Raw genomic sequence first — 42,944 nt, forward strand, 5'->3', positions numbered from 1 at the left:
CCGCTTCTCTATCCGTTTTTAAATTGATGCCCATGCTCTCTCTGCCTGCGCTTGTCGAGCCATAGAATTGAGTTTGTTCACCCAGGGAAAACTAGGGTTGTCTGACAGCAGTTTGCAGTAGCGATAGGCATCGTTGCGACTTTTAACTTGACCATTTATCCATGCTTTGATGATGCTGTTACGAACAAACCTACCAGTACGGATAGCTTCGTCTAACTTTCTGTACTGGTATTGTGTTCCTTGCAGCTTCATTTCATACACAAGCATAGATTATCGGCATCAAGCCACGATAAACTATTGTAGCACAAAAATAATCCGTCGTAAACGACCTTGCTCTAAACCTGCTTCTCTTGGTAAGGACGATTTTAGTTGTGATTATTGCTATTTAAACCTAATTGCAATAAGTTCAAGTATTGGGTTAATGTAAACGCATCCACACCCAACTCTGTTTTGTCTTTTGCTGCTTTTATTCCGGCTTGGGCGTGCCACCAAACGGCTGTTTTCACGATAGCATCTATGGGCGTTTGATTTAACACCACTGCGGCTAATAATCCACCTAATAAACCCGTTAAAACATCACCACTTCCTCCTCTAGCTAATGCGGGTGTACTTTCGGGATTCATCCAAACTGTGTTCTCGGTTCCGATACAAACTCTCGCCCCTTTTAAGAGGACAATACTTTGACTTTGTTGGGCGGCTTTTTGCGTGACTAATATACGATTCTTTAACTCCTCGACTAAATCAGGAAATAATCGCTTAAATTCACCCGGATGAGGAGTAATAACCGTTGCCGCTTGTCGTTGAGATAGCGTAGAAATGGGGTCAAGTTGGGCTAAAATATTTAAACCATCTGCATCTAAAATTAACGGTTGATTACCGTCGAGAATCATTTGTACAATTGTACTAGCTGATTGTGTTAAACCAGGGCCACAGGCGATCGCATCAAATTGATCTAAACTAAAATGAGAGGGAAAGTCTAAAATTGCCCCATCTTCTGTTTCTGGACAACCCACAATTAAAGCTTCTGGAAGTTGGCTACTCAATAAAGGTTTAATCGAGTTAGGAACTGCAATAGATAGCATTCCCACACCCGACGCCCTCGCCCCTAAACCTGCTAAAATTGCGGCTCCCGTATAACGATGAGAACCTGCTACAATCAGTAAATTACCGTTCTTGTATTTGTGAGAAGTCAAAGGACGAGGTAAGGGTAAATCAGCGATGGCGTTTTCTTTAGTAATCCGTCGAAATTCGGGGTTTTTCCCTAAAATAGCCTGAATATCAGCTAAGGGAATATCAAAGTCAATCAGTTCAACATTTCCCAAATAATCTAAGGCTGAATCTTGTAAAAATGCTAACTTCCACAATCCCAAACAAAAGGTGTCAGTCGCGTTAATAGCCGTTCCTAAAACTTCTCCGGTATCCGTATGAATCCCGGAAGGTAAATCAATACTCAAAACCCTTTTCTTCCAAGCATTAATCTGATTCACGGCTTCTGCTAATTCATCAGTTATCGGACGTTCTAAACCAAAGCCAAACATCCCATCAATAATTACATCGCAGTTTTGCAAAGATTCAATATTTTGATCAATCAAAATCCCCAAACTTGTGATATACTTAAGATGGGATTGAGTGAGTTCTTTTTGTTTAGAAAACGGACAATAAACAACCAAAGAATATCCTAAAAAGTGTAATTCCCTGGCGACAACTAAGGCATCCCCGCCGTTATGACCCGGCCCAACAATCACCCCAATCGAAGTAACAGGAATTGACTCTATTTTCCTCAGAATACATTGAGTCAGGCGTCCGGCGACTTTTTCCATTAATGCTGCTACAGGCATTCCTGCATCAAACAGACGAGTTTCTATCGCCTGCATTTGTTGAGCAGTGACGACAAACTGTTGAATTTCGGTTCTATTTTGACGGTTAAACATAATTAAATAGTAGGTTGGGTTGAGGTACGAAACCCAACATTCAAAGACTTCGTTTCCCCATTCTACAACTCGTCGGTTGGGTTGAGGTAAAAAACCCAACTTTGAATAATTATTGTTGGGTTTCTACATTGTTGGGTTTCTACATTGTTGGGTTTCACTCTCGTTCTACCCAACCTACTACCCAACTTTAAATAATTATTGTTGGGTTTCACTTCGTTCTACCCAACCTACTACCCAACTTTAAATAATTATTGTTGGGTTTCACTTCGTTCTGCCCAACCTACTACCCAACTTTAAATAATTATTGTTGGGTTTTTATATTGTTGGGTTTTTACATTGTTGGGTTTCACTTCGTTCTACCCAACCTACTACCCAACTTTGAATAATTATTGTTGGGTTTCACTTCGTTCTAGCCAACCTACTGACTACTTACCAAAATAAACCTGCGCTCCCGAAATTCCTGCATCAATAAAATAATCTTCCCATTCTTTAGCAAGGGTTTGATTTGCAAATGGCCCCACTGCAATAAAAGGGTCAACTGCTAAGTCTTGAATCATCACACTGTTTTCCGGCGCACCCAACGTAATCACATCATTTGCGATGATAGTTAAATCAGCAGCTTGAGCGGGAATTAACACAAAATAACGATTCGTCTCCGATAACCCATAACCGTCAGTATCCGAAGGTTTAGAGGTAATAGGTGTCGTGGGAACTTCAGGTTGAATCGCCACCCAAAGCTGCAAATCTTGCAAACTTTGAATAATTTCCGAAGGAATTCCTCGCAAGTTTAATTCATCCGCCAGGAGTCGAGCATTACTCCAATTGACAAAACTCCCCGCTTGAATAAGCAGTTTACCCTGATATTCTTTCACCTTAGCATTCGGTGCTACTTTCAACACCTCAAATAACGCAGCATCATTAACACTCACAAACACTTGATATAAACCCAAACTTCCTTCAGGAAAGACATAAATCGGCGGAATATTTGTTTCAATCGGTTTTTCTTCGTTAGTGGGTAAAGGAACAATAGGAGGTGCCGGATTAATCGCCCCTGTAAACACTTTGTCGTCTTCAAAGTTGGTAATTTGGGCTTCTATACCGTAGGATTGCAAATCTTCAACGACTCTTTCGGCTTCACTCTCTCTAAAATAGATACCCGCATCTATGATTCTGCGATTTCTGTAGTTGCGAATCACGGCGCCGGGCTGGACTTGCTGAACGACTTCTAACAAAAAGGGACTATCGCTGTTAACATATACCCCATAGCGTTGTTGCTGTGCGAACCCTGGAGAAATTTCAGCTAAACCCGTCCCCAATAGCAGTAAAATCGCCGTTAGTGGGGTTCGCAATCTCTGCTGAATCCACCGTTTGTAGTTTTTATGTATTATCATAGAAGTTACAGACATTCTCGGTTCCTCCAACACTAAGCGTAATAATGTCATCATTTATAGAGAAGTACATCTAAACTAGCAGCTTATTATCGCCTAATCCCATGAAAAAAGTCGTTGTCGGTTTATCAGGAGGAGTTGACAGTTCAACCGCCGCCGCTATTCTGCACCACCAAGGCTATGAAGTGGTGGGGTTAACGCTATGGTTAATGAAAGGAAAAGGTCAATGCTGTTCGGAAGGGATGGTTGATGCCGCGTTTATCTGCGAACAGTTAGGCGTTCCTCATCATATCGTGGACAGTCGAGATTTGTTTCAAACTCATATTATCGATTATTTGGTCGAAGGCTATAGTGCGGGGATTACCCCCTTACCCTGTTCTCAATGTAATAAAGCCGTGAAATTCGGCCCGATGTTGCGTTATTCACGAGAAGAATTAGGCATTGATTTGATTGCTACAGGTCATTATGCCAGAATTCGGTATGATCAACAAAGTGACCGTTATCAACTCTTAAGAGCGGTTGACAAAAGTAAAGATCAGTCCTATTTCTTGTATGATTTAACTCAAGATTTGTTGGCGGGTGTTGTGTTTCCCTTGGGGGAAGTTCTCAAAAGTGAAACCCGACGCATTGCGGCTGAATATAACTTGAAAACGGCGGATAAACCGGAAAGTCAAGACCTCTGTTTGGTTGAGGCAAATGGTTCAATGCGGGCGTTTTTGGATAAATATATTACAGGTCAAAAAGGCGATATTGTTGATCAAAATGGTCAAGTTTTAGGTCAGCATGAAGGGATTCATCACTATACCATCGGACAACGCAAAGGTTTAGGAATAGCCGCGCCAAACCCATTATATGTTATTGGCATTGATGCCGGACGAAATCAAGTGATTGTTGGCGATCGCGAAAATGCGACTCAAACGGAGTGTATCATTAAACGGGTGAATTGGGTATCAATGGCGCCGCCCACTTCTCCCATTCGCGCTGAAGTGCAAATTCGTTATCGAACAAAACCCCAACCTGTTACGGTTGTACCGTTAAATTCCCCAGAAGGCGAAGAAGTCAAATTGATTTTTGATGAACCCATTTTCGGAATTACACCCGGTCAAGGTGCGGTTTGGTACGATGGAGAAATTGTGTTAGGTGGCGGAATTATTTGCAGTTAAAACCTCTCCCTAAATCCCTCTCCAATCCCCCCTTAATCCCCCCTTAAAAAGGGGGGTGGGGTGAGGGACTTTGAAGAACCTCTCCCTAAATCCCTCTCCAATCCCCCCTTAATCCCCCCTTAAAAAGGGGGGTGGGGCGAGGGACTTTGTTTTAAATTTGGCGATCGCCGAAGCGATGAAAACCAATATATTATAATCATATAAGCTTGTAAAGTCGTTGAAAAAATGTCTGCTAGAGATCGATTTCATAATGCTGTTAAAAAAGCACTTCAGAAAGAACAGTGGATGATCACCCATGATCCATTAAGAATTGAGTTTGGGAAAGATGATCTAGTTGAAATTGATTTAGCCGCAGAACATTTTATTGTAGCAGAAAAAGCAGAAGTAAAAATTGCAGTTGAAGTTAAAAGCTTTTTAAGAGATTCTGCTTTATCGGACTTTCATACTGCGTTAGGACAATTTTTAAATTATCGCTTAGTGCTTGAAGAAAGCGAACCCGAACGTACACTCTATTTAGCAGTTCCCATTTCCGCTTATGAAGTCTTCTTTCAACGAAAACTCCCCCAAACGGCTATCAAAAAGTATAAAATAAAACTAATTGTTTACGAACCGACTGATGAGGTGATTGTTCAATGGATCGACTAGAACACTACCGTCAATGTATTCAAAAATTACTGCTGGAACATTGTCAAGGTCAGTCTCCTAATGGTGAATTTGAGGTTCATCCCATTTTTGATCGGGAACGAGATCATTATTTAATTGTGGATTTTGGATGGGATAATTACCGTCGGATTTATAATTGTGTGATGCACTTGAATATTCAGAATAATAAAGTCTGGATTCAACGCAATCAAACGGATTACAGTCTTGCTGAAGAATTAGTTTCGTTGGGAATTCCAAAGGAAGATATTGTTTTGGGAGTTCAGCCAATTTCTGTTCGAGAATATACGGGGTTTGGCGTCGCTTCGGAGTGAATAAAATCGCAGTTGGTGAAAATGAACCTCTCCCTCAATCCTTCTCCTACCAAGCGAGGGACTTTGAAGAACCTCTCCCTAAATCCCTCTTTTAAAAGGCGAAAAACTGTGAAGAACCTCTCCCTAAATCCCTCTCCTACAAGGCGAGGGACTTTGAAGCATAGCGATCGCATTTTAAAGATTTTCAGTAATAGTCAGTTCATAGTGCAGAACTAAAATTTTATCTGTGTTTAGGGTTGCTATTGCATATTATAATGAGCGGTCAATAATTGCTTGCATTTGCTGAAGAATATCCTCAAAAGAAGAACTATTTTGAGATTGAGATTGATTGTTTTTTTGAGTTGCCGTTAATTTTCTCAAGCAGTCTGCATAATTTCCTCGAACCATCATTGTATGGGGATGACCATCTCCAAGAGTTCGTTCACACATTTCCAAGGCTTGCCGAAACAGGGGTTCGGCATCGGCGTAGGGTCCCTGGGAGTAGTAAAGGGAGGCGAGGTTGTTGAGGCTGATGGCAACATCGGGATGGTCGCCTTCAAACAGCCGTTGTCTCATTTCTAAGGCTTGCCGATACAGGGGTTCGGCCTCGCCGTAGCGTCCCTGGGACTCGTAAAGCAAGGCGAGGTTGTTGAGGCTGGTGGCAACTTTGGGATGGTCGCCTTCAAACAGCCGTTGTATCATTTCTAAGGCTTGCAGATACAGAGGTTCAGCCTGACTGTAGCGTCCCTGGGACTGGTAAAGGTAGGCGAGGTTATTGAGGCTGGTGGCAACAGATGGATGGTCGCCTTCAAACAGCCGTTGACACATTTCCAAGGCTTGCCGAAACAGGGGTTCGGCATCGGCGTAGCGTCCCTGGGACTCGTAAAGTCCGGCGAGGTTGTCCAGGCTGGTGGCAACAGATGGATGGTCGCCTTCAAACAGCCGTTGTCTCATTTCCAAGGCTTGCCGATACAGACGTTCAGCCTCACTGTAGCGTCCCTGGGACTTGTAAAGGTAGGCGAGGTTATTGAGGCTGGTGGCAACAGATGGATGGTCGCCTTCAAACAGCCGTTGACACATTTCCAAGGCTTGCCGATACAGGGGTTCGGCATCGGCGTAGCGTCCCTGGGAGTCGTAAAGTCCGGCGAGGTTGTTGAGGCTGGTGGCAACAGATGGATGGTCGCCTTCAAACAGCCGTTGAAACATTTCCAAGGCTTGCCGATACAGGGGTTCGGCATCGGCGTAGCGTCCCTGGGACTTGTAAAGTCCGGCGAGGTTGTTGAGGCTGGAGGCAACATCGGGATGGTCGCCTTCAAACAGCCGTTGACACATTTCCAAGGCTTGCCGAAACAGGGGTTCGGCATCGGCGTAGCGTCCCTGGGACTCGTAAAGTCCGGCGAGGTTGTTCAGGCTGGTGGCAACAGATGGATGGTCGCCTTCAAACAGCCGCCGTTTCATTTCCAAGGCTTGCCGATACAGGGGTTCGGCATCGGCGTAGCGTCCCTGGGACTTGTAAAGTAAAGCGAGGTTGTTCTGGCTGGCGGCAACAGCGTTATGTTCATCTCCGAAACGGGTTTTTGCCTCCTCCAAACCTTTCTTCAGCCAAGGTTCAGCTTGAGAATACAAGGTTTGACCTTGATAGAACCAACCCAAGCTAGTAAACGGTGTAATTAAATCTTCATCCAACACCAACTCAGTGAAACGATTAGCAACTTCTTCGATATGTTTAATGGCAGGTTCAACCTGTTTAACCTGTTGGGTGGTGATATCTTGAGGAATTTTTTGATCGGCAATTTTAACCATTGTGATGACAAAAGCCTGTTTCATTGCGGCTGCGGCTTCCTGTTCCTCCAGTTTGTCGCGGAAAAACTCTCGCAGGAGTGGATGGAGGCGATAGGTTTTCGGTTTGGTTTGTTTGAGGAGACTGAGTTTAACTAACTGGCGTCTGCCGTCTTCAACATCTTCGAGATCAATTTCCTCCCCCTGCCAACCTTGATACACCATTTCAACCAACCCCCACAAAATCTCATCGGGATAAAACAGAGACAACAAACAACCCAACAGTTGAGTTTCTGGCTGTTTTTGTAACCGTTCCCAACTCAACTCAAATGCTGCGGCGACTCCCAATTTTGCCGTTACTGCTGCGTTTGCATCTCCGAGAGAATTATGTTTTAGGCGTTTGCGTTGCAGGCGTTTCTGCATCTCGGCGAGGGAAAGATCCTTATTGTCTTGTTCTGCCAGATATTTCCCCACCAATTCTAACCCCAAGGGCAAATATCCCAACCATTCACAGAGTTGTTGGGCGGTTTGGTGTTCAGCTTTAATGCGATCGCTACCAACGATAGACTCTAGTAATTTTAAAGCATCATCGGGGTGAAGTACCTCTAAAATTAGGGGAGTAACGTTGGGTATCTGTTCTCGCGTGGTGATTAATATTTTGAACCGAGGAGAACCCGGCAAATAGGGCTGAACCCGTTGTTTGTAGCCGATGACATCATCAACAATTAACAACACCTCACCTTCCGCCCAATGTTGCCAGCAATAAGCCAACTGTTCCGCTTCCGAAAAGCCTGTAAAATCCATCTTGGGGAAAAACCGAGGACGGGCAAATTTAATCACCTCAAAGATGAAACTCCCCCCGGAAATGAAGCAAACGCCCCCTTTGTAGGTATCGTGGAGATGTTTGCGGGCGTATTGGAGGGCGAGTTCGGTTTTGCCGACTCCTCCCATTCCCACCACTGCTGCGGCGATCGCAACTTGGGTATTTTGTTGTAGAAGTTGGTGGAGTTCTTCGAGAGGTTCATCCCGTCCAAAAAACTTCTCGGGTTCGAGAATGCCCCGTTGCCCTAAATTTTGGTAGGGTTTAGCCCCCCTTGCCCCCCAAGTTTGGGGAGAACCTTCTTGAAAGCCCCCAGTATTGGGGGTTTGGGGGCTTGGATGCAGTCATATATTAAATGTACCGCCTTCAATGGTACTACCTACAATACCTGTATTTCCAACGTTACCACCTGTGATGGTTGTTCCCTGAAACAAAGCGTTAATTTTCTCGGCTAACTTGGCGGAATTGTTAACGGTTGCAGGTTGAGATTTAATAGTTGTCGCAATTTCTTCTAACCTCTTTCTGAGGTCTGCATCTTCGATGATGGTTGCTTCCACATCCTCAACTACTTTAGCAAATTCTGGATCGGTTTCTGCCGTTTTCTTGACATCAATCACCGCTTGACCCCAATCTAAAGGCGTTTCATTCACCTTTTCGATAGCCAATGCAGTTTGGGGAGATTTACATCGAAGCTGTTGCAGCAAAGTTCCCCCTTGTTCAAATAACTTTTCCCCCAGTTTCTCGCCTGTTTTTTCTGTTGCTTTGGTGATGATCAGCGCAGCTAAAGCGGCAAGGGTCAGTTCTACCGGTTCCATTGGTTGTTGTAGAAAAAGGTTGATTGATGTTTTTTATTATAGAATTTTATACTCCAAATCGACAAGTTCTCCCCTCCGGTTTCACCACCCCATTAATATTGAAATCCTTTTAGAAGAACTTGATCTTGAGTTTTGTCCTTTGGGTTCAACAACGTTCAAAAATCCAGAAATGATGCAAGGCATTGAACCGGATAACTGTTTTGATATTGAACACGAAGCGTCGGTTAGGGTAAAGATATAGCGCTACGCGCTAGGCAAAAGGCAACAGGCAAGAGGCAAAAGTGCCAGCAGAAAATATTTTCAGCATTTACCAATGTCCTAACCGTTATGCGTAGTGCTATACCTGTAAATGTACCATCATTGAATTCCTGATAAAATCTTAGTGTCTTTGTGTCTTCGTGGTTAATTTTTCCCATAAAAAAACCCCCTAAAATTGGGGGTACTCTACAGACAATTCAGGTTATTTCTGAGGAATATTCGGTGCGGTAAATGACAACAACTCTTGCTTTTGTTGGGCAATCGGAGGATTATCTCCTAAGGTTGGTACCGATTGACGAATCAAAGCCGTTAACTGCGTTGTGGTTGAATCATAGATTTGAGTAACAATCTTCGGATACAACCCAATCCCAATAATCGGTACTAATAAACAGGCAATCACAAACACTTCCCGAGGTTCGGCATCCACCAGTTTTTCGTGAGAAGTTAACTCTTTGTTTTCCGGGCCATAGAGGAGTTCTCGTAACATTGAAAGCAGATAAATTGGCGTTAAAATCACCCCAACTGCGGCTAGAAACACCACTAAAACTTTGAACGTCGGACTGTAAGCATCACTGGTAGAAATACCAATAAAGATCATCACTTCTGCAACAAATCCACTCATTCCGGGTAACGCCAATGACGCCATTGAACAAGCCGTCCACATCGCAAAAACTTTCTTCATCTTCGTCCCAACACCGCCCATTTCATCTAACATCAATGTATGGGTACGGTCATAGGTACAACCGACAAGGAAAAACAAACTCGCCCCAATTAACCCATGAGAAATCATTTGCAGCATCGCACCACTTAACCCAATTTCGGTAAAAGATGCCATGCCAATTAAAACAAATCCCATGTGAGAAATAGAAGAATAGGCAATTTTCCGCTTGAGATTTCGTTGAGCAAAAGACGTCAGGGCAGCGTAGATAATATTCACAACCCCTAATATGATTAAAATCGGGGCAAACGTCGCATGGGCATCCGGTAACATTCCTACGTTCATCCGTAGTAACGCATAACCCCCCATTTTCAGCAAAATTCCCGCCAGTAACATATGCGCCGGGGCTGTGGCTTCTCCGTGTGCGTCGGGTAGCCAGGTGTGAAGGGGGAAAATCGGCAATTTCACGCCGTAGGCAATCAGGAAGCCACCATACAGCAATAGTTCTAGTTTAATCGGGAAATCCTTCGCGGCGATCGCAGACATATCAAACGTCACCGTATCGCCGTAGAAAGCCATCGTTAGGGCGCCAACCAGGATAAACAGCGAACCCCCTGCGGTGTACAAAATAAACTTTGTCGCGGCGTATTGACGCTTTTTACCGCCCCAAATCGCTAAAATCATGTAAACCGGAACGAGTTCCAGTTCCCAGGCTAGGAAGAACAGTAACATATCCTGAACGGCAAATACAGCGATTTGTCCGCCGTACATCGCTAACATCAGGAAATAAAATAACTTCGGCTTAAAGGTCACAGGCCAAGCTGCTAAAATCGCTAGGGTGGTAATAAACCCCGTTAGCAAAATCAGAGGCATTGCCAAACCATCCGCCCCAACAGACCAGTTTAAATCGAGTTGAGGTATCCAGGCGTAGCTTTCAAACAGTTGTAAGCCGGGTTTGTTGAAGTCGTACTGAGTACAAAAAGCGTAAACAATAATAGCAAAGTCTATTAGCCCAATGACCAAAGCATACCAGCGTACCGTGCGCCCGTCTTTGTCAGGAATAAATGGCACCAGCAACGCGGCGACAATGGGAAATAGAATAGTAGTCGTTAACCAGGGAAAATGTTCGAGATTCATGTCTGATGATACAATCAGTGCTAAGTTATTATAGATCCGCAAAATTTGAGTAATAGGGCTTATACTTCACCTTTTCTTCAGACTTTAGACGGGATTTGTCCAGAGTCGAGGGATGGAATCTTACTGGCATACCTTTCATGTCGATAGCAATACGCGATCGCTTTTTGTTTTTAGATTTCTCTAAGTTTTAAATTGCTTGTTCGTGTTGTTGTTTCCATTGAAAATAATCAAAGTTTGGCGGGAAGGTTGCGATCGCTATCTATGGTTCACCCATTCCAGAAGGGACGGGTCAGCTTGTGGATACTAAAATAGTTGTGAATCTAGAGCAATTTTTTTCACTTCCCTAGACAACACCAGCAAGTCACTGTATAATCAACTCTTAAGATATGCTCGAAACCGAAGCGGAAAAACAAGCTTTCCAACGCTTAATTCCCCGCAAGGGGATTGAAACAAGTTGGAGGATTTCGTTGAAGAAGAATAATTTTAAGTGTTTGGCGATCGCGTTACCGTTCCTGTTGGTTTCCTGTTTGGATGTATCCCCCGATGCCCGGTTCAAGCGGGAAGTTCGCGAGGCAATAAATGATGGATACACCGACCCGCAGATGAACAAAGAGGCGCAGGAGGTTTTTAGAAAATATCTCGGGTGGGAGGGGGCGATCGCTCTCGGAAAGCAACATTGCCAGTGGGCAGAAGAGGGAAAGACGGATCGGGATTTGGCTCGGATATTGGGAGATAAAGCAGACATGACAGTAGAAGATCCCGACGAAAATATAACGCTGCTATTCGTTTATTTTTCAATTAGAAGTCCCGCCATCAGAGCTTACTGTCCGGGGCGGGATATTTGAGGATTGGCGATCGCTTTCAAATTTCAAATAAGCTCAACTGACCGCTAAAAGAAACGATTTTCTTGTCCGCATTTTTCCGCTTCCGAACCAACAACATCTCGGTTCGCTTGGGTCGGGTTTTGGTTTTGGACTGTCGGGTGATGCCTGCTGAACTGGCTTTCCAATGCTTAATTCCCCGCAAGGGGATTGAAACTTTCGATAGCGCCGAATGCCGTCGCTATTAACGATAGGGTACTTTCCAAAGCCAAATTCCCCGCAAAGGGATTGAAACGTCACACGCTAACCCCCCCCCACCCATGTCTGAGCTTTCCAATGCTTAATTCCCCGCAAGGGGATTGAAACTCTTAGCTCTAATTCCTTGAAGACACACTCCAGATCACTTTCCAATGCTTAATTCCCCGCAATGTTAGAATATATTGAAAGTATTTGACCAGAGGTGGATAGATGAAGATTAACAGAAAAGAGTCCCAAAGTTTTTTTGAAAATAAAAACGGCAAAGTGAGGGGATGGAATTGGGAAAATAATAATGGAAAAATAACTCAAAACTCTTTTGACGAGAGAAGTGAACCAACCAATCCTTTGAATAATAAATTAAATAATTTTTTCATTTTACTTATGGTGTTTTTAGTGATAGCGTTTTCAATAAATTCAAGCCAGTTATCAGGCATAAAAAATTTGTTAAAAGAAACATTTAAACCTATTCAGATGCGCTAATCATCTTCTTTCCATCATTAAATTCCCCGCAAGGGGATTGAAACCTGAAGGAATCGTGTAGGGTGGATGACAATTGCGGCTATAACTTAACGATCAAAGTTAAAAACCTCACCCACCCTACTTTGAGGTTGTTAACCTAACTCACGCCAGAGAACACCACAAAACCCAATACCGCCCCAAACACAATTAAGGCGTAAAATTGGGCGCGACCATTCTCAAAATATTTCAACCCTTCACCGGATAATAGCGTGACTAAACCCGTGAGGTTAACGGCACCATCAACCACACGAAAATCCACTTCCATCACCTGACGGGCCAGACGTCGTAGACCTTGAACAAATAAGAAATCATTCAAGTCGTCAAGATACCATTTATTGAGAGAAAACAGATATAATGGCTTGATTTTCTCAGCGATCGCTGAAGGATCAATTTTACGACTGAGATACATCAAAGAAGCGAGTGTAATTCCCAGTAAAGCAATACCCACCGAACTTCCCGCCATAATCAGAAATTCAGTTAAATCAAATTCTGCCGCTTTTTCGAGAATTTGCGCTTCCGTTTCACTGGGGGCGTGAATAAACTCCTCAAAATAGTTAGCAAAAGGCGTTCCCAACAACCCAATCAACATCGACGGTATCGCCAACGTCATCAAGGGAATTGTCATCGCCCAGGGGGACTCGTGAGGGGAATGACTGTGACCATGACCATGATCGTGACCGTGATCATCGTGGCCGTGTTCCTCGGTTTCGGCGACCAACTCTTGAGGATTCATCGCACCGGGGCCAAACGCATAATTAGGGCCATTGGCTGCGGCTAACAGTTGTTGTTTAATCGTGGCGTCATTGCCCCGGAAACCGCCTTCAAAGGTGCTGAAGTACATTCGGAACATATAAAACGCTGTCATCCCTGCGGTTAACCAACCAACCACCCATAAGGCGGGATTGGCTTCAAAGGCATTACCCAAGATTTCGTCTTTTGACCAAAATCCTGCAAAGGGAGGAATCCCACAAATTGCCAGGGTACCGATCAAGAAACAAGCGGACGTAATCGGCATATATTTGCGTAATCCGCCCATTAACCGCATATCCTGGGCTAAAACCGGGTCATGTCCGACAACGGCTTCCATGCCGTGAATCACAGAACCCGAACACAGGAACAACATCGCTTTAAAATAAGCATGAGTCATCAGGTGAAACAGTCCAGCGCTGTAAGCACCGACACCCATTGCCATCACCATATAACCGAGTTGGGAGATGGTGGAATAGGCGAGACCTTTTTTGATGTCGTTTTGGGTTAGGGCGATCGTAGCCCCCAGAAACGCGGTAAAACAGCCCGTCCAGGCGATGACGTTCATCACGATGGGTAAACCTTCAAACACCGGATACATCCGGGCGATCAGGAATACTCCGGCTGCAACCATTGTCGCGGCGTGAATTAAAGCCGAAATCGGGGTCGGGCCTTCCATCGCGTCGGGTAGCCAGACGTGAAGGGGGAATTGGGCAGATTTGGCAACGGGGCCTAAAAACACCAAAATTGCAAATAGACTGGCTAATGCAACGCTTAACCCGCCTGTTTCGACGAGGGTTTCTAAGCGTTCACCCATCAACTCAAAATCAAAGGTGTTGGTTGCCCAAAATAACCCTAACATTCCGAGTAACAAACCAAAGTCACCCACACGGTTGGTTACAAAGGCTTTTTGGCAAGCATCGGCTGCGGGTTTGCGATCATACCAAAATCCGATCAACAGGTAGGAACACATCCCCACCAGTTCCCAGAAGATGTAAACCTGTACCAAGTTCGGACAGATCACAAGGCCTAGCATTGAGGAGCTAAATAGGCTTAAGTACGCATAAAAACGCACATATCCCGGATCGTGAGCCATGTAACCATCGGTGTAAACCATCACCAAAAAGGCTACAGTGCTAACAATCGCCAACATGACTGAGGCCAGATGGTCAATGGTGTAGCCCATACGCAGAGTAAAATCGCCTGCGGCTGCCCATTCAATCATGTAGGTATAGGGTTCGTGGCCGTTGATTTGACTCCAGAGTATGGCAAAGGACAGCACCATCGACCCTCCCAGTAGGGAGACGATAAATACTGCACTTGCTTTTCTGAGACTGTTGGTGGCTCGACTAAATGAAATTAAGCCTATCCCAACAAACATCGCCCCGAGTAAGGGCAATACTGGAATCAACCAGGCGTATTGATAAAGCAGTTCCATAATATCTAGGGACTTAATCGTTCTTAACTACACAGTGTACAACCATTTTCTCTCCTCACCCCGTAAAGCTTTAAGCCTTTAAGGTTTAGTTTAGAACTTTACTTTTTACTCACAATTTACTCATCGGCAACAGCTCATGTGCCAAGAGGCAATAGGTTACAGATTACAGGTTACAGGTTACAGGGGACAGAGAATGGTGAAAAACTGATAACTGTTCAGTGTAAAAACTGTTAACTGGTGACTGGTGACTGGTAACTGTTCAGTGATGGGCTTTTTTTCTGGATTAAACCCATTTGAGCAGAATTTTCAAATAAAACTTAGAGAATTTTGGTCTCTCCTTGATAAACGTTCACAACTCTTTCTAGAGATTGATTATTTTTTTCGCCTGAAGTTAGATGACTTTTAAGTCGGTTTTTGACTACACTAAAAGCCATCTATTCACTATAAATTTCATCACCAGATCGAAGCCATTTTTGCAGATTGATTTCGGTCTGGGGTTGAATATCAAGGGATAAACTTTAGATTTAATCCAGAATAGAAGCTCCTCAGAGCTGCCAACTCTCGATAAAATAAAACTGAACGCTAACTATAATGAGAACGACCAATGTCTTCGTACCGTCAAGTTAAACAATATCTGGCATACTGGTTTCAATTGGGCAAAAAAGTTCTTCTTCGCAATGGAGAACAATCTTTGTTACCTCAACCCCTGTTTGAGGGCGATCACTACAGCCCAGAATTTGAAAACTGCTGGCAAGAAATCCTCTCTCCAGAGTCAGGGGATTGCTACCTAGAAGGGACAGACGTACCCATTAGTGAACTGCTGACAAACGCTTGGGAAATAGAAGAATGCGCTCGTTGTGCGATGCCCGTACCGTCCCGGACTCGGGGAATGCCAGCAAGCTGTTGTCCCTGCTTTGATTTACCCACTTGGCCGAACTTAGATATGCCTCAACCGCGACTTCCAGCCAATACCCAACAACATCTACACGAGATCTGTAATCGACTGTTGAAGTCCGAACCTGAAGATATTGAAAGTGCATGAGCCGATGTTGTTACAATAGTTAACAATACTGCTCAGACTAAATCCTATACTTTATGGATATCAAGACGGTATCGCCGACTTTACCCTGGGTTGATTCACAACCCCCAACTCCTATGAGAGCTACAGCGCCTTATCCCATTGATCCGCTCACCCCCACTGTAGATGTGGAATCCCAGCTTGTGACTGTTGAGGACGTTCCCATCCTAGACGAATCGCAATATCCATCCTCAGATGCCCCTGACGATTCTCTACGTTACGATCCAGTTGCGATTGCAGCCCATTACCGCTCTCGCTTTTTACAAGTTTGGGGACGACTGATCACGATCATCTGGAAATTTACCTCATTGGTATTCGGGATCTGGCTCGACAAAAAAAGAGGACGTGCTGAGAAAAATGAGCTAAAACGAGCGACACAACTGCGTCAAACACTCACCCAACTCGGCCCTGCATTTATCAAAGTCGGACAAGCCTTATCCACAAGACCTGATTTAGTTTCACCGATTTTCTTAGAAGAATTAACCAAACTCCAAGACCAACTTCCTCCTTTCTCTAATGAAATTGCCTATGGTTTTATCGAAGAAGAACTCGGCGCCAAGCCTCACGAAATCTATGCCGAACTTTCTGCCAATCCCCTAGCAGCAGCTTCTTTAGGACAAGTTTATAAAGGAAAACTCAAAACAGGCGAAACCGTTGCCGTTAAAGTTCAACGTCCCGGCTTATCAGAATCTATTGCACTCGATATTCACCTGTTGCGAACTTTAGCAATTTGGGCGCAAAAAAAGATTACCCGCATTCGTAGCGATTTAGTCGCCATCATGGATGAGTTTGGCTACCGAATTTTTGAGGAAATGGACTATACTCACGAAGGTCGCAACGCCGAACGCTTCCAAAAACTCTATGGTCATTTGCCGGATATTTATGTTCCTAAAATTTACTGGGAATACACCGGACGACGAGTGTTAACAATGGAGTGGGTTAATGGAACAAAATTAACCAATTTAGATGAAATTCAAGCCAAAGGAATTGATGCTCGTTACCTGATTGAAGTGGGAGTACAATGTTCCCTGCGTCAGTTACTCGAACATGGATTTTTTCATGCTGACCCTCACCCCGGTAACTTACTAGCCAGTCCCGATGGCAAGTTAGTTTATCTAGATTTTGGGATGATGAGTGAAGTCAAGCCCTATCAACGCTATGGTTTACTTGAAGCAGTGGTGCATTTGGTCAACCGAGATTTTGAGGGATTAGCAAACGATTATGTCAAACTGGAATTTTTAACTCCTGATACGGATTTAACGCCGATTATTCCCGCTCTGGCTTCTGTTTTTAATGATGCGCTCGGTGCGAGTGTTGCAGAACTCAACTTCAAAAGTATTACCGATAAACTATCGGCATTGATGTATGAATATCCCTTCCGAGTTCCGGCTTACTACGCGCTGATTATTCGCTCCTTAGTGACGTTAGAAGGAATTGCAATTAACGTAGATCCGAACTTTAAAGTCCTGAGTAAAGCCTATCCCTACGTGGCTAAACGGTTATTAACCGACCCTTCTCCCCAACTAAGAACTTCTCTAAAAGATTTGCTGTTTAAAGATGGTTCTCTGCGTTGGAACCGTCTAGAAAATCTGCTCAAAAATGCTCGCGATAGTGATGATTATGATATTAACCAAGTTCTCGACCAAACGTTAGACTTTTTATTTTCAGAACGGGGAGAATTTATCCGAGAACGGCTAGCCAATGAAATTGTTAAAAATATCGATTTAGCCTCTCGCAACGCCCTGACAAAAGCCCAATTGAAAGTGGCAGAATGGATGGGTATTAAACCCCCATCGTCCAATGGTACAAAACCTGTCGTCACCTCCACTCAAAATCAAAGCAATTTAGAACAGATTCAGCGCATTGTTGCGATTTTGCAAGAAACCAAGGGATTTGATCCGATGATTTTGGTTCAGAAAGTTCCAGAATTATTGGCGAAACCCGAAGTTCGTCAACTGGGTCAACAAGTCGCAGGTGAGTTAGCCCAAAAAACGGCGGCGCGGTTAATTCGTGAACTTTTGATTTCAGAAGATTATCCCGAAACTCAGAAAAACGGACATCATTCTTCTTCTGAACCTCAAGCCCCTTTACCGCCTCTGTCTTTACCTTCTAGTTCTCGGTAAAGCTTCATCAAGAAGTAATATCATGTCCGATTAATCAATCCTAATTGTGTAGGGGCGGGTTCTATAAGATCTATGACACCCGTCAGAGATTGAACTAAACCCGCCCTAACAGGACATGGTATTGTGAACTACTTCACTTTTAACAACTCAACGGGTAGCCGTTTGAACGTTAACCGCTCATTTTCAATGTCTACAAAAATTGTATCTCCATCATTGAATTCCCCGCGCAAAATTCCCTTAGCAAGTTGAGTTTCTAACTCTCGTTGAATGGCTCGTTTCAACGGACGCGCACCATACACCGGATCAAACCCGACTTCGGCCAAAAAGTCAACAGCCGCTTCAGTCAATTTTAACGACATTTTCCGTTCGGCTAACCGTTCGACTAAATGTTGAATTTGGAGTAGAACAATTTGGCGCAGTTGTTGACGTTGTAGAGGATGAAAAATAATAATTTCATCAATCCGGTTGAGAAATTCCGGTCGGAAACTTGTTCGCATGGTATCCATCACCCGACCTTGCATTTCTTCATAGCGAGAATCATCTCCGGCAATATCAAGAATATACTGAGAACCGATATTACTGGTCATAATAATCACACTATTTTTAAAATCAACGGTGTGACCTTGAGCATCAGTAACGCGACCATCATCGAGAATTTGCAACATCACATTAAACACATCGGGATGGGCTTTCTCAATTTCATCAAACAAAATCACCGCGTAGGGACGACGACGGATGGCTTCAGTGAGTTGACCGCCCTCATCATACCCAACATATCCTGGAGGCGCGCCAATTAACCGGGAAACGGCGTGTTTCTCCATGTATTCGGACATATCAATCCGAACCATCGCCTCTTCGGTATCAAACAAATAAGCCGCTAACGCCTTAGCGAGTTCGGTTTTCCCGACCCCTGTTGGCCCGAGGAAGATGAAACTGGCAACCGGACGTTTGGGATCGGCTAACCCCGCCCGCGATCGCTGAATCGCCTCTGCAACGGCTGTCACCGCCTCTTCCTGTCCAACCACTCGCTGATGCAGTTCATTATCGAGGTTGAGGAGTTTTTCTTTTTCCGACTCGACTAATTTACTAATCGGAATTCCCGTCCATTTAGAAATAATTTCAGCGATATCGGCTTCGGTCACTTCTTCTCGCAGTAGGGTTTTTCCACTGGTTTGAGTCGCTTGAAGTTGAGCTTCTGCGGCTTGTAACTGCTTTTGCAACTCCGATAATGTGCCGTATTTCAACTCAGCGGCTCGGTTAAGATCATAATTGCGTTCGGCTTGTTGAACTTCAATATTCACCCGATCAATTTCTTCTTTAATCGACTGAATATTGCTAATCACATTTTTTTCAGCTTCCCATTGGGCATTGAGCGCGTGTTGATCTTCTTTGAGGTTAGCGAGATCTTTTTCGAGTTTGTCTAAGCGTTCAATAGAAGCAGGATCGCTTTCTTTTTGCAGCGATAACCGTTCCATTTCCAGTTGTAGAATTTTGCGGTCTATTTCATCCAGTTCTTCGGGCTTAGAAGTGATTTCCATCTTGAGTTTAGCCGCCGCTTCATCGACTAAATCAATCGCTTTATCAGGTAAGAAGCGATCGCTAATATAACGAGTCGAAAGAGTAGCCGCAGCGACTAAAGCGCTATCAGAAATTTTCACCCCATGATGAACTTCATAGCGTTCTTTTAAACCGCGTAAAATGGAGATGGTATCAACAACATTCGGCTGATCGACATAAACTTGTTGAAACCGTCGTTCTAAGGCTGCATCTTTTTCGATATATTTGCGATATTCATCTAAAGTAGTCGCCCCAATACACCGCAATTCACCTCGGGCTAACATCGGTTTGAGTAAGTTTCCCGCATCCATCGCGCCTTGGGTTGCACCCGCCCCAACAACGGTATGAATTTCATCAATAAACAGGATTATTTTACCCTCAGAATCAGTAACTTCTTTGAGAACTGCTTTCAGACGTTCTTCAAATTCTCCTCGGAATTTTGCCCCCGCAATTAAGGCTCCCATATCTAAAGCAATTAATTGGCGATCTTTGAGAGATTGGGGAACATCTCCGGCGAGAATTCGTTGGGCGAGTCCTTCCGCGATCGCGGTTTTTCCAACTCCTGGTTCTCCAATTAATACAGGATTATTTTTAGTTCGACGACTTAAAATTTGAATCGTGCGACGAATTTCATCATCCCGTCCAATTACCGGATCAAGTTTTCCTTTACGGGCGGCTTCGGTGAGATCTCGCCCATATTTTTCGAGAGATTGATATTTCCCTTCCGGGTTTTGGTCGGTCACTTTTTGAGTTCCTCGGACTTGAGTAATGGTTTGTTTAAGTTTGGCTTCATCTAGTTTAAATTCTTGATACAGTAATTTGCCAAAGTGATCATCTTTGGTGTAGGCTAAGAGCAAATGTTCGATAGAGATATATTCGTCTGCATATTCTTGACGATAGGCTTCTGCATTATCCAATAAAGGATCTATACTCCGGCCTAAATAAACGTTTGTACTGCTTCCTTTGACTTTGGGTTGGCGATCGATAAAAGCATCAACTTTTTCTCGCAGTTGAGGAACAGCGACACCTGCTTTACTAAATAAGCTGCTGGCGAGTCCTTCTTGTTCGAGTAAAGCTTTCATTAAATGTTCACTTTCAAGCTGTTGTTGTTGAGCTTGTTTAACGATTTCAGGAGTTCGAGCTATGGCTTCCCAAGATTTTTCGGTGAATTTACTTGGATCAGAGGGTTGCATTGATTTGATTCTCCTTATCTTGAATTTATAGAGTAAATTGTTAAGAATGTTCGCCTATAACGCTAAAATTGATTGACAGGATAGATGATTTTCAAAGGTAAACTTCAGCGATCAGATCCTCAATTCAATTTTAAAATGTCTGACTTTGATTTGAGCGTGAAGATCTCCGAGAGAAATCGCCCAGATGTTGATCCCCGTGAGAACTCTTAAACTGTAGCTTACCTCGAATAGAGATTGAGTACAATATTCCTCCCCTTTCAGGTACGGATCGCCGCAGTCGTCTATGGAGGGTAAAATGTATGAGTTTAGATTTTCACATGAACCGGAAGCCAAACGGTAAAGGTTGAACCCTTTCCGACTTCACTTTCAACCGTAATTCCCCCCCCGAGAATTTCACATAGCCGTTGACTAATGGCGAGTCCGAGTCCAGTTCCACCAAATCGTTTAGTAGTGGAAGCATCAGCTTGAGTAAAGGCTTTGAAAATCAGTTTTTGTTGTTCCTCACTCATCCCAATTCCGGTATCTTTCACCTGAAAAATTAGATATTGCTGCATTTTATTTCCGCCGAAACGACTTCCGGATTGGGAGGTTTTTCGACGAGTCGTAGAGGGCTTTGTTTTGACTCGTTTAACATAGATTGTGATCGTACCATCTTGAGTAAATTTACAAGCATTACTTAATAAGTTTAAAAGGATTTGTCTGACTTTTGGCAAATCCGCGTACATTCGACCAATTTCATTTTTAGCTTCGACTTTAATCACATTGCGATTCTTTTCAGCCAGAGGTTTAGCCGTGGTCATAACATCTTGAAGTAACTGTTCTTCAACGGCAAAATCTTCTAAATAAAGGGTGACATGACCCGCTTCTATTTTAGAAATATCCAGAATATCGCTAATCATATCTCGCAGATGTTTTCCGGCCGTTTGGATTTTTTCCAAGTCAGGGATAAAATCGTTATAACCCAAATCATCGGCTTCATCATGCAGCATTTCACTATAACCAATAATCGCATTCAAAGGAGTTCGCAGTTCGTGACTCATATTGGCGAGAAATACACTTTTTGAACGGTTGGCAGCTTCGGCTAATAATTTAGCTTTCTCTAACTCTTCAGTGTACTCAGCGACTCTCTGAATGAGATGATTTAAAGCATCTGTGAGTTCTCCGATTTCATCTTCGGTTGTGACGGGAATTTGTATAGCAAAGTCGGATTCTTCACCCACTTGATTCGCCACTTTGATCATCAATTCTATCGGATAAGCGATCACCCAACTAATATAAACCGCTAACACTAATCCGACAAAAGAGGAAATCAGTAGACTAAAAAAGATAATTTGATTGCCTAATAACTCAGCTTTTTCACTGGCTTTCAGTCCTTGACTGACGCGATTTTCGAGCTTAACGGAGAGTGCGATGGATTCTTGAGATAAATTGTATAAATTTTGAGCTTCTGGACTGCGACTAAACTGAATTAAAGCATTTTTCAGGGTTTGTTGAGTTTTCTGATCCTTTTTTCCGGACTCTAGCGTTTGCAAAATTTGCTCTAATTTTTGAGCGTAGCGATTGAGATTTTCTGTATATTTTTGAGACAATTCTTGAATTTTTAAATAGTCATTTTGAACTTCTGTATTATCAATATCTGGGACAAACTTAAGCTGTTGAAGTTGACGGTTTATTTCAAAAATTCCCGAACGTATTTCTGAAATAGAATCGGCAAGCGATGAAGATTGATTAATTAAACCGGCTAATTCTTCCTGGCTTGATTTCAACTCAAAAACATTATGATTAATCCCTGTTAAAACCTGTGATTTCTCTTGATCGATGGGAAACTGCTCTTTGAGTTTTCCTTTGTAGTATCCTTCTACAATAAAGCTTGTGATCGCACCTAACATGGCAATTCCAATCACTAGAGCATAGCCCAAGCCAATTTTCTGACGAATCCCCAGACGATGGAATAACGACAGTTTTAGCCCTACTGGAGTCGGGCTACTAAGAGAAGAGTTGGGGGTTTTGGAGCTTAAAGACATCCGTGAGGTTGCAATGAGCTGGGAAGATTTAGATCAATTTTAAGTCAGTTGAGACAGATCAACCTGAGATCAATAGACTTGTACTCAGAATTGTAGATCTACAAGGGCAATGTTGAGGCTTCCTTCAGCACCTAGAGGCGGTTTCCCTAAGCAGCCATACCCGACGACATCCAACACTCAACTGGATGCTAACCGCACACCTACAAGCCCGGAGGATTCACCCCATCTAGATTGGATTGCCCAAAATAATAAGGTAAACTAGGGATAATTTCATCCATTCCTTTTTAGTCTTATGGGACTTTTCGATCAAATCGTGGGTGCTTTGAACGACCCAAACCAAGAAGCGAGTAATACTCAGCTTGATAATATTTTGAGTACCGTACAGCAGCTCACCAATAATCAGGGCATTTCCTCAGATACCACTCAAACTGCGTTATCGGTTTTGGGGGGTTATGTCCGTTCTGCATTGCAACAGAAGCGAACCAACCAGGGAAATGAGTCTGTAGAAGCTTTTGTTAATCAATATAGCGGTACGGGTCAAAATTCCCAAGCGGTGAGTTCGCTGTTTTCCCCGGAACAACAGGCTCAAGTGGCTCAAACGATTTCTAGCCGAACGGGGATAGATGCTGGTACCATTCAAAGTTTATTACCTGCTTTAGTTCCTTTGGTGTTAAATCTGTTGAAAACAGGTAATCCAACTCAAAATCCTCAACAAAGCTCTAATTCGGTACTCAGTAGCTTTTTAGATGCGGATCAAGATGGTGACGTGGATGTAGCTGATGCGATGCGGTTAGCGGGACAATTTTTGCAGAATCGTTAGAATGCAAGATGGGGGAGATTCTTTGAATTCCCCTGGGTTTGATCAAACTCAAATTTTTATGGAAATGGTAATTGAATGGTTACAGTTTAAGGTTCCTCAAGAAAAATGGGAAGCCTTTCTAGAGCGAGATGAAGAAGTTTGGACACAAGGACTCAAACAATATCCGGGTTTTCTTGGAAAAGAAACGTGGATTGATCCGCAAAAAGAAGAAATCGTCTTGGTAATTCGTTGGGAAACTCGCCAGCAGTGGAAATCTATTCCTCAAGATGAAATCGATGCGTTAGATCGTCGCATGGGAGACTTAAGAATGCCTATTGTCAACAGCTACGAATACCAAGTCCGAAAATTTTTACATTAACGTTGATTTTAACTGAATTTAGCAATCAAAGCCAAAATAAAATTGATGCTTAAAAAACCGACTCCAATCACTAAAATGACAAACAGAGTCATACTCAAAAGGGGTCGGATTTTATCAAAAAAACTCGAATTTTCAGGTTTCATTTTCAAGCTGGAATTTTACTAAACAACAATTAAATCGAATGGATGTCTGAGTCTACCCTATAGATTTTAGCGTTTCTCAACTGATCTAAACCTCTAGTTTGACTGGCTGTTTCAGTTTACCCTGAATGGCTGACCCGGATCAGCTTATCGAACCCCAGGCTTTAACGTTCCGTATAGATTTAGACAGAGATATCCCAGACCCATTAAACTAGGGATAGACACAACTCTTTCTCAAAATCTACCCGAGCGCCTTCAGTCGTCCCCTTATTGAGATCAAGACAATGTTTCCTGAACTCTCCCACACCGAGCAACCCCGATCAGATCGAATTTCAAATCAGGCTATGCCCTTATCTAATTCTCTATCTTCAGGTGCAGTTGTGAAGAAACTGAAACAACGACACTGGTTAGAAGTTGCAGAATATATTTCTCTCCTCAGTTCTGCGGTTGGTTCTTTGGTGGTTGCTCTGTCGGGTCAAGCTTTCTACGGTGTGGCTCCCTTAACTGTAGCACTGTCGCTCAATGTTGCCAATCGCTACCGACTTGAACAGCAAGTTCAACTGTCTCAACAAGAGATGGCTGAAATTCAACAGTCAATCAACCAGCTTGAACGAAATTCAGTCAGAGCAATTTGGCTAATTCGACAGCAACTCAGCAGCGAGATCGCTTCGTTGCAACACAAACAAGATGAACTCCCCCTGCAAGACTCCCTGGAAACCAGTTATCGTTCACAGCAGGTAGCAATAATGAATCAAAACCTGTCTTCAATGCAGGATAACATTTCCACTGCCTTAGAAGAAATGCGACAACAACTGCATCAAGAAATCGCCAACACGCAACAAAATTTGCAGGGCGTTAACGGACAAGTGAGTGAAATTCAACAGGCGATCTTGACACTACAAAAAGGACAACCCATTCCTCCCTATAAACCGGATGTTGATCTCGGACAACTGCAAAGTCAACTCAACCAACTCTCCCAAGAACATCAAGAAGTGATCAAGCCTCACCTGAAGCGTTTGATTATCGCCATTAAGCAATTACAAACCACTCAAACTCGACTCATACCCAGACCTCCGAAGCCGATACCGAGAGAACAGATTCAAGAGAGTTGAACTGGAAAAATATCCCGAACAATCTGGGGTCAAACAAGGATGCTTGACTAAAGTTAAAGTGAAAATTATTTAAACAAAACTATTGGCATCGGTTGTCAAACTGACTTATTCTTGATCTGAAATAATAAATGATTTTAGTTCATGCAGTTTGGCCTATTAGCTCAGGGATTAAGATTATCGCTGTTAATCCTGATAGGAAGTCCATTGTTAACTTTAGCTCAACTTCCTCAGCCGATTAACCCCCCCGAACCGTTTCCTACACCGATTCCTATTCCTCAACCTTCCCCAGAACCTCCGTTAAACGTAGAACCACCTACTGTTATTCCGCCTGTTTTAGAACCTCCAGGTCTTCCTGATACGATCACGATAGAACGGTTCGAGTTTACTGGAAATACCGCCTATAGCGATGCTGAATTAGCGGAGATCACCGCCGAATTTGTCGGTCGTCCGATTACGTTTGCTGAACTTTTACAAGTCGAAACGACTGTAACTCAATTCTATGTTGAGTCGGGTTTTGTTAATTCTGGGGCGATCATTCCAGCCGATCAAAGTCTGTCTGATGGGGTGTTAGAAATTCAAGTGATCGAAGGCGGTTTAGAAGAAATTATTGTTACCGGAACCGGACGTTTAAGACCGAGTTATGTGAGCAGTCGGATCGCAGTCGCCACCAAAACCCCTTTAAATGTTAACCGTTTATTGACCGCTTTACAACTATTACAACTTGATCCATTAATTGAAAATATTTCAGCAGAATTAGCTGCGGGTTCTCGTCCTGAATTGAGTGTTTTGACGGTAACAGTCGATCCAGCAGATACCTTTAGTTTACAACTCATTGCTGATAATGGTCGGATTCCCAGTGTAGGAAGTTTTCGTCGGGGTTTAAGTGTCACAGAAGCGAATTTATTAGGCTTTGGCGATCGCATTAACACCGCTTACACCAATACCGATGGAAGCGATCGCTATGATATTAACTATACATTTCCGTTTAACGCTTATAATGGTACAATTCGTTTTGATTATTATGGCACCAATTCAGAAGTAATTGAGGAGCCATTTGATCGCCTAGATATTACCGGAGATTCGGATCGTTTTGGTTTAACCATACGCCAACCGATTTATCAAACCCCCACCCAAGATATTGCAGTCGGTTTAACGTTATCCCGAGAAAATAGCCAAACGACGATTTTAGGAGAAGAAGAACCGCTTTCTGTGGGTGCGGAAGAAGATGGAAGTACCAAAATTTCAGCGATTCGTTTATTTCAAGAATACACCCAAAGAACATCGCGATCGGTGTTTGCTGTGCGATCGCAATTTAGTTTAGGAGTAGGTGCGTTTGATGCGACAATTAATAAAGAACCGCCCGATAGTCGATTTTTTTCTTGGCGAGGTCAAGGTCAATATGTGCGATTATTAGCCCCAGATACGTTGTTAGTGGTGCGATCAGATGTACAATTATCAACGAGAGCGTTGGTACCGTTAGAACAGTTTCCGTTAGGTGGTTTTCAGAGTGTTAGAGGCTATCGTCAGGATGTTTTGTTAACAGATAATGGCGTTTTTCTCTCCGCCGAAGCTTTGTTTCCGATTGTGCGTTTCGGGGAAGAGAATCTCTTACAAATTGTTCCGTTTGTTGATCTGGGTCGCGGCTGGAATGTGGAGGAAGAAGATAATCAAGAAAATGAGACGATTATCGGCATTGGATTCGGATTACAATTACGTTTAGGAGAACGATTTACAGGTCGAATAGATTATGGTATTGCTTTAAACGAGGTTGATGATAAAGACGAAAATACGTTACAAGAAGCCGGGGTTTATTTTTCAGTTACTTACACCCCATTTTAAGTTTTAATCCAAGTTCATCAGCCTTCATTACTAAAAAAATATAAAAAACTACAATCAACCACAAAGACACAGAGACACCAAGAGGAAAATTCTTGGTGAGTTGGTGACTTGGTGGTTTTTCTCACCAACTACAATCAACCACAAAGACACAGAGACACAAAGAAGAAAACCCTTGGTGACTTGGTGGTTTTTCTGACTAATAGACACACCAGACACCAAGAGGAAAATTTTTCGGGACTTGCTGGCGTGGGGGTGAATAAGCACTGCTTGAGGGGTATTCCGCAGCGCCGAAGCACTGGATTTCTGATGTCCAGTCAATCTTTCCCAAAACTTTTTCAACGAGTTAAACCGCTATTTCGTCAGGCTTTTGGGAGATTTAACAAAAAAATCCTGATTAGAGTATTGACAAAAGGATAATGGGTTGGATACAGTTACAAGCGTGTGAGGAGCGAACCAGTGAGGACACCGAGACGAAACACGGCCAGTCGTCGGTGTCCTTCCTGAAAAAAAAGTAAATGACGTCTCTGCTGAATTTGTATGTCATTCCTGTGTGTGTGGTGTGAGGATTTTCGATGCGGTCGGAGCATCTGACCGCTTTAGTTTTTTTAAGTCCATATTGAATGACCCAGTATTTTGCTAAAGTAGCTCGAAGTCTAGAAGAAATTGCCGCCCAAGAGTTAGAACAATTAGGTGCAAAATCGGTTCGTCCTGACTTTACCGGGGTATACTTTGAAGGCGATCGCTCATTGCTTTATCGGGTGAATTTGTGGTCTAGAATAATTTTTAGAGTATTGGTTCCGATTCAGAACTTTTCTTGTTCAGATGCCAAAAAACTTTATCAAGCGGTTCAACGGATTTCTTGGGAAAAATATATTCGACCGAATGATACTTTCGCCGTTCACTGCACAGGCGGAAATCGCGTTCTGAATCATACTCATTTTAGTGCATTACAGGTCAAGAATGCTATTGTTGATCAGCAACGTCAACAGTGGGGTGAACGTTCGAGTATTGACACAGAAGATCCCGATATTGTGATTAATCTTCACATTGATCAAGATCGGGGAATTCTCAGTTTAGATAGTTCAGGAAATAGTTTACATCGACGGGGATATCGGCAAGCAGTGGGGAAAGCACCCCTGAAGGAAACTCTAGCCGCAGCGTTGCTAGAAATGGCGGAATGGCAGCCGAATATGCCTTTTTTAGACCCGATGTGTGGTTCTGGAACATTACCTCTAGAAGCGGCTTTGAAGGGGTTAAACGTGGCGCCAGGGCTATTTCGAGAGACGTTTGGGTTTATGAAATGGCAAGATTTTGATGGACAGTTGTGGGACTCGTTGTATCAAGAAGCTGAAAAGAGTCAATTATCACAACTCGAGAGTATTATTGTAGGATGCGATCGCGATGGGGAAATGTTAGCTCAAGCCCGTTATAATGCTCAACAGTGTGGAGTTGAAGATCAAATTCGTCTGACTCAAGCAACATTATTTCACCTTGAACCTCCGGCTGATCACGGTATAATCATTTGCAATCCTCCTTATGGGGAACGGTTAGGTGATGTCGAAAAGTTGGGAAGTCTCTATCAACAGCTTGGAGATGTTTTTAAGCAACGTTTCAAGGGTTGGACTGCATTTATTATAACTGGAAATAAGGCGCTCGCTAAACAAGTTGGACTGAGAACAGCACAACGTATTCCGGTTTATAATGGGACGATAGCTTGTACTTTGCTCAAATACGAACTCTACTAAAAATCCTCAAGTCCAATGAAAAAAATTAAGGTTTGGATGATGTTCTTCATCATCTTTATTTTTACTGTGTTTATTATTCCGGTTGCTTGTTCAAAAAATCAGCTACACACAGGTGAATGGGGTTATCGGGGTGAAATGGGGCCGGAAAATTGGGGAGAGTTAAAAGAGGAATTTGTTCTCTGTGAAACGGGACAGCAACAGTCTCCGATTAATATTGAGACATCAGCAACACCTAAAGCCAAAATTGAATTTAGTTATGATTATACGCCGCTAAACGTTATTAACAAAGGTCATACTATTGAGATCGAGTATGAACCGGGAAGTACAATTAAAATTGATAACAAACAATATGAATTACTGCAATTTCACTTTCATTCTCCCAGTGAACATCAGTTAGATGGAAAAACCTATCCGATGGAAGTTCATCTGGTTCATAAAAGTTCGGATGGGAAATTTGCGGTGATTGGAATTTTGATAGAGGAAGGAACAGAAAATCGTTTTATTGCTAGTTTATGGCCTCATGTACCCAAAGAAATCATAGAAAATCCTGTTCGTGGAGTCGCCATTAACGCCAGTGCGTTACCACCTGAAAACAAAGTTTACTACAATTACACAGGTTCACTAACCACACCGCCCTGTAGTGAAGGGGTAAACTGGATAGTATTTGAAACACCGATTGAAGTTTCTAGCAAACAAATTGAGTATTTTCGATCTTTCTACAATGGAAATGCTAGACCGATTCAACCTCTCAATGAACGTCAGGTTATTTAAACAGTGAACAGTGATCAGTGACCAGTGACCAGTTTTTAGGGAACAGGGAACAGGCAATAGGCAACAGGCAATCATGCAAGAGGCAAAAGGTAATAGGTAATTCTTTCCTCCTGACTCGGTGACTCGGTGACATCACGACTTCTGACTCTTGCCTGTTCCCTCAGATCGGTTGAATGCGATCGCGCTTTGGGATTAAAATTAGGAAACGTTACTCACAGACTGACAATATTATGGCCGCTCAAGTGGAAATTTATACTTGGAGTACCTGTCCTTTCTGTATTCGGGCGAAATCACTCCTCAATAACAAAGGTGTAGAGTTCACTGAGTACGTGATTGATGGGGATGAAGACGCGCGAGACAAGATGGCCAAACGTGCTAATGGTCGCCGTTCCGTCCCGCAAGTTTTTATCAATGATCAACATATTGGCGGTTGTGACGATATCCATGCGTTAGAAGCCGCAGGAAAGCTTGATCCGCTATTAGCCTAATTTTCGGGGTAGGAATTGTCAGAAGGGTCAGCGATCGCGGTAGGATAAAGAATACGGCTTGATCGTTGCTCCTTCACCCTACCCCCTAATATCCGATGAAATTTGCATTCATCATTGACCCCATTGAAAAGCTAAACCCAAGCCATGACAGTAGTGTGGCGATCATGGAAGCCGCCCAAGCCTTGGGTCACGAAGTCTGGATCACAGAAGTACACCAACTGACTGTCAGCCAAGGGAAAGCTTGGGCGACTTTGACTCCGGTTCATCTTGTCCCTGTGAAACTTGAAGGCGATCGCTGGATATCGGTGGAACTTTGGTTTTCCCTGGATCAACCGCAGTTACTCGCTTTAGAAGAGATGGATGCGGTGTTTATGCGGACTGATCCACCTGTGACGGTGCCTTATTTGTATGCAACTTACATCCTTGATTATGTTGACTCATCAAAAACGTTGGTGATTAATTCACCTCAAGGGTTACGGGCGGCGAATGAGAAGATGTATGCTTTACAATTTACAGAAGCAATACCTGAAACGATTGTCAGTCAAAATAAACAGGTAATTCGAGAGTTTGTTGAGAAGAAAGAAGCGGCTGTTTTGAAGCCTTTGGGCGGAAAAGCGGGAGAAGGAATTTTATTTTTAGAAGCAGGCGATCGCAATTTTAACTCTTTAATTGAAATTAGCACGAAACAAGGTCGAGAACCTGTGATGGTGCAAACTTATTTACCTGCGGCGAAAGAAGGCGATAAACGGATTATTTTGTTAGATGGAGAACCGATAGGGGCGATTAATCGCATTCCAACGGGGAAAGAATTTCGCGGAAATATGGCGGTGGGTGGACGAGTTGCCCAGACGGAAATTACAGATCGCGAACGAGAAATTTGTGTTCAAGTGGCGCCAAAATTGCGAGAAGATGGGTTATATTTTGTGGGAATTGATGTGATTGGCGGTTATCTCACGGAAGTGAATGTGACCAGTCCAACGGGAATTCGGGAGATCGATTTATTGGATCATGTTAATTTAGGAAAACAGGTGATTGAATGGATTGAAAACCGAGCAAAATCTAATATGATATCCGACTAATCAATGATTGTGATGTAGGGGCGGGTTCAGCCTACGATCTTGACGACCACTCCCAGATTGAGTTAAACCCGCCCCGCAACCATAAGAAAATTAATCAACCGGAGATCATATAAGCAATAAAATTTTTAATTGCACTAAAAAATTGACGAATTTGAGTTGAATAATGACGAATAAAATTGGAATTGCAGTCATCGGGACAGGCTTCGGAAAAAAGGTTCATATTCCCGGATTTCAAGAACATCCCCGTACAGAAGTTGTAGCGGTTTATCATCGGGATCTGGAGAAAGCTAAAGCGATGGCTGAGAGTCATCATATTCCTCATGCGGCGAATACCATTGAAGAGATTGTTGCTTTACCCGATGTGACGGGTGTAGCGATTTCAACGCCGCCTTTTTTACATTATGATATGGCGAAGATTGTCTTACAAGGGAAGAAACATTTACTGTTAGAAAAACCGACAACATTGAATGTAAATGAAGCGAAAAAACTCTATCAATTAGCGACACAAAATAATTGTGTAACGACGTTAGATTTTGAGTTTAGATTTATTCCCGCTTGGCAACATTTTGCTGAACTTTTGAGTCAAAATTATGTGGGAGAAAAACGGTTAATTAAAATTGATTGGTTAGTGTCAAGTCGAGCGAATCCTGAACGAACTTGGAATTGGTACGCCCAAAAAGAAAAAGGCGGTGGGGCGTTAGGGGCGATTGGTTCTCATGCGTTTGATTATATTGATTGGTTGTTTGGGAAAGTGAACCGGATTTGTAGTTTATTAAGCACTTCTATTCCCTTTCGTCCTGACCCCACAGAAGGCGGAAAATTAAAGCCTGTGGATGCAGATGATACTTGTAATTTAATCTTAGAATTAGCAGACGGAACGCCTTGTCAAGTGAGTTTGAGTTCAGTAACCTATCAAGGACGGGGACATTGGGTAGAAGTTTATGGAAGTGAAGGAACGTTGATTTTAGGAAGTGATAATCAACAGGATTATGTACATGGTTTCAAGTTGTGGGGAAGCAAAAACGGAGAGGCGTTAGCAGAGATTTCTATTCCTGAAAAGTTACAGTTTCCGCGTGTTTATCCCGATGGGAGAATTGCGCCGTTTGTGCGGGTTGTTGATCAATGGGTAAATGGAATTGAACAAGGAAAATCTATGGTTCCTTCGTTGCGGGAGGGGGTTTATTCGCAGTTATTAATGGATTTAACTCAGGAGTCCAGTGAAACAGGAACTTGGGTGAATATTCCAGATTTAGAGAGGGTTTTAGCAGGGGAATAAACAGTAGGATAAAAAGTAGGATGCGTCATATCGTTAAATGATTGGTGGGGAGGAAAGAAGAAGTCAGAATTTTTGTAGGGGCGGGTTCGGAATAAATTTTTACTTCCCAAAAATAATCTTCATAAACCCGCCCTAAACCCGTCACCGCCTCACCGGTGTTGTAGGGGCGGGTTCGGAATAAATTTTTACTTCCCAAAAATAATCTTCATAAACCCGCCCTAAACCCGTCACCAATTTTTTTGAATTTTCAATTATCAGTAACTTCTGAGGAGGGGGCGGGTTTATGTCAGTTATTGCTAGGAAACATACATCTGAGCAGAACCCGCCCCTACACAACTTCTTCTGAGGAGGGGGCGGGTTTATATCGGTTGAGAGTGGGAAACATACATCTGAGCAGAACCCGCCCCTACAGTATTTTTTATCAATCATTGTTGCTGAGATAATAACAATTACGCCCATTTTCTTTGGCTTGATAGAGGGCTAAGTCGGCTTTTTTGATTAATATTTCAGGAGAACTAACTGGGGTTGGATAAGCTTGAGCAATGCCAAAACTGAGGGTAATTTGTGAACTCGCAGACGAACTTTTATGGGGAATATGAAGCTGGAAAATATCAGCTTGAATAGTTTGTACAACTTGAATCGCTCCCTGACTATCAGTATTGGGTAAAATGATCACAAATTCTTCACCCCCATATCGAGCGGCTAAATCTGCCGGATGTTTAACTCCATGTTTAATTGCTTGAGCAACTTTCGTCAGACATTCATCACCTGCTAAATGACCGTAGGTATCATTGTATCGTTTAAAATAATCAACATCACAGAGAATTAATGATAAAAGACCTTGTTCTCGGGTGAGACGCTGCCATTCTTGAGTGAGATATTCATCAAAATAACGACGGTTAGCCAGTTGAGTGAGTTGATCGTGAGTGGCGAGGTGTTGAAGTTCTTCGTTGGCTTGCTGTAATTGTTGATAAAGTTGAGATTGTTGGATGGCGATCGCGAGTTGATTGGCAACGGTTAGAGCCAGTTCAATTTCAAAGGATTGCCAGTGAGAATGTTGGGGATTTCTAATCAGATTTAAACTTCCCCAAAAAGAAGATTTCCAATGAATTGGAATAAGAAGCCAAGAACCGGGATAGGTACGAGCATAGGCACAATTAATTTCATCTTCGGTTTGACTAATATCGGCAATTTGTACGATTTCAAGTTGTTTAAGTTGAGCGGCAAATTGATTTTCATCATCAGTAATTTCTGTTCCCAATGCTTTTGTAAAGTTCTGATATCGACAATATTCACCCACATTTAACCAAATTTTTCCCTCGGGTAAATACTGTACAATATGAACCCAATCGACATAGAGTAATCGAGCAATTTCGTGAGAAGCGGTTGAAAAAATTGTGTTCAATTCTAAAGAGTTGCGAATGGCTTGAATGACTTCGTTGAGCGCCTGTTCTCGTTGGGCTTGATATTGGGCATATTGATAGAGTTCACTTTGGGAAATGGCGATCGCAACTTGATCGGCGAGTTGATGGAGGAGTTCAATTTCTGTGGTTTGCCAAAGCCTGGGTTGTGAACAATGTTGAGCCACTAATAGTCCCCATAATTCCTCGCCGTGCAGAATCGGAATAACAAGATTTGCTCTAACTTGAAACTGAGCCAGGAGTTGAATATAACAGTCTGGTAGTCGGCTATTATAGATATCTGGAGTGTTTTGAATACGACCATGAGTATAGGCATTGATGCAAGTGTTGTCAGCTAAACCTTCATCAAAGAGAATTTTTCCCCGCAGAGATACCCAGGATTCATCAACAGATTCTGCAATCACAATTCCACTTTTATCGGGTTCAAAACAATAAATTAAAACTCGCTCTGTTTGCAAAAGTTGTCGAATTTGAGCAACGGTTGTTTCTAGAATATCATCTAAATTAAGGGATTGACGAATGCGTTGAGTAACGAGGGTAATCAGTTGTTCGCGTTGAGCCTGTTCTCGCAAACATTTTTCATTTTGTTTTCGAGCGGTGATATCTTGTCCAATACCAATTCTACTCCCATCGGATAAACGAATATTTGTCCAAGATGTTTCTACAATTTCTCCTGTTGCAGTTCGAGTTTGGAAATCTTTCCATTGTCTGTTTGTCGCTTGCATATGAGCCAGAACTTGTTGATAATCATGGGGGTTAGGATAGCATTGTAATAATAGATTCTGTTGTTGCCACTGAGCCAAAGACCAACCCAAAACTTGCTCCAATTCACGATTAATAAATTCAATTCGCCCCTCGGAGTTAAAAAAGGTCAACATGATCGGGATATGATTGAAGATTGCTTCTAGAAGTTCGGTTTTATTTTGTAAGTCTAATTCCGCCTGTTTGCGCTCGCTAATATCAATAAGATAACCAATAATTTCTATCAGTTCACCTTGTTCATTTTTGAGGATTTTCGCTTGATCATATATCCAATGATAAGTCTGATCAGTGTGGAGGAAACGGTATTCTATAGCCATTTCTCCTTGTTGCAAGACTGTCGGCATAGCGTTGCTAATTCTCGTCAAATCTTCGGGATAAATGCGAGATTTCCAGACTTTAGGAGGGTTGTTTATCAAGGTTTCCGCATCTAATCCAAAAACGGTTTTAACATTTTCACTGACGTAGGTGACTTCATAGTTTCCTTGAGCTTGACAACTGTAAATAACAGCCGGACTAGAGGTTAGTAAATGTTGTAAACGATTGCTGAGGGATTGTAGGGCAATTTCTGCTTGTTTGCGTTCACGAAGTGCAGCTTGCTGTGAGCTAATATCGGTAACAGAACCAAGAATCTGAAGGGGCTTTCCTTTTGCATCTCTTTGAAAGACAATTTCTCGACTGTTCAACCACCGCCATTCTCCATTTTTGTGGCGAAATCGATATTCGCTTGAGAGAATTTCATCATCTTTAAGATGCTGAAAGCGATTCGGCAAGCTATAGCATAAATGTCGATCTTCAGGATGGAAATGATTGATTAACCGTTCAGGTTCCCAAGTACAAATTTCTTCAGGAGAGTAGCCTAATATTTCGATGCTCCGTTGGTTAAGATAGAGGCTTTTATTGTCTGAAAGGTCAAAAATATAGAGAATTTGCGGGACTGTATTGGTGAGCTTTTGTAAAAAATGTTGACTATCGCGGAGTTTTTCCTCGGATTTTTTCCGATCATTAATATCTTTTTCGCTGACTAAAATTAAATAATTACCCGTGACGGGATCGTAAGTTTTTCGGGCTTCAATTTTGTGCCAGCATAAACCTTTGTCCGTTTTAACTTTAGTTTCTACGCTGAATATTTTTCCTTTATTAATACAGTCTAAGGCTTCCTGTCCAACTGCCGGAGCCAGAAAAGAATTGAAAAAGCTACGGTGATTATTTTTACCATTGGGGCTGAGATTTCCATAACAGTTTTGAGCGGCTGGATTTTGCAGTAATAATTCTCCATCTAGGGTGTATAGAGAGAGCATAAAGTTTGTATGCCGCCAAGCTTCAACTAATCGCAAACTCTCCGGCTCAATTGGCTGATTGTGTTCGATATGAGCTTCTACAAGTATAGCTAACTGTTCGTTCTCTGTTAGAATTACTGAACAGTAACAACGAAGATTAATCGTTTCTTCCTCGGAAGAGATTGTCCAGTTTTGTTGAATTTTTTGCCCCGGTTTCAATGGCTCTAAAGCCTGTAATAGATAAGTTATTTTAGACCTTAAAAAAATGTTAAAAAGGTCATTTAAAGTTTTGATATTATCAGCATTGAAAAGTTGTAGAGCTGCATCATTTGCCCACTGCACTTGCCCATTCTGTGTATCATAGAGCCAGATGGGAGTATTCAAATATTGAAATGCCGTCCGATGAACAGGTATAAGTTGTTTGATTTGTTTCATTATTAAAAATCATGCTTTTATGACTATACTTCGGAGCCTGTGAGAATATTAATGTGAGAATGAGGGTTTTGGGAGTTCAATCAAGGGGTTTAGACTCTCCTCTTAAAACTGCCCATACTGTTGCTATTCATTCATTATATCCTATAAAATATCTTTCAAATTGTAAGCAGCATCATTGAGTTTTTCGCTACCAACTTTAATTTGATTAATTCCTTGGGCGGTTTGATTGGCTCCTTTGGTGAGATTATTCATGGCTTGATTGACTTGCTGAGTCGCTAACGCTTGTTGTTGAGACATGAACGCAATTTGTTGGCTACTGTCTACAATTTGTTCCATTGATTTAGAGACATCAAAAAAGACTTGAGCGGTTTGATGGGAAATTTGCACCCCGGATTCTACATTTTTAGTTCCTTCTTTGGTGACTAATACGGTAGATTGAATCATGTGTTGAATATCATTAACTAAAGTATTAATTTTTTGGCTTGATTTTTGACTCGCATCGGAAAGTTTACGAATTTCTGAGGCGACGACTGCAAATCCTTTACCATATTCTCCAGCTCTAACGGCTTCTACGGAAGCATTTAAAGCTAACATATTGGTTTGATTGGATAAATCACTCACGACGTCAGAAACGCTACCAATTTGATGAGTTTGTTCATTCAGGCGGAGAATTTGTTGAGCAATTGCTTCTACTTTTGATTTTAAAATTTCCATTTCTTCTAATGCTTGTTTAACGGCTTTAGTTCCCTGTTCGACTTGATTTAAAGCTTGTTTGGCGCCGGAAACTGCGACTGAGGCTTGTTGGGCGGATTGTTGAGAGGAAATATTCAGTTCATCCATCGTAACTGTTGTTTCTTGAACCGAAGATAATTGTTGATTTGCTATTCGTTCCTGTTCATTAATGGTTGCAACCACTTGATTGTAAAATGTACTCACTACTCCCACGACTTCTAAAATAGAGTTGACTAATTTTCTGAATAAAAGAATTCCAATAACTACGAAAATTCCGCCCACAATGATTGTCACAATTACCGCAAATTGAATAAAGTTCTTAATCGGTTTTAAAACAATATTTTTAGGGATTTTATAAACCAAGGTAAAGGGATTTGTTTTATATTTAGTATCAGGAAAAACTGTATTATAGCTGAGGATATAGTCAGGATAATCGGTAATCACTCCATCGTCATTGGAGAGAATTTTTTCAACAATTGTGGATGGATAATCTTGGCTTAAAATTTCATTATTATTGAGTTCAAACCCCCATTTTTTTTCGGCTACTGGGTGACTTAAGTAATATCCTTGGGGATTGACGACAAAGAACTGTTGATCGTATTCAGATTTTAAGGTTTGATTATCGGCTAATTCAAATAAGCGATCCATTAAAATGTTAGCAACTAAAACACCTTTTTTTTCACCCGCCGAATTGTAAATGGGAGTTGCATAACGAATGACGGCTTTATAGGGAACTTCAATTTGGTTATTTTCTAGATTCAAATCAATGGGAGAAACATAAATTTCTCCCCGTTTTAAATTGATCGTTTCCCGAAAATATTCAGTAGAACTTTTGTTTTGTAACTCCGAGCTTGGAACTACTTTGATTTCCCCATTTACTATATTAACTCTCGCCATTTCCTTGCCATTTTCATCAAGATAACGAATTTGATCGTAATAAGGTCTATTGTTGAGAAAGGATGTAAAAATAATGTTTAATCGATTCACCCAATCTTGATAAGTTGATTGATCTTGAGGATCAATTCCATTTCCTTCTCTGGCTCTAACAATCCCTTGAATGGGTGGCGTTTCACTTAAATATAAAATATCCGATCTAAAATTTTCTAAAAATAAACTCATCACTTTGACTCGGTTTTCTCCCTCGTTACTCATTGAACGAGACACAGAATCAATCAAATATTGACGAGATGAAATAATATTAAAGCTACTAACAGCTAATACTGGAAAAATAATTCCAGCAATTAAAAGATATAAAAATTTATTTTGAGATTTAACGCGCATATTCAAGTTTAACGTCAATTTTTAAATTAAATTATATCACAACATTTTCAAGAGATGATGGAACTTTAACAATATTTATAGTTCTCACCATTTGTCTCGGCTTTTTTTAAACAACTCCTCTGTTAATAAGTTGATAAAAAGACACTCAAAAAATATGATAAAATGACAGGTATAACTTTAAATTTAACGATACTCAACATTAATTGAATAGAATTTGAAGCAATTTCCGTAAACTTGATGACGAATCCTGGGGAATCGAGTTCTAAAGCGTTATTAAGCGGACATTCTGTTTAAACAACTTGGGCGGGTTTTTCAACTCGCCTTTCTAATTGATTTAGGCAATTTTTTCAGTAGAGTGCCTGATGGGTAAACTCACCACCAATAGACAAAGACACGAAGACTTGCTCTAGGTTTTCTCCGTGTCTTTGTAGTTTTTATTCTCTTTTCGGCAGTTTTCAGGTGTTTTTATATCCCCTCATCCTGTCTAATATTAGGCTTCTTGTTCATAGATTTGATGTTCTCGTTTAATGAAAACTTCGGCTAAAAGTTGATAGGCTTCTTTCCAAGCCGCCATCACTTCATCTGTTACGACTTCACCCAAAACATCTTTCATCGCCTCTAACAAACTCTCCCCAACAATAGAATATTGTTCGGGTTGAACATGAGTTTCAACATGGCGATGAGCGACTTTTTCAACCATTGATTTTAAGGCTTCTAAATTATCAATGTGAGTCGCATAGGTGTAAATTGCTGTGGCTAACCGAGCGGGTTGAGAACCATTAGCTTGATCATTCATATTGAACTGTTCCTGCATTTCGGGATGATTTTTAAACATGATTTCATACATCCGTTTTGTAATCTCCTGACCCTGTTTTTTTAATAAAGGAGCCGTAGATTTAATCAGTTCAATCGTTTGAGGGCTGACTGATTTTTGGGGTTGAGACTGTTCAGAAAGCGTCAGAACAAAAGCGAGATTTTCTTCGGCTTGTAACGCATGGGGAGCGTCAGCAGGCATGAACACAAAAACCCCTGGATTTAACGGGATTTCTTCTCCATTCAGTGTTAATTTTCCCGTTCCTTCAAACACCATGACTGTTGCATTGCGAGTGGAAGTATGTTCTTCAATGTCAGTCCCTTTGGCTAAACAAAATAGTGTGTATTGACAGTTTTTATCTTTGAGAATAACTTTGCTTAAAATTCCTTGCTTTGGATATTCTATCAAAGCTTGTAAATTGGTATTGTAGGGAACGTTGGGTGTTGCTATTGTATTCGCCATGATTTTTTATCCTGTGGTTTTTCAATTGTTACTGATCAATCTCAAACAATACTTAGAAATGAATACTTAACGCAATTTTTAGTTTTTGTAGTTAACTGATTGTTAACGAATAATACATTTTATCATGGGTTAGGCTATGGTAACAGATCCTATATTAGCGATCGCTTAATTTTGTGGATTAATCTGTTTTTCGTACCAATTCATTAAGGGTGTTGAACTAATCCCATGAATAATTACAGAAAAAATAATGGTGATGTAAACACTCCAAGCCATTAACTCTCCCACTGAACCTTGTAAACCTTCACCAAAAGCATAAGTTAAATAGTAAATAGAACCTACACCGCGAATGCCAAACCAACCCAAAAGTAATCGTGTTAGGTTATGATAGCCACTGCCAATTGTACAGATCCAAGTTCCCAGGGGTCGAATAACAAAAATGAGTAATCCTGCGATCAAAATTGCGGCTGGAATATATCGAATAATGGGTTCAATTCGGAGTAGTGTACCTAATAACAAAATTGTCCCGACTTCAAAAAGTTTCTCAAGTTGTTCGATAAATTCAAGTTGTGCAAAAGGCTTTTCTTCCTGTTGATAACTGCGCCTTGTTACCATTCCGGCGACAAATACTGCTAAAAAACCATATCCATTAATCAGTTCAGTGAAAGAATAGGTTGCCAAAATAATGCTAATTGCAATAAAATCCTCCATCATTGCATCAGTGGGTCTGATTTTGAGCAGTTGTCTATCTATCAAAACAATAATTTTAGTTACTAAAATTCCCATGACAATTCCAGCGAAAATTGCCCAAATTAAATCGATAGCAACCCATTGTTTAAACCAATTTTGCCAATTCTCATCTTTTAACCAATGTATGCCAAAATAAACGAAAGGGAAAGCAAGCGCATCATTTAATCCACCTTCCGACGTTAAACCAAAACGAAGTTCATCGGGATCATGGGGATGGTTAAGCTGAACTTCTGAGGCTAAAACCGGATCAGTCGGAGCAAGAATCGCGCCGAATAGAATCGCTTCACCCCAATTTAGTTTGAGGAGAAAGTGAGTAATGACTGCGATTCCAAAGATAGAAATAGGCATCAAACCGCCTATTAACCGGACTGTTATATTCCAAGAGGTTAGGTTTAACCGACGGTTCATTTTCAGTCCACAGCTAAACAGAGAAATGATCACGACAAGTTCGGTTAAACGTTCTAAAAACTCTGCATCCGGTCTGAGGTTTATTAATTTCAACCCGTAGGGACTTAAAAAAATTCCTGCACCTAAATATATTATTGCGTAGGACAGGGGTAAACGGGAAATCCAACCTGAAGCCCAAGTCACTGCAAGTAAAAGCAGACTGATTACCAGTAAAATAAGGATATAACTGCTCACAGATTAATTGCAAATAGAGTAGATTACTTACTACACTATTCTATTCATCATTTATTAAACTCTCTCATTCGGAAGATTTCTGAGGATAGATTAAAGTGCATTTGTGATTTTAACTTTTCTCAAAAAGTTATCTTTTTTAACATCAGGTTAACACAAATCTTCAAGTTGATTGTTGAGAATAATTGCTCTAATATAATTAAGATTGACCCCGAAAGTCAACAACATAGCTTTTGTCTTCAAAGGTAACGCGATCGCCATGCACTAATTTACGTCCGCGACGAGTTTCTATTTCATCATTCACTACCACCCAACCGGACTGAATAATCAGTTTAGCTTGTCCTCCCGTTTGGGCGCAACCGACGAATTTAAGAAATTGGTCTAATTTAATTGTTGGTTCATCTGGTGGTGTCATTGTGATCTCCTGTTTGGCTTCCAAAAGTTTTTATGGTTTGATTAATCATACCTATTTTATCAAAAATTGGGTATTAAGAGAGTTCAGGACGCAAGCCGCAGCGTCCCTACTTTAATGATTTCTAAACAGCAACGGTTTGAGTTAACTTGGTTTGGGAAGCTATTACTTCTTGTCTTGCCCATTGATCAACCGCAATAATATCATCTAAGGAAGGATTTTGGCCGTTATCGGTTTGATGGCGATCGCAAACGTATTCTATCATTTTGGGAATGTCTAAAAACTCAATTTTTTCATCTAAAAACAACGCCACAGCCTGTTCATTTGCCGCATTTAAGACGGCTGGCATGGTTCCGCCTGCACGTCCTGCCGCATAAGCTAAAGGCATACAAGGATATTTCTGATTATCGGGTGCTTTGAAGGTTAAATTTCCGGCTTTTACTAAATCTAAAGATTCCCAATTGGTATAAATTCGTTCAGGCCAAGACATGGCATAAAGCAGGGGTAAACGCATATCCGGCCAACCCAATTGGGCTAAAACAGAAGTATCTTGTAACTCAATTAACGAGTGAATAATACTCTGGGGATGAATGACAATATCAATATTATCGTAATCCAATCCAAACAGAAAATGAGCTTCAATTACCTCTAACCCTTTGTTCATCATTGTGGCAGAATCAACGGTGATTTTACGACCCATTGACCAGTTCGGATGTTTGATCGCATCAGCGACTTTTACTTCGGCTAATTTCTCAACTGGCCAATCTCGAAATGCACCCCCAGAAGCGGTTAAAATAATCCGTCGTAAACCCCCTTGAGGAACCCCTTGTAAACATTGGAAAATCGCCGAATGTTCGGAGTCCGCCGGAAGCAATTTCACGCCGTATTCTTGAATTAAAGGATTGACAACGGGGCCGCCTGCAATTAACGTTTCTTTATTGGCGAGGGCGATATCTTTTCCGGCTTTAATGGCGGCTAAAGTGGGAAGTAAACCCGCACAACCGACAATTCCGGTGACAACGGCTTCTGAGTCTCCATAGCGGGCGACTTCGACGACTCCAGACTCTCCAGCCAGTAAAATGGGTTGAGGATCGAGATCGGCGATCGCTGCTTTTAATTCGGGGAATTGAGTTTCATCGCAGATCGCCGCAATTTCAGGGCGAAAGGCGCGAATTTGTTGGGCCAGAAGGGTAACATTGCGACGGGCGGCGAGTCCCACTATTCTAAATTTGTCGGGATGATCGGTGACAATATCGAGGGTTTGAGTGCCGATAGAACCCGTTGAACCTAAAAGAGTGATGGCTTTCATAGTTTCTTAATAAGTTGTCAATTATTACCATATTACCAAAAATTGCCGCACACGCCCCTACCTTCAGGTATGGGGATATAAGGCTCTTTCTAATGCTATAATAACTCTACTGGCAGGGTATTCAACCAGTTGAAAAACCCAGCATCTAATCGATGCAATTAACCTTGAAAACTTAAGGTATGGGGTTCTTGCAAGAAATGCTTTGGCCATATAAAACCTTAAAGCACCAAGTACAGAGAACAAAGCATTTTTTTCTCAAGTACGGTAGGGCATACCGAAACTATCTCTGAAATGGGATGAACGACTGGGGAGACTCACCCCTCTGGAGTAGGTTAGGAAACTAGCTTGCTGTAAGGGTTGTCAAT

32 protein-coding genes and 2 pseudogenes are annotated in these 42,944 nt (G+C 42.0%); 17 read left to right on the forward strand and 17 right to left on the reverse strand.

Translation table 11 applies throughout. The annotated features are described in order from the left end of the window. Nucleotides 1-21: 21 nt before the first annotated feature. The 3 genes and pseudogenes from WN50_RS26155 to WN50_RS26165 form a co-directional block, all read right to left on the reverse strand. Nucleotides 22-267, reverse strand: a pseudogene (locus WN50_RS26155) (hypothetical protein); the annotation flags it as partial. 98 nt (nucleotides 268-365) lie between these two features. Then, entirely contained in the window at nucleotides 366-1,931 is a 1,566-nt protein-coding gene (locus WN50_RS26160; protein ID WP_046282356.1) for a bifunctional ADP-dependent NAD(P)H-hydrate dehydratase/NAD(P)H-hydrate epimerase, read from the reverse strand. A gap of 425 nt (nucleotides 1,932-2,356) precedes the next feature. Next, nucleotides 2,357-3,337, reverse strand: coding sequence for a hypothetical protein (locus tag WN50_RS26165; protein ID WP_049561246.1), 981 nt, complete (start codon nucleotides 3,335-3,337; stop codon nucleotides 2,357-2,359). Nucleotides 3,338-3,423: 86 nt separating this feature from the next. Between WN50_RS26165 and mnmA the strand changes: the two genes are divergently transcribed. The 3 genes from mnmA to WN50_RS26180 all read left to right on the forward strand — a co-directional run bounded on the left by mnmA (nucleotide 3,424) and on the right by WN50_RS26180 (nucleotide 5,456). Further along, nucleotides 3,424-4,482, forward strand: coding sequence for a tRNA 2-thiouridine(34) synthase MnmA (gene mnmA, locus WN50_RS26170; RefSeq protein ID WP_046282351.1), 1,059 nt, complete (start codon nucleotides 3,424-3,426; stop codon nucleotides 4,480-4,482). 225 nt (nucleotides 4,483-4,707) lie between these two features. Further along, complete coding sequence (locus tag WN50_RS26175) at nucleotides 4,708-5,127, forward strand: XisH family protein (protein WP_046282352.1); 420 nt, start codon at nucleotides 4,708-4,710, stop codon at nucleotides 5,125-5,127. Next, a complete protein-coding gene (locus tag WN50_RS26180) occupies nucleotides 5,115-5,456 on the forward strand; it encodes a XisI protein (RefSeq protein WP_046282353.1) in 342 nt (113 codons plus the stop codon). The genes WN50_RS26175 and WN50_RS26180 overlap by 13 nt, the downstream gene beginning before the upstream one ends. A 249-nt stretch (nucleotides 5,457-5,705) precedes the next feature. Here WN50_RS26180 and WN50_RS26185 read toward each other — a convergent pair whose 3' ends face one another. The 3 genes from WN50_RS26185 to WN50_RS26200 form a co-directional block, all read right to left on the reverse strand. After that, nucleotides 5,706-8,378: a tetratricopeptide repeat protein gene (locus WN50_RS26185; RefSeq protein ID WP_342586784.1), complete on the reverse strand. Its 2,673-nt coding sequence runs from the start codon at nucleotides 8,376-8,378 to the stop codon at nucleotides 5,706-5,708. Continuing rightward, a complete protein-coding gene (locus tag WN50_RS26190; RefSeq protein WP_046278609.1) occupies nucleotides 8,379-8,849 on the reverse strand; it encodes a hypothetical protein in 471 nt (156 codons plus the stop codon). A 460-nt stretch (nucleotides 8,850-9,309) separates the two neighbouring features. Then, nucleotides 9,310-10,902 carry an NAD(P)H-quinone oxidoreductase subunit 4 gene (locus tag WN50_RS26200; RefSeq protein WP_046278607.1) on the reverse strand — a complete coding sequence of 531 codons (1,593 nt, stop codon included), beginning with the start codon at nucleotides 10,900-10,902 and terminating at the stop codon, nucleotides 9,310-9,312. 386 nt (nucleotides 10,903-11,288) lie between these two features. On the opposite strand from WN50_RS26200, the gene WN50_RS26205 reads away from it, so the two are divergent. The 3 genes from WN50_RS26205 (at nucleotide 11,289) to WN50_RS26210 (ending at nucleotide 12,461) form a co-directional block, all read left to right on the forward strand. Beyond that, entirely contained in the window at nucleotides 11,289-11,747 is a 459-nt protein-coding gene (locus tag WN50_RS26205) for a DUF732 domain-containing protein (protein WP_046278606.1), read from the forward strand. 62 nt (nucleotides 11,748-11,809) lie between these two features. Continuing rightward, nucleotides 11,810-11,971, forward strand: coding sequence for a hypothetical protein (locus WN50_RS34895; RefSeq protein ID WP_160315445.1), 162 nt, complete (start codon nucleotides 11,810-11,812; stop codon nucleotides 11,969-11,971). Nucleotides 11,972-12,191: 220 nt separating this feature from the next. Next, nucleotides 12,192-12,461 (forward strand): hypothetical protein, encoded by a 270-nt coding sequence (locus tag WN50_RS26210; protein WP_046278605.1) that lies wholly within the window; start codon nucleotides 12,192-12,194, stop codon nucleotides 12,459-12,461. Nucleotides 12,462-12,597: 136 nt separating this feature from the next. On the opposite strand, the gene WN50_RS26215 is transcribed toward WN50_RS26210, so the two are convergent. Continuing rightward, nucleotides 12,598-14,685: an NAD(P)H-quinone oxidoreductase subunit 5 gene (locus WN50_RS26215; protein WP_046278604.1), complete on the reverse strand. Its 2,088-nt coding sequence runs from the start codon at nucleotides 14,683-14,685 to the stop codon at nucleotides 12,598-12,600. 604 nt (nucleotides 14,686-15,289) lie between these two features. Between WN50_RS26215 and WN50_RS26220 the strand changes: the two genes are divergently transcribed. After that, nucleotides 15,290-15,727: a hypothetical protein gene (locus WN50_RS26220; RefSeq protein WP_046278603.1), complete on the forward strand. Its 438-nt coding sequence runs from the start codon at nucleotides 15,290-15,292 to the stop codon at nucleotides 15,725-15,727. Nucleotides 15,728-15,780: 53 nt separating this feature from the next. Continuing rightward, nucleotides 15,781-17,886, forward strand: coding sequence for an ABC1 kinase family protein (locus WN50_RS26225; protein WP_046278602.1), 2,106 nt, complete (start codon nucleotides 15,781-15,783; stop codon nucleotides 17,884-17,886). A 128-nt stretch (nucleotides 17,887-18,014) separates the two neighbouring features. Here WN50_RS26225 and clpB read toward each other — a convergent pair whose 3' ends face one another. Both clpB and WN50_RS26235 read right to left on the reverse strand, forming a co-directional pair. Beyond that, entirely contained in the window at nucleotides 18,015-20,636 is a 2,622-nt protein-coding gene (gene clpB, locus WN50_RS26230; RefSeq protein WP_046278312.1) for an ATP-dependent chaperone ClpB, read from the reverse strand. Between the two features lie 305 nt (nucleotides 20,637-20,941). Further along, nucleotides 20,942-22,660 (reverse strand): sensor histidine kinase, encoded by a 1,719-nt coding sequence (locus WN50_RS26235; protein WP_046278311.1) that lies wholly within the window; start codon nucleotides 22,658-22,660, stop codon nucleotides 20,942-20,944. A gap of 292 nt (nucleotides 22,661-22,952) precedes the next feature. Here WN50_RS26235 and WN50_RS26240 point away from each other — a divergent pair, with 292 nt between their 5' ends. The 9 genes from WN50_RS26240 (at nucleotide 22,953) to WN50_RS26285 (ending at nucleotide 32,288) form a co-directional block, all read left to right on the forward strand. Further along, nucleotides 22,953-23,480: a DUF937 domain-containing protein gene (locus WN50_RS26240; RefSeq protein ID WP_046278310.1), complete on the forward strand. Its 528-nt coding sequence runs from the start codon at nucleotides 22,953-22,955 to the stop codon at nucleotides 23,478-23,480. Between the two features lies 1 nt (nucleotide 23,481). Next, on the forward strand, nucleotides 23,482-23,838 hold the full coding sequence (locus WN50_RS26245) for a TIGR03792 family protein (protein ID WP_235441136.1): 357 nt from the start codon (nucleotides 23,482-23,484) through the stop codon (nucleotides 23,836-23,838). Between the two features lie 484 nt (nucleotides 23,839-24,322). Next, a complete protein-coding gene (locus WN50_RS26250) occupies nucleotides 24,323-25,090 on the forward strand; it encodes an AAA family ATPase (protein ID WP_152964934.1) in 768 nt (255 codons plus the stop codon). 141 nt (nucleotides 25,091-25,231) lie between these two features. Then, entirely contained in the window at nucleotides 25,232-26,929 is a 1,698-nt protein-coding gene (locus WN50_RS26255) for a ShlB/FhaC/HecB family hemolysin secretion/activation protein (protein ID WP_046278308.1), read from the forward strand. Nucleotides 26,930-27,549: 620 nt separating this feature from the next. After that, complete coding sequence (locus tag WN50_RS26265; protein WP_046278307.1) at nucleotides 27,550-28,674, forward strand: THUMP domain-containing class I SAM-dependent RNA methyltransferase; 1,125 nt, start codon at nucleotides 27,550-27,552, stop codon at nucleotides 28,672-28,674. 15 nt (nucleotides 28,675-28,689) lie between these two features. Continuing rightward, nucleotides 28,690-29,445, forward strand: a complete 756-nt coding sequence (locus WN50_RS26270; protein ID WP_046278306.1) for a carbonic anhydrase — start codon at nucleotides 28,690-28,692, stop codon at nucleotides 29,443-29,445. A gap of 230 nt (nucleotides 29,446-29,675) precedes the next feature. After that, complete coding sequence (gene grxC, locus WN50_RS26275) at nucleotides 29,676-29,933, forward strand: glutaredoxin 3 (RefSeq protein ID WP_046278313.1); 258 nt, start codon at nucleotides 29,676-29,678, stop codon at nucleotides 29,931-29,933. Nucleotides 29,934-30,028: 95 nt separating this feature from the next. Then, entirely contained in the window at nucleotides 30,029-31,012 is a 984-nt protein-coding gene (gshB, locus tag WN50_RS26280; protein ID WP_046278305.1) for a glutathione synthase, read from the forward strand. 163 nt (nucleotides 31,013-31,175) lie between these two features. Continuing rightward, the gene (locus WN50_RS26285; protein WP_046278304.1) at nucleotides 31,176-32,288 is read left to right on the forward strand and encodes a Gfo/Idh/MocA family protein; all 1,113 of its coding nucleotides are present in this window, start codon (nucleotides 31,176-31,178) and stop codon (nucleotides 32,286-32,288) included. 25 nt (nucleotides 32,289-32,313) lie between these two features. Here WN50_RS26285 and WN50_RS34900 read toward each other — a convergent pair whose 3' ends face one another. The 8 genes and pseudogenes from WN50_RS34900 to dxr all read right to left on the reverse strand — a co-directional run bounded on the left by WN50_RS34900 (nucleotide 32,314) and on the right by dxr (nucleotide 42,579). Beyond that, nucleotides 32,314-32,484 (reverse strand): hypothetical protein, encoded by a 171-nt coding sequence (locus WN50_RS34900; RefSeq protein WP_160315446.1) that lies wholly within the window; start codon nucleotides 32,482-32,484, stop codon nucleotides 32,314-32,316. Nucleotides 32,485-32,709: 225 nt separating this feature from the next. Continuing rightward, complete coding sequence (locus tag WN50_RS26290) at nucleotides 32,710-36,183, reverse strand: diguanylate cyclase domain-containing protein (protein WP_049561258.1); 3,474 nt, start codon at nucleotides 36,181-36,183, stop codon at nucleotides 32,710-32,712. Between the two features lie 141 nt (nucleotides 36,184-36,324). After that, nucleotides 36,325-38,196: a methyl-accepting chemotaxis protein gene (locus tag WN50_RS31180; RefSeq protein WP_063847421.1), complete on the reverse strand. Its 1,872-nt coding sequence runs from the start codon at nucleotides 38,194-38,196 to the stop codon at nucleotides 36,325-36,327. A gap of 490 nt (nucleotides 38,197-38,686) precedes the next feature. Next, nucleotides 38,687-39,043: a globin domain-containing protein gene (locus WN50_RS37850; RefSeq protein WP_425354845.1), complete on the reverse strand. Its 357-nt coding sequence runs from the start codon at nucleotides 39,041-39,043 to the stop codon at nucleotides 38,687-38,689. Between the two features lie 99 nt (nucleotides 39,044-39,142). After that, nucleotides 39,143-39,472, reverse strand: a pseudogene (locus tag WN50_RS37855) (cupin domain-containing protein); the annotation flags it as partial. 165 nt (nucleotides 39,473-39,637) lie between these two features. Next, the gene (locus WN50_RS26305; RefSeq protein WP_046276689.1) at nucleotides 39,638-40,861 is read right to left on the reverse strand and encodes a cation:proton antiporter; all 1,224 of its coding nucleotides are present in this window, start codon (nucleotides 40,859-40,861) and stop codon (nucleotides 39,638-39,640) included. A gap of 196 nt (nucleotides 40,862-41,057) precedes the next feature. After that, the gene (locus WN50_RS26310) at nucleotides 41,058-41,273 is read right to left on the reverse strand and encodes an RNA-binding S4 domain-containing protein (RefSeq protein WP_046276690.1); all 216 of its coding nucleotides are present in this window, start codon (nucleotides 41,271-41,273) and stop codon (nucleotides 41,058-41,060) included. A 121-nt stretch (nucleotides 41,274-41,394) separates the two neighbouring features. Further along, nucleotides 41,395-42,579: a 1-deoxy-D-xylulose-5-phosphate reductoisomerase gene (gene dxr / locus WN50_RS26315; RefSeq protein ID WP_046276691.1), complete on the reverse strand. Its 1,185-nt coding sequence runs from the start codon at nucleotides 42,577-42,579 to the stop codon at nucleotides 41,395-41,397. Nucleotides 42,580-42,944: the final 365 nt, after the last annotated feature.

Source organism: Limnoraphis robusta CS-951 (assembly GCF_000972705.2).

What these genes read in the sequence shown, in the direction of transcription:
- WN50_RS26200 (WP_046278607.1), bottom strand. Translation starts at nt 10,902, where the DNA reads ATGAATCTCGAACATTTTCCCTGGTTAACGACTACTATTCTATTTCCC.
- WN50_RS26175 (WP_046282352.1), top strand. Translation starts at nt 4,708, where the DNA reads ATGTCTGCTAGAGATCGATTTCATAATGCTGTTAAAAAAGCACTTCAG.
- WN50_RS26180 (WP_046282353.1), top strand. Translation starts at nt 5,115, where the DNA reads ATGGATCGACTAGAACACTACCGTCAATGTATTCAAAAATTACTGCTG.
- WN50_RS26190 (WP_046278609.1), bottom strand. Translation starts at nt 8,849, where the DNA reads ATGGAACCGGTAGAACTGACCCTTGCCGCTTTAGCTGCGCTGATCATC.
- WN50_RS26250 (WP_152964934.1), top strand. Translation starts at nt 24,323, where the DNA reads ATGCCCTTATCTAATTCTCTATCTTCAGGTGCAGTTGTGAAGAAACTG.
- WN50_RS26310 (WP_046276690.1), bottom strand. Translation starts at nt 41,273, where the DNA reads ATGACACCACCAGATGAACCAACAATTAAATTAGACCAATTTCTTAAA.
- WN50_RS31180 (WP_063847421.1), bottom strand. Translation starts at nt 38,196, where the DNA reads ATGCGCGTTAAATCTCAAAATAAATTTTTATATCTTTTAATTGCTGGA.
- WN50_RS26225 (WP_046278602.1), top strand. Translation starts at nt 15,781, where the DNA reads ATGGATATCAAGACGGTATCGCCGACTTTACCCTGGGTTGATTCACAA.
- WN50_RS26165 (WP_049561246.1), bottom strand. Translation starts at nt 3,337, where the DNA reads ATGTCTGTAACTTCTATGATAATACATAAAAACTACAAACGGTGGATT.
- WN50_RS26210 (WP_046278605.1), top strand. Translation starts at nt 12,192, where the DNA reads ATGAAGATTAACAGAAAAGAGTCCCAAAGTTTTTTTGAAAATAAAAAC.
- WN50_RS37850 (WP_425354845.1), bottom strand. Translation starts at nt 39,043, where the DNA reads ATGTATGAAATCATGTTTAAAAATCATCCCGAAATGCAGGAACAGTTC.
- dxr (WP_046276691.1), bottom strand. Translation starts at nt 42,579, where the DNA reads ATGAAAGCCATCACTCTTTTAGGTTCAACGGGTTCTATCGGCACTCAA.
- WN50_RS26245 (WP_235441136.1), top strand. Translation starts at nt 23,482, where the DNA reads ATGCAAGATGGGGGAGATTCTTTGAATTCCCCTGGGTTTGATCAAACT.
- WN50_RS26255 (WP_046278308.1), top strand. Translation starts at nt 25,232, where the DNA reads ATGCAGTTTGGCCTATTAGCTCAGGGATTAAGATTATCGCTGTTAATC.
- mnmA (WP_046282351.1), top strand. Translation starts at nt 3,424, where the DNA reads ATGAAAAAAGTCGTTGTCGGTTTATCAGGAGGAGTTGACAGTTCAACC.
- WN50_RS26160 (WP_046282356.1), bottom strand. Translation starts at nt 1,931, where the DNA reads ATGTTTAACCGTCAAAATAGAACCGAAATTCAACAGTTTGTCGTCACT.
- WN50_RS26285 (WP_046278304.1), top strand. Translation starts at nt 31,176, where the DNA reads ATGACGAATAAAATTGGAATTGCAGTCATCGGGACAGGCTTCGGAAAA.
- WN50_RS26240 (WP_046278310.1), top strand. Translation starts at nt 22,953, where the DNA reads ATGGGACTTTTCGATCAAATCGTGGGTGCTTTGAACGACCCAAACCAA.
- WN50_RS26270 (WP_046278306.1), top strand. Translation starts at nt 28,690, where the DNA reads ATGAAAAAAATTAAGGTTTGGATGATGTTCTTCATCATCTTTATTTTT.
- WN50_RS26235 (WP_046278311.1), bottom strand. Translation starts at nt 22,660, where the DNA reads ATGTCTTTAAGCTCCAAAACCCCCAACTCTTCTCTTAGTAGCCCGACT.
- gshB (WP_046278305.1), top strand. Translation starts at nt 30,029, where the DNA reads ATGAAATTTGCATTCATCATTGACCCCATTGAAAAGCTAAACCCAAGC.
- WN50_RS26215 (WP_046278604.1), bottom strand. Translation starts at nt 14,685, where the DNA reads ATGGAACTGCTTTATCAATACGCCTGGTTGATTCCAGTATTGCCCTTA.
- WN50_RS26205 (WP_046278606.1), top strand. Translation starts at nt 11,289, where the DNA reads ATGCTCGAAACCGAAGCGGAAAAACAAGCTTTCCAACGCTTAATTCCC.
- WN50_RS26290 (WP_049561258.1), bottom strand. Translation starts at nt 36,183, where the DNA reads ATGAAACAAATCAAACAACTTATACCTGTTCATCGGACGGCATTTCAA.
- WN50_RS26265 (WP_046278307.1), top strand. Translation starts at nt 27,550, where the DNA reads ATGACCCAGTATTTTGCTAAAGTAGCTCGAAGTCTAGAAGAAATTGCC.
- clpB (WP_046278312.1), bottom strand. Translation starts at nt 20,636, where the DNA reads ATGCAACCCTCTGATCCAAGTAAATTCACCGAAAAATCTTGGGAAGCC.
- grxC (WP_046278313.1), top strand. Translation starts at nt 29,676, where the DNA reads ATGGCCGCTCAAGTGGAAATTTATACTTGGAGTACCTGTCCTTTCTGT.
- WN50_RS26220 (WP_046278603.1), top strand. Translation starts at nt 15,290, where the DNA reads ATGTCTTCGTACCGTCAAGTTAAACAATATCTGGCATACTGGTTTCAA.